The sequence below is a fragment of the Arthrobacter sp. NPDC056493 genome, from assembly GCF_042795115.1.
In the GTDB taxonomy this organism is placed as follows: domain Bacteria; phylum Actinomycetota; class Actinomycetes; order Actinomycetales; family Micrococcaceae; genus Arthrobacter.
In genome coordinates this window covers 938-58,148 of sequence record NZ_JBHTSL010000010.1, presented here as the reverse complement: position 1 = coordinate 58,148, position 57,211 = coordinate 938, and the positions used below count along the sequence as shown (strand labels likewise).

The following is a 57,211-nucleotide window of genomic DNA, read 5'->3' as shown; positions in this document are numbered from 1 at the left end:
TTCGCTCCAAGTGGTCCGGGGGCAGATGGTGAATGATGTCGGAGCGGCCGGAAGAGAGGCTCATGGTGCTACCTGTTCCTTCGTGAGGTTGTGAATTGGGCGTACGTCGACGTGGCTGGCCGTCGCGGTCAGAACGCAGTTGTCCGGCACCTCGTGCCAGCCGGGGCCGTCGTCGAACGGCTCACTCGCCACCACCACGTTCCCGGAACCCATCCGCCAAAAGAGGGTGTCACCGGCGGCCGTGGCCGCTATGCCCGTCCCGTCGGTCAGCAGAAAGTTCAGGCGGCCACCGGCAACGGCGGAGACATCCTTGACCACTCGCGCCAGGGCCTCCGCGGCAGAATCCCCGGCGTCCAGCCGTTCCTGGACGAGAGCCCACAGCAGCGCGGAATCGGCCTGGGCCTCAAGCGCCAGCAGGCGCGACGCCGGAAGCGAGGCAGCCAGTGCCGCCACAGCATCCGGCCAGCCCTCGACCCGTCCGTTGTGGCTGAAAAGCCAGGGCCCCCGGGCATAGGGCGCAGCGGCCGACTCCTCGGGCGACATTCCCGGGGTGGCCGACCGGACGGCCGCCAGCACGGCTTCACTGGAAGTAACCCTGGCAACGTCCGCGAAGGACCTGTCAGCCCAGATCGGTATGGAACGGCGGTAGCGTGCCGGCACGGGATCACCGGGCGCGTACCAGCCGACACCGAAACCATCCGCGTTTACGGTCCCGTACTTCTGGCGCCGGGGAGCCCAGGACTGTGTCAGGAGACCGTTGCCGGGAGTGAGCAGCAGTTCCGCCAGCGGAACCGGAACCCCGAGATAGGCAAGATGGCGGCACATCCGCTAACGCCCGCCGGTCCCGGCTGCGTCACGCGCCGTGCGGAATCCGGAAAATATCTGGCGCCGGATCGGATAATCCCAATTTCGGAACGTCCCTCGGCAGGCGGCAGGATCGACCGCCCAGGACCCTCCCCGGAGCACCTTGTAGTCAGATCCGAAAAACACTTCGCTGTATTCCCGGTACGGGAAGGCGGTGAAACCCGGATGGGGACCGAAGTCCCCGGAAACCCATTCCCAGACATCACCGATGAGCTGCCGCACCCCCAGGGGTGAGGCACCTGCCGGATAGGAACCGGCGGGGGCCGGGCCGAGCGCCGCTCCGCCCAGGTTCGCGTGCTGCGGGGCGGGATCCTCATCACCCCAGGGGTAGCGCCGGGAACGGCCGGACGAGGGGTCGTGGCGCGCCGCCTTTTCCCATTCGGCTTCGGTTGGCAGCCGCCGCCCGGCCCAGCGGGCGTACGCATCCGCTTCGTACCAGCACACGTGCTGCACCGGCTCATCGTCTGGTACCGCTTCGACGACGCCAAACCGGGTTCTTGCCCACCTGTCGCCGTCACGTTCCCAGTACTTCGGGGCCACCAGTCCGGCTTCCCTGCAATGGTCCCAACCTTGCTCCGTCCACCAGCGCGGATTCCGGTAGCCGCCGTCGTCGATAAAGCACCGGTAGGCGCCGTTGGTGACCGGAAGCGTATCAATCCAGTAAGCGGGCACATCCACGGAATGGGCCGGGCGTTCATTGTCCAGTGCCCACGGCTCCAGCGAGGTTCCCATGGTGAACGGTCCCGCAGGCACCAGCACCTCCTTCGGCAGCGCATCCGCGTCCCCCGGCAGGACACCGGCCGCAAACGGTTGGCCGTGCAGGACCGGCGCTCCGACCCGGAGCTGGTGGGTGGCCAGCATGGTTTCGTCATGCTGCTGCTCGTGCTGGATGATCATCCCGAAAGCGAAACCACGGTCTATCAGCGGGGAGCCCTCCAAGGGGCTCCGGTCAAGGACATCGAGCGCTTTGTCGCGGACCTGGGCGATGTACTTCCGGGACTCCTGCGGTGAGAGCAGCGGAAGCGTTGGCCGGCGGCTGCGCGGATGCTGGAAGGCGTCGTACATCTCGTCAATGTCGCACCGCAGCGGCTCCATTTTGCCCACGTCGCGCACCAGCCATAGTTCCTCCTGGCTGCCAACGTGCGCCAGGTCCCAGACCAGCGGCGACATCAGCGGCGAGTGCTGCTTCAGCAGATCTTCCTCGTCACACTCGGTTAGCGCGTGGGTGCGGTTCCTGGCCCTTTCCAGACCGGCGGCGATGAAGGTCTTGAGGGTTGCGGGGTCGGCGGGTGCGCCGGGGTGGTCACTTTGCATAATCGCCATCCTCCTCGTGCTGCGGCCAGGCAAAAAAGCTGCCGGTCTGTGCCCATAGGTCCAGCCGTTCCTCCGCCGGGCAGCGGCCCCGCGCCGTGTAGCGCTCAATGAAGTCCTCGGTCCGGGCCCGCGTTGCAGCGTCCGCCCCCAGCCTGGGCAAGGCCGTCAGGGCGGCCTCGGCGCAGGCCAGGGCAGCCGAGGCGAGCACCGCATTCGTCAATCCGTCGCGGGCAGCCGTCCTCATGGCATCAGGCAGCGAGGCAGTCGGGGCGCAGGCATTGGCTGCCAGATCGGCGGCCTGTTCATCATCCACGAGTGCCACGACCATCGCCGTGACCGCCTCCCAGTCATGGCCGGCCTGGGCATCAATGGCCCTGATTTCCACGAATCCGCGTGGCCTGACCGGCGGAAAAAGCGTTGTCAGGTGGTAATCCAGATCGCGGAGGGTTGCGGGCCTGGGACCCGCGCCATGGAGCCAGTCCCGCATCGTCAGTCCCCGTGGCGCGTCCCAGGAGGATTCCCGCGAGGGGATGCACAGCACCAGTGCGTCGAGGGCGTAGCGCGCCCAGGCCAGCCGAGGGTCCCCGGACGGAGGGACCGCTGCGGTCCTGGTGGGGTCAATGGCCAGCCACGTGCGTTGCCGGTTGCTGCGCCACCCGCTGGGCCGGCCGTGAAGGAAAGGTGAATTGGCGAACATGGCTGCCAGGACCGGCAGAAGCGTGTGCAGCCGGGACCAGCGCTGCGCTGCGCCAGTGGACGCTGGAGCGTCAAGTCCGGCTTCCAGTGAAACCTGGAGTGAAGCTGTGGAGCACATCATCGTTCGTCCGGCGGGGCCAGAAGCGTTGAAGTGCCGCTCCATGGACGCGTACCGCGGGTGCTCCAGGGACCGTACTGCCGGCCGGTCCGGGTCAAGAGCCAACGAACCGAAGCAGAGGCCGGCGTCCGAGAGCCGGGTCTCGACGGCTGCGAGGTCTGCCCGGGTTGCCGCTACGAGGGCGGGAAGACCTGACGCGCAGGCGGAGCTGACCTCCAGCTGGCCGCCCGGTTCAAAGCTGATCACACCGCCGCCGGGCAACCGCCCTTCCGATGCCGCCATGGCCGCTTTGACGCGTGCAGCCGCGACCGGCATCCGGGGGTCAAGGGCGTCGTGTACCAGTCGCTCGACCTCCACGCCGGCAGCACCTGGCGGTCCCGTCTTAAAGCACACGGAGGCCACATAGACCTCGGCCTCAGCCTCAGAAAGCGGTCGGATGTCACGCCCGGCCTGTATCGAGGAGTTCACTCGGCACCCCTTCCGACTTGTCTTCAGGCGGCAAGCTAAACAGCCCCTTTTCGGCCCTGTCAACGATCGGGCCCGTAGCAATCAGTTCTGTGACGGCGGAGCCCAGGGCGTTCCTGCCGGATGTCCAGGAAAATTCACAAACACTACTGCGGCTTTACTTAGGTAAGCCTTAACTAATATCCTCTTCCGGTGACCACGCAGCTTGATTTCGCGCGGGTGCCCTTCGCCGCCGATCTAGCAGGCCACGGGGACAGGCCCGCCATTCTTACCGACAATCTCACTCTCACCTACCGGGAACTGGCCAGCAGGGTTGACGCCCTGGCCCTCCGGCTGGGCACCCAGCGGCGCCTGGTGGCACTGGCGGCGGCGAACGACGTCGACTCGCTGGTGGCCTACCTCGCCGCCCTGGTTGCCGGCCACCCGCTGATCCTGCTCCCGGAGGACAAGCCGGCGGCACTCGAGTCCCTGGTGGCCGCGTACGACCCCGACGTCGTGCTGCGCTCCTCCCACGGACAGACACTGTTCGAGGAACGCCGGGCCGGCACCAGGCACGAACTCCATCCGGACCTGGCGCTTCTGCTCAGCACTTCCGGATCGACCGGCTCACCCAAGCTGGTGCGGCTGTCCGCCGCCAATCTGCAGGCCAACGCGGAGTCGATTGCCGAGTACCTGGACATCGCCCAGGCAGACCGCGCCGCCACCACGCTGCCGATGTCCTACTGCTACGGGCTGTCCGTGATCAACAGCCACCTGCTGCGGGGCGCGGGACTGGTGCTCACCGACCTTTCCGTTGTTGATCCGTGCTTCTGGGAGCTTTTCCGCACTGGCGGGGCGACGTCGTTCGCAGCCGTGCCCTACACCTTTGAACTGCTGGAACGGGTCGGCTTTACCGGGATGGACCTCCCCGGCCTGCGGTATGTGACGCAGGCGGGGGGCCGGCTCGCCCCCGAGCGGGTGCAGAGTTACGCCGAGCTCGGCCGCCGGAGGGGCTGGGAACTGTTCGTCATGTACGGCCAGACGGAGGCCACCGCCCGGATGGCCTACCTTCCGCCCGGGCTGGCCGACGAGCACCCCGGCGCCATCGGTGTCCCGGTGCCGGGCGGCGCCTTCCGCATCGAGCCGGTGCCCGGCCTGGAGCACGGCGAGCTCGTCTACACCGGGCCCAATGTCATGCTCGGCTACGCGGAGACCCCGGAGGATCTTGCCGCCGGCCGCACGGTCCACGAACTCCGCACCGGCGATCTGGCCAGACGGCACCCGGCAGGCGTCTACGAAGTGGTGGGGCGGCGCAGCCGTTTCGTCAAGATCGTTGGACTCCGGGTGGACCTCGGCCAGGTGGAGCGCATCCTGGCCGACCTCGGCGTTGAAGCCGCAAGCGCGGGCACGGACCAGGGCCTGGTTGTCGCAGTCGAGGGCAGCCACGACACCCAGTTGCTGGCCAAGGTCCTCGCCCAAGGCATCGGACTGCCCCGCACGGCACTGGAGCTGCACGCCGTCGAACATCTCCCCCGCCTGGCCACCGGAAAGGTGGACTACCCGGCGGTCCTCGCATTGTCACAGACCGCCATCCCACAACCGGAGCCGGCCGCCGGCGGACCGGACGGCGTGCGGCGGATCTTCCGCGACACCCTGGAGCGTGAGGACATCCGCGACGGCGACACGTTCGTCTCGCTCGGCGGTGACTCGCTGTCCTACGTGGCCACGTCGGTCAGGCTGGAACAGTTGCTGGGCCACCTCCCGGCGGATTGGCACGTGACGCCTGTCCGGGACCTGGAACAGCGGCGGGATAGGAATTCCGCCGGAAGGATGCGGCGGTTCTTTGCGCCGCTCGAAACCGGCATCGTGCTCAGGGCAGTGGCGATCGTCCTCATCGTCAGCACCCACGTGGGGCTGATGAAATGGCCCGGGATGGCCCACGTGCTCATGGCCGTGGCCGGGTACAACTTTGCCCGGTTCCAGCTCGGCGGGGAACGGCTTCCCCGGCTCAGGCGGCAGCTCACCAGCCTCGCCCGGGTGGCGCTGCCCAGCATGGCGTTCATCGGAGCCGGCTACCTGATCACCGACAGGTACACCCTGGCCAATGTCCTGCTCCTCAACTCCATCGTTGGCCCGGAGGAAGTGACCACGCAGTGGCATTTCTGGTTCATCGAGGTGCTGGTCTACATCCTGCTGGGCATGGCGGCACTTCTGGCCATCCCCTGGGCGGACCGGGCCGAGCGGCGGTTTCCGCTGCTCTTTCCGCTTGCCCTCACTGGCCTGGCACTGCTTGGGCGCTATGACATCGTCGACCCCGGCATTCCGCACCCGTCGCCAACCCTGTGGCTGTTTGCCCTGGGGTGGGCCATTGCCCGCACCCGGACTGTGGTTCAGCGGTGTACAGCATCAGTCCTCGCGGTGCTCACGGTCCCCGGCTACTTCTTCGGGGATACCCACCGGGAGCTGACGCTTATTGTCGGAATCCTGCTGCTCACCTGGCTGCCCGCCATCCCCGTGCCCCGGGGGCTGCAGCGCCTGGTAATCCTGCTGGCCAGCGCTTCCCTGTATGCGTACCTCGTGCACTGGCTGGTCTACCCGCTGCTGGATGCCATCAGTCCGGCACTTGCTGTCGCAGCGTCGCTGGCGGCCGGGATAGCCTACTGGGCGCTGTGCACGCGCGTCGTGGGCCTGTTGAGCCGGCGCAGCTGGGTGTCACTCCGGTCCAGGCTCAGGCGGCCGAAGGCTCAGACCGTCTGAAGCTCGCGGGAGGCCACGGCTGAGATCAGCATGGAGCCGGCAGCCGTGACGGGGTCAATCACGGGAATCCCGAGCCTGCGCCGCAGGACGTCCGCCATGCCGATGCTCGTCAGCCCCGTGCTGGCCTCCACAATGACGTCGGCTCCGGCGTCCACGAGCATGTGGGCGGCTGCCAGCGCGTCGAAGATGCCGGTCGGCAGCAGGAAGCCGTCGGGCGTCTCCACGCTCTCGGGTCCGTCGATCAGGAGCATGCGGTCGCCGAGCGCCTCCGAAACGGGACCCGGAACTGAGTGCTTGAGGCCCAGCACGCCCACCCGGCCGCCGAAAGCGAGGGCCGCCGCAGCCGCTGCGGAGCCGGCGCCGATCACGGGGATGTTCAGCAGGGCCCGCACCTCCGGAAGGCCGGGATCGGCGGCGCAGCTGATGACCAGCGCATCCACGTCCGGAGCCAGGTCCAGCGCGAGTTCCACCACCTTGGGCACCGCACGCTGCAAAGAGTCGGCGTCATGGACTCCGGAGGGCTGGTCCGGAATGCACCGCGTTGTCACGTCGAAGCCGAAAGTCTCGCGGAGCAGCTTTCCGTGCGAGTTGAGCAGTCGACGGTCCGTGGTGGTCAAAGCCCTGATGATTCCTACGCGCATGGTCCGTTCCTTCCCCCGTGGGGTTCTTGTGGTTCCACCCTAACCAGCCGACATTTCAGGCGGTTTGCCGGAAATTGACCATTGGAAACATCCCCGCCCCACCACCCCGAACGTACAGTTGGGCCCCTAAAAACGCGCGCGCAGGGGCCGCAAGTGTACGTTCGCGCTCCTGCGGTGCGTCGGGTTGGGGGTGCGTGGGGTTGGGGGTGCGCGGGGTCAGTGCTGGCGGGGTCAGTGCTGGCGGACGCGCAGCAGCTCCGGGGCGTCATCGGCGTCGGGTCCGACGTACCCCTCGCCTCCCTTGTGGGTGGCCCGCACGGCGTGCGCGACGACGGCACCCAGCCCGCCGTCGTCGGGATCTGCCTTGTCCATCACCACCTGCCGGACGTTGCGCTGCTCGGCAGCGCCGGTGCCGCGCGCGAAAATCTCCTCGATCCCCTGCCGGGCCAGGTCCAGCTCACCGTTCTCGGCCAGCACCGGCTCCAGGTATTCGACCAGCGAACGCACCACGTCTTCGGCGGGCGCCGGCCGGAAGCTGCCAAAGTCCAGCAGTTCACCGCGCAGCCCGAAGTTGCTGGCCTGCCATGCAGCCATCCGCAGCAGCACTGTGGGCACGGGCGCCGGCTCCACACCCTCACGCCATTCCCGGCACGCCGATTCCACGAGCGCACGCACCAGAATGGCGATCAGCGCAGCGTCCTCGGCGCGGAGGCAGACGTCAGCCACCCGCACCTCCACGGTGGGATGGTTCCTGGAGAGGCGTGCGTCGAAGTAGATCATGCCCTCGTCCAGCACCACGCCGCTGTCCAGCAGCCGGGTCACCACGCGGCGGTAGGAGGACACGCTGCCGTAAATGGCTGACGGGCCCGACGACGGCCAGCGGTTCCACGCCTGGGTCCGGTAGCTCTCGAAGCCGGTTTCCAGGCCGTTCCAGAACGGGGAGTTGGCGCTGAGCGCGATCAGGACCGCCAGTTTGTCCCGGATCCTGTCCAGCACGGCCACGCCCTCGTCCGGGGACTCGATGTAGGTGTGGACGTGGAAGCCGCAGGTGAGCTGCTCCTGGGCGGTCAGGCCGAACCGTTCCAGCATCTTGGCGTAGCGCGGATCCGGCGTGGTGTGGCTGGACAGGGCCAGCGGTGAGGTTGCCAGGGCGGCTATCCGCGCACCGTGGCCCTGTGCGGCCTCGTCGGCCAGCTCCCTGCCGGCGCGGATCTGGCGCAGCAGTTCCGTGTGGTCGAGGCAGGGGCGTGTCTGCGTCTCGATCTGCTCAAGCTTGAGCTCGGCGCTCAAGCCCGTTTCGTCGTCGTCGCACTTGGTTTCGGCCTTCTTCTTCACCAGCCGGGGCTTGCCCGGGGCGTCGTCGGCGGCGAGCTTGCGGCCCGCCAGCAGGGCATCGGCGAGCGCCAGCGGTTCCCCGCTGCCCGGATCAACGATCAGGAGCTCTTCCTCCACGCCAAAAGTCCGCATGCCTACATTGTGCGCCAGGCCAGCGAAAACGTCCCCGACATGACGAAGCGCGAACTGGCAGATAACACCCTCAAATTCGCTCGGAGGGGTCGTTATCTGCCAGTTCGCGCTTGGTGGAGCGTCAGTCCTGGAAGTACTCGATCTTGGCGCCGATGGTGTTGAGCCGCTCGGCCAGGTCCTCGTAGCCGCGCTCAATGACGTAGATGTTGCGCAGTTCGGACACTCCGCGGGCCGCCAGCATGGCCAGCAGCAGGCAGGCAGCGGGGCGCAGGGCAGGCGGGCAGCCCACCTCCGCGGCACGCCAGCGCGTGGGGCCGTTGACATAAATCCGGTGCGGGTCCAGCAGCTGCACGCGGGCGCCCAGCTTGTTCAGCTCCGTGAGGTAGATGGCGCGGTTCTCGTAGACCCAGTCGTGGATCATGGTCTGGCCCTCGGCGTTGCCGGCGATCACCGCGAAGAACGGCAGGTTATCGATGTTCAGTCCCGGGAACGGCATCGGGTGGATCTTGTCCTCCGGCGCACGCAGTTCGGAGGGCTTGGTGGTCACGTCCACCAGCCGGGTGCGCCCGTTGCGGGCCATGTACTCACCGGAGACCTCCAGTTGCTGGCCCATCTGCTCCAGCGTCGCCAGCTCGATCTCCATGAATTCGATGGGCACGCGGCGGATGGTCACCTCGGAGTTGGTGACGATGCCCGCGGTAATAAGGCTCATCGCCTCGATGGGGTCTTCCGAGGGGAAGTACTCGATGTCGACGTCGATGGTCGGCTTGCCCGTGATCTTCAGGGTGGTGGTTCCGACGCCGTCGATCTCCACGCCCAGCCGCTGCAGGTAAAAGCAGAGGTCCTGGACCATGTAGTTGGGGCTGGCGTTGCGGATGACCGTGGTGCCGCAGCGGTGGGCGGCGGCCATGATGGCGTTTTCGGTGACGGTGTCGCCGCGCTCGGTGAGCACGAAGGAGCGGTCGAGGCCGTCGGTGGGCGGTGCCTGCACGGAGTAGAAGCCTGAGCTGGCCTCCACGGACAGGCCGAACTGCCGCAGTGCCTGCATGTGCGGCTCCACGGTGCGGATGCCCAGATCGCAGCCGCCGGCGTAAGGCAGCCGGTATTCGCCGGTCTCATCAAGCAGCGGGCCCAGGAGCATGATGACGCTCCGGGTGCGGCGTGCGGCCTCCACGTCCATGGACCCGAGGTCAAGGTCCGCGGGGCGGCGCAGCCGGAGGTCGTTGTCGTTCAGCCAGGTGCATTCGACGCCAATGCTGCTCAGGACCTCAACGATGCGGTTCACTTCCTCAATGCGGGCCAGCCGGCGCAGCGTGGTGGTGCCGCGGTTGATGAGGCTGGCGCAGAGCAGGGCGACCCCGGCGTTCTTGCTGGTGTTGACGTCAACGGAGCCGGAGAGCGTCCGGCCGCCCTCCACGCGGAGGTGGGTCATCTGCGATTTTCCGAGCTGGACGATGCTGCGGCCAAAGATCGTCTCCAGCCGCTGGATCATTTTCAGGCTCAGGTTCTGTTTGCCCTGTTCCATGCGGGCCACGGCGCTCTGGCTGGTGCCAAGTTCTGCCGCGAGCTGGCCCTGGGTCCACCCCTTTTGCCCGCGTGCCTCGCGGAGCACAAGACCGACGTGTTCTGCTGCTTCTTGAGTCATGGAGACGAATATATCAGCTATGAGCTATTCGGTCGCGTTGAGCGGGCAATGGAGCCGCCGAAGCCCCTTGATGTACCCGTTACACGCATAAACATTCAGTAACGGGCCGCAACCGCGTGACAACATCCGTGTACTTGCCGGCGCAGCAGGTCAATAGCCCGGCGCCAGCCTTGACCCGACGCGTATCCGGGAGCAAGCTAGCGGTACCTGTTGCGGCCATGAGGGAACGGGAGGCCGCCCTGTCCATCTTCAGCTCCGCAGTGTTGACCAGGAAGCGCCCGGCGGGGCGCCGGGCTTCAGCGCTGCTGTCCTTCATGGTCGCCACTGCCGTGGGTTTCATCCCGGGCCCAAGGCTCGACGACGGCGCTCCGCCGGCACCCGATGCAACCGTCGCCCAGGCGTCACCGGGGGCTTCCGCCATTTCCGGAGGCACTGCGCAGGCGCAGCCGCCGGCGTCCCGGCAGTCGGCGCAGCCGGTGGACCGGCAGCCCGCACAGCAGGCGCCAGGGTCCGCTCCGCCCCGCCCTGGCAACGAAACCCCTGGCAATGAAACCCTGCTGGGCAACGATGTCTCTTGGCCACAGTGCAATGACGACCTGCCTGACGACCCCGCGTTCGCAATTGTCGGGGTCAACAACGGCCTGGCGAACACCACGAACCCGTGCCTCCACCAGCAGCTTGACTGGGCGGATGGCTCGGCGGGCGGAACCGGCCAGCCGCGCCTGGCGCTCTACGTGAACACGGCCAACCCGGGACTGCGGGGCACCTGGTGGCCGACGAACAACGAATACGGCGGCGAGGCCGTGGCCAACCCCTACGGCACCTGCCAGGGGCAGGAGGACGCCGCCTGCGCCTACATGTACGGGTACGCCAAGGCTTTCGACGACGCCTACCTCCGCACCATCTCCGAGCCCGGGACGTACCTCTGGTGGCTGGACGTGGAGACGGGCAACAGCTGGTCAGGCGACAGGAACGTGAACCGGGCGGACCTCGAAGGCATGGCGGACTTCTTCCACAGCATCGGCGCCAGGGTGGGCATCTACTCCTCCGCCCGGCAGTGGGGACAGATTGTGGGCGAAGTGGGCTCGGCCAGCAGCCTCTATTCCCTGCCAAGCTGGCTTGCCGGGGCGCACACCGCCGCCGATGCCAGGGACATGTGTTCCGCGGCGCCCCTCACCCCGGGCGGCAACGTGGCCCTCACCCAGTTCGTAGCCGACGGTTTCGACCACGACCACTCCTGCATCTGAAGTGCAGCACTAGACTCGGCCGCATGGATCACACCTGCCGCGTGCGCCTGGCCGCACCCGAAGACGCTGCGGACCTGGCCCTGCTCCATCTGGAATGCTGGCGCGAAACCTACGCGCACCTGCTCTCACCGGGTTTCATGGCCCGTCAGGCCACGGAAGGGCGGCTGGCCATGTGGCGGCAGCTGTTGGACGGTCCGCACGCAGGCCACCAGTTCGTAGCGGCCGACGGCGGCAAACTGGTGGGCTTTGCCGGCTCGCTTCCGCCCGAGGACGGGGTGCGGCAGCAGGCCGAGCTCTGGGGCATCTATCTCCTCGCCTCCCACCATGGCAGGGGGCTGGGCCAGGCATTGCTCGACGCCGCGATCGGGAACGAACCGGCTGGGCTGTGGGTCGCCGAGGACAACCCGCGCGCCCAGGCCTTCTACCGGCGCAACGGCTTCGTGTTCACCGGCGCCAGGGACACGATCGAGGACTGGGAAGGGCTGGCCGAGGTCCGGATGGCGCGGCCGGGACGGCCATAGGCTCCTAGGAGCCCTCCAGCCACACCATGTGCCAAGTGCCGGCCCAGAGCGCGGCAGCCACGGCGCTGGCGGCTATGAGCACCCCGCCCAGCACCACCCAGACGTCCAGCACACTGTAGGTGGACACGCGCGCCCAGGTCCGGCTGGCTCCGCCGAATCCGCGGGCCTCCATGGTCACGGCAAGCCGGGTGGCGCGGCGGATGGCCTGGACGAGGAGGCCGAAGCTCTGCCCCAGGGTGGCGCGCATCCGCTGCCAGGGGTTCCCGCGCGATCCGACGCCGCGGGCGCGCCGGGCCATGCCGATGGTCTGCCATTCCTCGGCCATCAGCCCGACCAGCCGCATCGCCGCCAGGGTACCCAGCACGAAACGGTGCGGCAGCCGCGCCTTCTGCGCGAGGGCGTCAGCCAGGTCGGTGGGGTCGGTGCAGCTCATCAGCAGCACCGCGGGCAGGGCGATGGCCAGGCCCCGCAGCAGGAAACCCAGCCCCAGCTGAAGGGAACCTTCGCTCATGGACCAGAGTCCGACGTCGAGCAGTATGCTTCCGCTGTCCGGCGCCAGGATGGAGGTGCTCCAGCCGCCCACGGCGGCAGCCAGGATCAGCGGCCACCCGCGCTGCCAAAGCAGTGAAATCGTCAACCCGGCCAGCGGAAAGACCAGCAGCTCGCACACGAGCGCCACCGAGGCGGACATCCAGTCGATGGACAGCGCCAGGGCAAAGGTGACCAGGAAGACCGCGGCGAATTTGGCCAGCGGATTGGCGCGGGTCAGCACCGCGCGGTTTCCGGCGAGTGTCAGTGCTTCCCTCATGTCGTCGCCTGTTCTGCTGCCGGCCCGGCTGGTCTGGACCCGACGGGTCCGGGTCCGGGCCTGCTGCCGGAGCCCAGCCGCAGCTCGGTGCCGCCGAGCACGTGGGTGAACTCCTCGTCGTGGGTCACGGACACCACGGCCGTGCCGGCGTCGAGCAGTTCGGAAAGGAACGAGGCAAGCTCCGCCCAGGTGTTGGCGTCCTGGCCGAAGGTGGGCTCGTCCAGGACCAGCACCTGCGGGTGCGCGGCCAGGACGGTGGCAACAGAGAGCCGGCGTTTCTCGCCGCCGGACAGGGTGTACGGGTTGGCGTCCACCAGATGGGTGAGCCGCAGGCGCTCCAGCAGCTCGTCGACGCGCTCTTCACCGTGGCCCAGATGGCGCGGCCCGAAGAGCAGCTCGTCCAGGACGCGGCCGGTAACGAACTGGTGCTCGGGCTCCTGGAATACCGTGCCGATCCGGGAGATCAGCTGCTCGGCCTTCCACTTGTAAGGGTCGATGCCCGCGCCGGCGCTCAGCTCAACGGTCGCGGAGACCTTGCCGTCCACGGCCGGCAGCAGCCCGGCGAGGGTCAGCGCAAAGGTGGACTTGCCGGCGCCGTTGGGACCGGTGACGGTCAGCGCCTCACCGGCCCGGACGTGCGCCGTGACGTCCCGCAGAACCGGCTCGGGCGGCACGGAGCGGAAGCCGCGGCGCCGGGGTCGTTCCCGCGAGACGGCGAGCTTTTCAGTGGCCAGAAGTAATTGGCCAGTGGCAAGCCCGCCGGCACTCCCGGAGGCTGGCGCAAGACCGGAGACCCGCAGAACGGTCCCGGCGGAACGGCGCCGCGTTTCGGGAATGTAGCCCGGGACCCACACGCCGGCGGCGGTGAGCATCCCGCGGGCCTGTTCGAGGACCTCGTCCGGCGTCCCGTCGATCAGTACCGCGCCATTCGTGGCGGACCCCGGCTGCAGCACCACAATGCGGTCCACCAGGTCTTTCCACGCGGCAACCCGGTGCTCCACGACCACCAGGGTGGCTCCGGTCTTGTCGAGGCAGCGGCCCACGGCGTCCCGTACTTCCAGGACGCCTGCGGGGTCGAGGTTCGCGGTCGGCTCGTCCAGCAGGATCAGTCCCGGACGCATCGCCAGGATGCCTGCAAGCGCCAGGCGCTGCTTCTGGCCGCCGGACAGGACCGACGTCGGGTGGTTCAGCGGCAGGTGGGACAGTCCGACGTCGTCCAGTGCCTCGTGCACGCGGCGCCAGATCTCGTCGCGGGGTACGGAGAGGTTTTCGGCGCCGAAGGCGACGTCGTCGCCCAGCCGGGAAAGGACCACCTGGGTTTCCGGATCCTGCTGCATGAGGCCGGCGCGGCCGCGCTGTGCACGCGGCGGTGCTCCGTCGATGAGCAGCTCACCGCTCTCGTCAGCATCGTCGCGGTCGGTTGCACCGCCGTCGTCCGCCGGGCTGCCGCCCGAGTCACTGTCCCCCAGCACACCGGCCAGGGCGTGCAGCAGCGTGGACTTGCCGGCCCCGGACGGGCCCAGCAGCAGGACCCGTTCGCCGGGCCGGATGTCCAGGTCCAGGGCGTGGACGGCGGGTTTGGTGCGGCCAGCGTGGCGCCAGCCCCAGCCGCGGGCGTGTACCGCGGCGGGGCGGACGCCGCCGTCGTGTTGTCCGGGCATTAGGAGAAGACGGGCTCCGTGGCTGCCTTGCGGGACGCGAAGGAACTCAGTACGCCGGTCTTGGCCAGGCCGCGGGTGGCGATCCAGGACAGGGCACCGGCGATGACCGCCCCGGAGATGGCACAGAACACGATGTACGCGAGCTTGTCGCCGGAGGTGTAGGCGATGTTCCAGCCCCACGGGGCGAAGGAGTCGTTCAGGCCGCAGAACAGGCCCGCGCCGGCACCCGCAAGCAGCGAAGCCGGGAGGCTGAACTTCCGGTACACCAGGGCGGCGAACACGAGCTCCGCGCCCAGGCCCTGGAGGACACCGGAGATCAGCACCGTGGTGCCGTACTGCGAGCCCATGATGAGCTCGCCGGTGGCCGCCACCGTTTCGCAGAACAGGGCCGCGCCGGGCTTGCGGATGATGAGCATGCCCAGCACCGCCGGGATCATCCAGCCGCCGGCGTACAGGCCGCTCAGGGGCGGGTAGACGGCGTTGACGGGGGTGGAGATGAGGTTGGCGCCCTGGGACCAGGCCCAGAAGATCACGCCGCCGGCAACGGCGATGAGCGCCGCTACCACGATGTCCGCCACGCGCCAGTTGTAACTGGTCTTCTTGATTGCTGCAGTTGTCATAATGGTCCTCCTGAGGAACAGGAGGGGAAAGCGTTCCCCCGGCTGCCGGTGGCTGGGCCACCTGCTGCCGGGCGCTCTGAGAACTCGACTCCCTTGCGCCGGTACTAGCCGGATCAGGTTCGAGGGTCTGCGGCTGTCCGCACTCTCAGCGCCCATCCACGGTTGCGCTGGCAACTGCCTTTGCATCCCGACGGCGGCGCTCCCCTGTCGTGATAAATCTGCCCTTGTGGGCTGGTCCAGTTTACACCTCGGCGGGCCCGGAATCCCGGGGCCGCCGTCACAATCCAGAAGTCTTGCCGCACCGCCGGAACAGCCGCCCGGAGTACATTGGGGCCATGACGCTACAGGACTCCGGCAGCGCTGCCCTGCCCGCCTTTGACCCCGATTCCGCCGAGGACCAGCCGGCGGGATCCCTGGCAGCCCTGATCGGTCAGATCGAGGGTGAAATCGCCGAACTGCAGTTCCCGAGGTTCAGCAAGGACGATGCCCTGGCGCTCGGCCTGGAACTGGTTGAACGCGGCAAGGAGGACCGGCTGCCCATCGCCATCGATATCACCAAGGGCCAACAGGTCCTGTTCCACGTGGCACTCGAGGGTGCCACCCCGGACAACGAGGGCTGGGTCCGGGCCAAGCAGCGGACTGCCGTGCGCTATGAGGAGCCGTCGCTGCTGGTGGGTCTTCGCGGCAGGGCAGGCGGCGGACGGATCGAGGAGAACGCCTGGTTCGACCAGTCCACCTACGCTGCCCACGGCGGAGCCTTCCCCATCTATGTTCGGGATGTGGGAGTGGTGGCCGTGGTCACGGTCTCCGGGCTGCCGCAGAAAGCGGACCACGACCTCGTGGTGCAGGCATTGCGGGAAATCCACCGGTCCATGCGGCAGGGCTAGCGTTTGATGCGGATAGGCTAGGGAAAGACCAGTGTTCACCACGCGAGGAGTTCCGGAATGAGTCTCTTGATCAAACTGCTTGGCACGGGCATCAGCCTGCTGGCAGGGTTCGCCGGCACCAGGGCCGTCGATACCATCTGGGAAAAGGTCACGGGGCAGAAGCCTCCCAAGGGTGACAAGGACGATGTCCCCACGACGCTGCGCACAGCCCTGACATTTGCCCTCGTCTCCGCGTCGGTCAGCGCGGTCATCCAGGTACTGGCCAACCGCGGCACCCAGCGGGCCATCACCCGGTTCGCCAAGACCCAGGACATCGTCTAGGCACCGGCCCACCCGTCAGTCCTCGACCCACTCGAGCAGGTCGCCGGGCTGGCAGCGGAGCACCCTGCACATCGCCTCCAGCGTGCTGAAGCGCACGGCCTTGGCCCGCCCGTTCTTCAGCACGGCCACATTTGCCGGCGTGAGCCCGACCCGGTCGGCGAACTCCCCCACGCTCATCTTTCGTTTGGCCAGTTCGACGTCGATGCGCACCACGATGGGCATCAGATCACTGCTTCCATGTCGGTCCGCAGTGCCGTGGCCTGCCGCAGCAGCGCGCGCATCACCACCATGAGCAGCCCGATGACGGCGCCGCCGACCAGCATCAGCGTCAGCAGCATGGGCACCCCGGGATCATCCGCGTTCAGCACGATGAAGACGAAGACGCCGGCCAGGAGGATCCACGCGGTGAGCACTGCCCACACGATTGCGTCCACCCAGGCCAGGGCCGCCTTGCTGAAGATGCGGTCCCGCCTGACCATGGTGAGCAGTTTCCAGGTGCTCACGATCACCACCTGCACGCAGGCCACCTCCACCACGGCGAAGACCGTCAGCGGCCACCTCAGATACGCATCGGCCGGATTCTGCTCCGCCATGTAGGCAAATTGCCCGGGCAGGGACAGGGTCTGGAACACCACCAGCAGGCCGAAGGCCATGACCAGCAGGACCCGAAGCGCGGTGACCGCCAGGTTTGTCATATTCATGGATCGAGTATCGCTGTTTTACTATCGAATTTCAATCGACTACGACGGCGGGTACCCGCGTCCCTGCTTTCGACGGGCTCAACCAGCGGACTTAGCCGGCGGTGCGGTTACCGCCGTCGTCCCCTTCCGATTCCCGGGCCGCCTTGGCGGCCTTCACCACCACGGCCTCCAGCTCGTCGGTGCTGAGCAGCTCCTTATGGAGGTGCTTGGTGCGGTAGCCGGCGCGTCCCACCATATGGGCAGAGACCGGCACCGTGAGCAGCTGGAAGATCCATGCCACCAGCAGCACCGGCCACACCCACCACGTGCGCAGTTGCAGCCCCACCGCCGCCAGCAGCAGGAACAGACCAAGCACCTGGGGCTTCGTGGCGGCGTGCATGCGGCTCATCAGGTCCGGGAAGCGGAGCAGGCCGATGGCGGCGGCCAGGGACATCAGCGCGCCCACCACCATGAACACAGCCGAAACAGCGTCGATCACGGCATCCACGGCGTTCGGTTCAGGACTCATTGGGCTGCTCCCGCCGGTCTGCCACGAAACGGGCCACTGTTACCGAGCCGATGAACCCGATCACGGACACGGCCACCACCAGCATCAGGTTGTTCAGGTGCCGGTTCACGGCCATGTCGATGCACAGGGCCGCGCCGAGGATGGCCAGCAGCACGTCCGCCGCGAGGACCCGGTCCAGCAGTGACGGGCCGCGGGCGATGCGGATGATCGCACCCGCCGCCGCGAGGGCCAGCGCCACAGCCGTGACGGTGAGGACCAGCTCCATCATGCGCCTACCTCCTGCTTCAGTGCGGCAAGCTCTTCCTTCGTTCCCATGATCCGGATGAGCCCCGCCTCGGTGTCGCGGACTTCCTTGCGCAGTTTGAGGACATCCTCCCCGTTCCGGACGTTCAGTCCGTGGATGTACAGCGTGGACGTGGACCTGTCCACCTCCACCACCAGCGACCCCGGGATCAGGGAGATCACGTGGCCAGTCGCCGTCACCATCAGGTCCGAATGGCTGCGCAACGGAACGGCGACGACGGCGTTGGTCACCTTAGGCCCCTGGGCCACCGCCAGGTAGAACACCTGGCAGCTAGCGGCCACCACCCGGCCGAGGAACACCACCGCGAACGGAACGGCCCGCAGCACGTTGAAACGGCCGCTCAGCTCCACCGGCGGCAGGTAGAACAGGCGCGCCACGGCAATCGCCAGCAGGGCGCCGAAGAGCAGATTGCCGGGGCTGAAGTCCTGCCAGAGGGCTCCCCAGACGATGACCAGCCAGACCAGCAGCGGCAGTTCCTGCCGCAGGGACACCCTCTTTCGGCTCATTTTCCGCCCCCGCTGAGCGCCAGCGCCGGGACGGGCGCGCCGTCACCAAGCACCGCCTGGATATAGGCGGACCTGTCCAGCATGGCCGCGGCCGACTGGTCCGCCACGCGGAAGAGCGGACCGGCGAAGACTGTGAGAGCCACACCCAGCACCACCAGGCCCAGCGTGGACCCCACCATGGTGCGCGGCAGGAGGCGCACCGCCGTCGCGCCGCCATCCGGGGCGGGAACGGCGAGGAGCACCGGATCGGGGTGCTCCGCGTCTTCGGCCTTGCGCCAGAACGCACGGTTCCACACGCGGGCAACGGCCAGCAGCGTCAGCAGGCTGGTCAGCACGCCGCCGATCACCAGGGCGTAGGCCAGCGGGGTGCCCAGGCCGATGCCGGCCTGCATCAGGCCAAGCTTGCCCAGGAAGCCCGAGAACGGCGGGATGCCCGCGAGATTCATGGCCGGAACGAAGAACAACAGGGCCAGCAGCGGGGACAGTTTGGCCAGCCCGGCCAGCCGGTCCACGGAGGAGCTGCCGCCGCGGCGCTCTATCAGGCCGGTGACCAGGAAGAGGCTGGTCTGGATGGTGATGTGGTGCGCCACGTAGAAGACAGCGGCAGCAAGGCCGGCGACGGAGGACATCGCCAGGCCGAACACCATGTAGCCGATATGGCTGACCAGGGTGAAGGACAGCAGACGCTTGATGTCGCTCTGCGCGAGCGCGCCCAGGATGCCCACCACCATGGTCAGCAGCGCCACCACCATCAGGGGTGTGTTGAGGCTGTCGCCGGGGAACAGCAGGGTTTCCGTGCGGACCATGGCGTAGACGCCCACCTTGGTGAGCAGGCCGGCGAACACGGCCGTGACCGGCGCCGGCGCGGTGGGGTACGAGTCCGGAAGCCAGAAGGACAGGGGGAACACCGCGGCCTTGATCCCGAAGGCCACCAGCAGCATCACGTGCAGGAGCGTCTTGGTTCCCTGGTCCAGTTCCGTGAGCTTGATGGCCAGGTCCGCCATGTTGATGGTGCCGGTGGCGCCGTAAACCATGGCGATGGCAATCAGGAACAGCACCGACGACACCACGGAGACCACCACATAGGTGACGCCCGCCCGGATGCGCGGGCCCGTGCCGCCGAGGGTCATCAGCACATAGCTTGCCGTCAGCAGGATCTCGAAACCGACGTAGAGGTTGAACAGGTCCCCGGAGAGGAACGCGTTGGAGACCCCGGCGACGAGGATCAGATACGTGGGGTGAAAGATCGACACCGGGGCGTCCTGGTCGCCGTCGGCCATGCCCTGGCCGGTGGCATACACGAGGACGGCGAGGCTCACCGCGGAGGACACCACGAGCATGAGCGATGAGAACTGGTCCACCACCAGGACGATTCCCCACGGCGGCACCCAGCCGCCAATGTTGACCGCCGCCGTGCCGCCGTTCCAGACCGACGCCAGGAGCAGGCACTCCAGCAGCAGGGTGAGCGAGAGCAGGGCGATGCTCACGGCCCGCTGCGCGCGGGAATGCCGGATCAGCACGAACGTCAGCGCCGCACCCAGGATGGGAAGTACGACGGCGAGCGGGGCAAGGCTTGCGAGGTTCACTTCGCCCCTCCATCGGTGTCAGTGTCTTTACCTGTGGCTGTGGTTGTGTCTGTGTTGATGTTGCCGGATCCCGGTTTCTCCTCCAGCGCCGCGTGTTCCGCCAGGAGGGGCCGGCCGCCTGCCTCGACAGTCGCCGTCGGCTCCGTCCCGGCGGAACCGTCCGGTCCGCCCATGGGCAAGGGGAACTCGGAGGTTTCCACGGGGATGACAGCGTCATCCTCGGCGTCGAAGCTGGGGGTCTCGGCCACGCGGCGGTCCTCGATGTCGTCCTGGATGTCGTCCTGGCGGGCAAGCACCCAGGTCCGGTAGATGATGCCCAGCATGAACGCGGTCACGGCGAAGGAAATGACGATGGACGTCAGGATCAGTGCCTGCGGCAGGGGGTCGCTGTAGGACACGGGGTCAGTGTCCTTGCTGAAGAAGGGCGCCAGCCCGGCGTAGCCGCCGGTGGCGAGGATCAGCAGGTTGGTGGCGTTGGCCAGCAGCATCAGCCCCAGCAGCACGCGCGTGAGGCTGCGTTCCAGGATCAGGTAGATGCCGCAGGCGTAGAGGGCGCCCATGACGGTCAGCAGGGTCAGGTTAACGGTCATGCGGTGCCGCCTCGGGTGGATCCGGCCGGGATGCCGCCGGGCACTTCTTCCGCGCCCTCATCGCCCTCCTGCGCATCCTGCGGCAGGGGGCGTTCCTCAAAGTGCTCGTCAATCTCGGCGCCAAGGCTGCGGAGCACATCCAGCACCAGGCCGACGACGACGATGTACACGCCGGTGTCGAAGATGGTGGAGGTGACGAATTTGATGTCGCCGAAGACCGGCAGCCAGAACTCGATGATGGCGCTCTGGAACACCTGACCGCCCAGCAGGACGGGGGCGGCCCCGGACAACGCGGCCGTGGCAAGGCCAATCCCGAGCAGGGTGCCAGCGCTGATGGGGGTGGCTTCCCGCAGTTCGAAGCGGCCGCCCGCAAGGTAGCGCAGCGTGAGGGCCAGCCCGGCCATGAGGCCGCCGGCGAAGCCGCCGCCGGGGAGGTTGTGCCCTGCCAGCAGCAGATAGAGCGAGAAGATGATCATCGAGTGGAAGATCAGCCGGGTGACCACTTCGAAGATGATGGAGCGGCGCTCCGGTGCCAGGGTGCGCCCGGCTACGAGCCACGGATCCCGTGCGGCCGCGGCGAACTTCCGGGTCAGGGCCAGTGCGGCACCGTCCCTCGAGGACTTGTCCACGCCGTGGCGGCGGCCGACAGTCCCCTCGGCCACAGCGGATGAGGTGCGCAGCCGGTCACCGCGGCCCCGGACGAAAATGAGGCTGGCCACGCCGGTGGCTGCCAGCGCCAGCACGGAGATCTCACCGAAGGTGTCCCATGCGCGGATGTCCACCAGGGTGACGTTGACGATGTTGAGCCCGCCGCCGCCCTCGTAGGCCAGCTTGGGGAACTCGAGGGAGACGGGCGTGGCGATGCGGGCGCCCATGGCGTGGATGGCGGCGAAGACCATGGTGGCGCCGAAGGACAGGCCGATGATCACGCGGACCACCCGGTATTTGCCCCGGGTCCGGTCCCGCAGCTCCGCCGGGAGGCTGCGCATGGCCAGCACGAACGCCACCAGGATGATCGTTTCCACGAGCATCTGCGTCAGGGCCAGGTCCGGCGCGCCCTGCAGCGCGAACATCAGGGCGATGCCGTAGCCGGTGACGGAAACCATGAGCACGGCCAGGAAGCGCTTGTTGGCCCGGACGGCGGCGAGTGCCCCAATCACGATCCCCGCACCCGCCACGAGCTGCAAGGGCGAGTTGGGGTCGACGAAATACAGCCCTTCGGGAAGCGGCTTGTTCGCGGCGATCAGGGCGGACAGAGGCAGGACGAAGGCGACGCTGAGGATCACGGCCAGGTAGAAATACAGCGAACCACGCTGCGTGCGTCCGGTGATCCACACCGCGACGTCGTCCAGCGCGCCGATGGTCAGCTGGTAGCCGCGGTCGGCGTCGAACCAAGGCGGAACGGCGCTCTGGATCCGGTCCACCACCGCCCGTCCGTAGAACATCGCCGCGCCGGCGGCGAAGGTGATGGCGGTCAGGCCCAGGGCAGGGGTCAGCCCGTGCCACAGCGCGAGGTGCCCCGCGGCACCTGCCGCAGTACCGGCGTCGGCCGTTCCCCCGCTGAGCGTTCCCTCGGTAAACAGGGCCGCGTACGGCTGGATCCAGGCATCCACCGGAACCGGCCACAGGCCGTATACCGCGGTCAGGCCGCTCAGTACTGCCGGGGCCGCGAGGAAGGCGGGCCGGATGGCCTTGAACGGGGTGCGCTCGACACCCGGTTTCACGGCGAAGGCGCCCCACATGAAGCGCGCGCTGTAGGCGAAGGTCAGCACGGAGCCGAGCACCACGCCCGCGAGGACCACTGCGCCCCAGGGGCCGTAGCCCGGCTCCCCGGCGAAGTGCACGAACGCCTCAAGCACCGACTCCTTCGCCACGAACCCGCCCAGCAGCGGGATGCCGGCCATGGAGGCGGCGCCGACCCCGGCCACGATGCCGAGGGCCCGGGACGAGCGGAAAACGCCCGAAAGCTGGCGGATGTCGCGCGTGCCGGACTGGTGGTCGATGATGCCCACCACCAGGAAGAGCGTTGCTTTGAAGAGCCCGTGCGCGAGCAACATGGCGAGGCCGGCGAGCGCGGCGTCGGGCTTGCCGAGCCCCACCACCATGGTGATGAATCCCAGCTGGCTCACGGTGCCGTAGGCCAGGATGAGCTTGATGTCCGTCTGGCGCAGTGCCCGGTAGCCGCCCACCAGCATCGTGGCGAGCCCCAGCCCGAGGACCATCGGCAGCCAGTAGGCGGTGTCCGTGAAGCCCGGGGCGAGTCGCGCCACGATATAAACGCCGGCCTTCACCATCGCGGCGGCGTGCAGGTACGCGCTCACGGGCGTTGGCGCGGCCATGGCGCCCGGAAGCCAGAAGTGGAAGGGGACCAGCGCGGATTTGGTCACCGCACCGATCAGGATGAGGACGACGGCGGCGCCGACGGCTCCCGCTGCCGGTCCGGAGACCAGCCCGGGTGCCTGCTCGAGGATGGCCGAGATCCGGTAGGTGCCGGCGCTGGCGCCGAGCATGATCAGGCCGACGAGCATGGCCAGGCCGCCGGCAGTGGTGACCATGAGGGCCTGCAGTGCGGAGCGCCGGGCGGCAAGCCGTGTCCGTGCGTAGCCGATCAGGAGGTAGGAAAGGACGGTGGTGAGTTCCCAGAAGATGAACATCATCAGCAGGTCATCCGCGGTGACCAGCCCGAACATGGCCCCGGCGAACGCCAGCAGCTGCGCGCCGAACCCGCCGAGGTAGCTGTCCTTGTCCTTGAAGTACCGTGCGCAGTAGACCAGCACCAAGGCGCCCACGCCCAGCACCAGCAGGGACATGACCCAGGCCAGGGCATCCATGCGGAAGGCGAATTCGATGCCGAGGCTTGGGATCCAGGGTGCGGTTTCGGCGACGGCTCCGGCTTGTGCGGGGGCTCCCGTTTTTGCAGGAGCTCCGACGCCGTAGACGGCGGCGTGCTGGAACAGGAGCCAGATGAATGAACCGGCGGGGACCGCGGCCAGCGCATAGAACGAGTTTCGGCCGAACTTCCGGAAGACGAACGGCGCCACAGCGGCCACCGCGAAGTGCACGGCAAGGACTGTGATCACTGGTATCTCCGCAAAGTCAGAATTCGGTTATCAAAAGTTGGAGCAGGCGGTCATTCGTTGGGTTCGGTCCCGACAGTTTATCAAGGGGGCACCGACAGTTTTCCCCGCGCTGGCCAGCCGCAACGCAAGTTTCGCCAGCCTGCGGGAGAGTTTCCGTTCGCTGTTCGCCACGGGCGGATAGCATCGGCCTATGAACTCCGCAGCCGCATCCGAGGCCACGCAGCCGTCGTCGGAACTTGAAGCAGGGCCGCAGGCCTCCGGCAAGGGCCGCGTCCTGGCCTGGGCGGCGTGGGACTGGGGGTCCGCGGCGTTCAACGCGGTCATGACGACGTTCGTCTTCACGGTCTACCTGACGTCCCAGGCGTTCGGCGGCGAAGACCGCGCCTCGGCGGTGCTCGGCGGAGCACTGGCCATTGCGGGGGCGGCCATCGCGCTGCTCGCGCCTGTCACGGGCCAGCGGTCCGATACCGGGGGCCGCCGCAAGCTCTGGCTGGGAGTGAACACGGCCGCCGTCGCGATCCTGACGGCATTGTGCTTCTTCGTGTCTCCCCGCCCCGAGTTCCTGCTGCTGGGAGTGTCCCTGATCGCCCTCGCCAACGTGTTCTTCGAATTTGCGGGCGTCAACTACAACGCCATGCTGGCGCAGATTTCGACGCCGCGGAACATCGGCAAGGTCAGCGGTTTCGGCTGGGGCATGGGCTACCTCGGCGGCATCGTGGCACTGCTCATCGTGCTTCAGCTTTTCGTGCAGCCGCGCTTCGAGTGGTTCGGCGCCGCCACCCAGGACAGCCTGAACATCCGGCTGGTGGCTGTGTTCTCCGCCCTGTGGTTCTTCATCTTCGCACTGCCGGTGATGTTCGCAGTTCCGGAGCTGCCCAAGCCGAAGCGGGCGGCGAGTCTTGGGTTCCTGGCGTCCTACGGGCTGCTGGCGCGCAGGATCAAGGCCATCTACCGGACCAGCCCGCACACCATCTTCTTCCTGCTGGCGAGCGCCATCTTCCGGGACGGGCTGGCGGCGGTCTTCACCTTCGGCGGGATCATCGCGGCCGGCACCTTCGGCTTCGCGCTGCCGCAGGTTATCTTCTTCGCGATCTTCGGCAACATTGTGGCGGCCGTGGGCGCGATCATCGGCGGCTTCCTGGACGACAGGGTGGGGCCCAAGGCCGTGATCATCGGCTCGCTCACCGGCCTCCTGGTCGCCGGAACGGTGATCCTGGTGCTGGGCAACGACAACCACACGTTCTTCGGGGTGCCCTGGTCAGGCTCCACGACGTTCTGGGTTTTCGGCCTGTTCCTTTGCCTCTTCGTCGGGCCGGCCCAGTCCTCCTCCCGCGCGTACCTGGCCCGGCTCGCCCCGCAGGGCGAATCCGGCGAGCTCTTCGGCCTGTACGCAACCACTGGCCGCGCGGTCAGCTTCCTCGCCCCGGCCCTGTTCACGCTGTGCATCACCGTTGCCACCCCCCTGGTGGCGCAGGGCGACGCGCAGCGCTGGGGCGTCCTGGGCATCATGGTGGTTCTGCTCGCCGGGCTCCTGGTCCTCCTGCCCGTGAAGGCCCCGGGCGAAACCGAGATCGCCGTGGTCCCGCAATCCTGACCCGGCTCCCAGCGCGAACGAACACTTAAGCCCCGGGCAGGGCACGCAGTTTCAGCCGAAATTGCGGGTTCGCGGACTACGCTGATGTTATGTACATGGAAGAGACAGACCTCCCGGGCCTCGGCAGGCGCAAGGACTTCATGACCGCATCCGGCCGGCGGATCGGGGTGGTGGAACTGCGCGAGGGCCAGACCGAGCTGTTCGTTTCCACCTGGGATGACCCGGACACGTGCCAGGCCTCGATTCCGCTGACCGGCGAGGAGGCGGCATGCCTGGGGAACCTGCTGGGAGGCCAGCACCTTGCCATGACGCTGACCGAGGCCCACCGGGAAGTTCCCGGCATCGCCACCCGGCAATTCTCCATTGCCGCGGACTCCCCGTTCCAGAACCAGCCCATGGGCAAAGCCCGCATCCGGACAAGGTGCGGCGTTTCGATTGTGGCGATCATGCGTGAAGGCGAGGTGGTTCCTTCGCCGGGCCCCGACCTCCTCCTTCACCCCGGCGACCTGCTGGTCGCCGTCGGCACGCAAGAGGGGTTGGACGCTGCGGCCGACATCCTGCGCAACGGCTGACCCTCATGGACCGCGTGGCCCTGTCTCTCATCGAACTGGGGGCAGTTGTCTTCTGCCTCGGCCTGCTGGCGAGGCTGGCAGGGCGGATAGGGATGTCCCCCATTCCGCTGTATCTGGTGGGCGGGCTGTGCTTCGGCGCCGGTGGCGTGGTGGAGCTGAGCGGCATGAAGGAGTTTTCCCACCTCTCCGGTGAGATCGGCGTCATCCTGCTGCTACTTATGCTCGGGCTGGAATATACAGCGACGGAGCTGGTGACCGGCCTGCGCAGGTCATGGAAGGCCGGCATCCTCGACTTCGTCCTGAACTTCGTTCCCGGCGCTGCCCTGGCCGCCCTTCTCGGGTGGGGAGTCGTGGGCGCCATGGTTATGGGCGGCGTCACGTATATATCGTCGTCGGGCATCGCGGCCAAGGTCATCACGGACCTTGGCCGCATCGGTAACCGCGAGACGCCCGTGGTCCTCTCCATTCTGGTCTTCGAGGACCTGGCCATGGCCATTTATCTGCCGATCCTCACCGCCACGCTCGCCGGCGTCAGCTTCCTGGGCGGCCTGCAGACCGTCGGCGTCTCGCTGGCGGTGGTCACCGTGGTGCTGCTGGTCGCCCTGCGGCACGGACACCACGTCTCCAAGGCGGTGCACAGCGAGAATTCGGAGGTCTTCCTGCTGAACCTGCTGGGGGCCGCCCTGCTGGTATCGGGCGTGGCCGCGGTGCTGCAGGTGTCCGCCGCGGTGGGCGCCTTCATGCTCGGTATCGCGATCTCGGGCGCCACGGCCCATAGTGCGACGCGCATCCTTGAGCCGCTGCGGGACCTCTTTGCCGCCATCTTCTTCGTGGCGTTCGGGCTCAACACGGACCCCACCTCTATCCCGCCGGTGCTGGCATGGGCACTTGCCCTCGCGGTGCTCACTGCCGCCACCAAGATCATCACCGGGGCATGGGCCGCCAAGCGCGCAGGCATCGCGCGGCCGGGCCGCTTCCGTGCCGGGGCCGCGCTGATAGCCCGCGGCGAGTTCTCCATTGTCATCGCGGGCCTGGCGGTGACGTCCGGGGTGGTTGCGGACGAGCTCGCGGCCCTCGCCACGGCCTACGTCCTGATCATGGCGATCCTGGGGCCGCTGGCTGCCCGCTACATCGAACCCCTCGTCAAGAAGTTCTCCCGCCCGGCGCGGCCGGAACCCGTCCGGGCCTGAGCTAGCGGGACCGTATTTACTAGGGCCCATCGAGACGTGAGATCTCGACATTTAGCTAGCCCCGAAGCGACGAAATCTCACCTCTCGGCGCGCCACCCGCACCGCACCAACGCGTCCAGCACCCGCTGTGCGCACCCGTCGTACCCCCAGGTCCTGACCTGCGTCGCCGTGATCGTCACCGAAGTCCAGCCGATCGCCGCAATGGACTCGTCCCGGCGGATGTCTGATTCGCGCTGGCGCGGTTCAAGGTGGTGCCGGCCATCGTAGTTCACAGCCACCTTGAACTCCGGAAAGGCCATGTCCGGCCAAGCCAACTCCCAGCCAGTTGCATCCGTGATCACATAACCCAGTGCCGGTTCGGGCAGGCCCAGCCTGCCCAGCGCCAGCCTAAGCCGGGTCTCGGGCGCCGAGTCCGCACCCACTCTGGCCAGGCCCAGCGCCGTCCTGGCCTTGCGGATGCCCCGCGCGCCGCTGCCGTCCTCCACCTGTTGCTCCAGATCGGCTACGGAACACAGCGCCAATTTTCGTGGGCCAAAACTTCGGGACTGGCTGCAGATGAAGAAGTCGGCCGCCACCACCAGGTCCTCAAGCCCGAGAATGGCGGCGAGATCCAGCCAGGTCCGTGCCGGGCTCGTGACGGGAACGCCGTCGAGCTCCGTGAGGTCGGTGTCATGCAATTCGAGCCGATGGCCGGCCACGCCCTTACGCACGGGCCGGTTTCCGCCGTCGAACCGGGCCAAATGGACGCGCAAGTCAGTCTGGACACTCCACGGAAGCGGGCACCTCCACAGCCGACCGGCGGTCCCTAGGCAGCAGGCAGCCGACGGACAGACGCCGCAAAGCAGCCGACAGGTGTGCGTGAAGTCCTGCTCGACATCCCACGGAACGCGCACCCCGCGGCTTGCCACCCGGAGGTCGCTGCGCCAGGCGCGTTGCGCGGCAACACCGGCGGAACGCTGCTCATCGAGCGTGAACGACCTGCCCGCGAGCAGGCCAGGCAGTGGTGGCGGCTTTCTCATGGGCCATTGTGTGCACGTCAGGCGAGGTCATCCGCAGTTATCCCCAGTGTGGAGGAGGGGTGACGAGGGCGTCCTGCCATCGAGAGGTGAGATCTCGGCGCTTACGAAACGGCTAAGCGTCGAGATCTCACGCCTCGGCGCAAGCGCCGCTGCTAAATGTCCGTCCGGTGGAAGTTCAGGTGGCTGCGGCTCGCAGTGGGTCCGCGCTGGCCCTGGTACCGGTTGCCGTACTCGCCGGATCCGTAGGGGAACTCGGCAGCGGAGGACAGCCGGAAGAAACAGAGCTGGCCGATCTTCATGCCCGGCCACAGCTTGATGGGCAGCGTGGCCATGTTGGACAGCTCCAGCGTGACGTGGCCTGAGAAGCCGGGGTCGATGAAGCCGGCTGTGGAGTGCGTCAGCAGGCCGAGGCGGCCAAGCGAGGACTTGCCCTCGAGGCGCGCGGCGATGTCGTCCGGCAGCGTGACGGTTTCGTAGGTGGAACCAAGCACGAACTCGCCGGGGTGCAGGATGAACGGTTCGCCCTCCTCCACCTCCACCAGCCGGGTCAGCTCAGGCTGCTCTTCGGCGGGGTCGATGTGGGCGTATTTGTGGTTGTCGAACAGCCGGAAATAGCGGTCAATCCGCACATCCACCGAGGACGGCTGGACCATCGCGGCTTCGTACGGATCGAGGACGATCCGTTCGGAATCAATTTCGGCACGAATGTCGCGGTCAGAGATCAGCACACCCTCAAAAATACCATTGCCGCCCCACTGCCCTGCCGCTAGTGTTGCGTGAACAATCAGGCTGACGGTCTCACGTCACACGGCCAGAAATAGAGCTGGGGATATTTTGAACAGGATTGCGGCCAAGGCCGCTGTTGCACTCGCCTGCGCCCTCGCGCTGGCGACTCCCGCGGCCAGCGGCCTGCCAACCATGGCAACGGCCGGCAGTTCCGCCACGGCAGCCGCTGTGACTGGCTCTACTTCCGCCACACCGGAAGCCGCCCCGGCGCGGCCCCGGGCCACGCCCGACGACGGCGGGCCGGCCACCGCGGCCCCCTCACCCGGGCCTCCACTCACCGGAGCTGCTGACACCGGAGTTGCTGAGACCGCCCCGCACGCCGCAAGGCCGACGGGGACGACGGCGGCCGTACCGGCCCCAGCGCCGGTCACTGCCCAGGAAGCGCCCGCCGCGCCAAGCCACGCCACACAGCCCGAGCCCGCGCAGACCACTCCAGCGCAGACCACTCCAGTGCAGCCCGTTCCAGTCCAGACCACCCACCCCAGAGCGCCCGCAGCGCCCGCGGGCCCGCCGGAGCCGGCCTCCATTCCGCCGCTCTCAGCCCCCGCCGGCGCCTTTGCCGCGCCGCAGTACACGGCCCGGACGGAACCGGGCGCCGCCGCAAAGGGCCTGCTGACACCGCAGGCGCTGGTGCCGGACAGCAACGCCGTCCAGGTGGCCGCCGTCTTCAACGCCATCAACACCTACCGGGCTTCCCTCGGACTGCCGGCCGTCAAGTACCACGCGACCGTCGCCGGCATGGCGCAGGAATGGTCGGACAGCATCGCCGCCCGCGAAGTCATTGAACACCGGGCCAACTTCTGGACAGATGCGCGCGCCCTGAGCCCCACCAACGGCGCCGGCGAGGTCATTGCCGTCCGCTGGGACCGCGACGCCGCGCAGCTCGTTGAATGGTGGAAGAATTCGCCGGCCCACAACGCCATCCTCACCGACCCCCGGTTCAACGTGGTCGGCATCGGCATCACCTTCACCGACGGCAACTGGCAGACCACGCCCAGCCGCTACACCATGTGGGGTGTGGTGAACTTCTTCGGCTACTCGGCCCTGCCCGCGGGAACCACTGCCGCCCCGGGCGGCAGCACCCCGGTTCCGGTGCAGCCAACGGATGTGTGCGAGCCGCTGGTGAAGCATATGCCGCCCACGCTGGACCTGGCCACGGCCGCCATCCGGAGTGCCGGGGACATCGTGTCGGTCGACGCCGCGGGGCAGCTCATCAACCGGCCCGCACTGGGCACCGGGCAGTTCGGTCCGCCCGAAACCATCGGCACCGGCTTCACGGCCGCGCGGCAGGTCTTCGTCACAGACTGGGACCGGGACGGCGTTTACGATGTGCTGGCGCAATGGTCCGACGGCCGCCTCACCCTGTATCCGGGGCAGCTGGCGGGCGGGTTCCTGCCGCCGGTCACGCTGGGGCAGTCCGGCTGGGCGGGCATGACCCTGGCAGTCGGCGGATGGTGTTCCACCAACCGGCTTCCCGAGCTGCTGGCCCTCGACGCCGACTCGAACCTCTGGCTCTACCCCAACCGGGGCACCGGCGATCTGGTCCAGCGGACCCTCATCGCTTCCGGCGTGTCCGCCACACGGCTCGCCATGGTGGATTACGACGGCGACGGTTTCCAGGACCTGCTGGCCCGCCAGGGCGACGGCGGCGTTCTGCTCTACCGGGGTTCCGGGGGACCGTCGCCCAGGGCCGAGTCGCGGACTCTGGTCGCCAGCGGGTGGGGCGACGTGACAGCCGTCCGCGCACTGCACGGCGTCACCGGCGCCTACTCTGTCGGACTGGTCCTGCAGCGCTCCGGCAGCGCCGGGCAAGCCGGCCCGGTGCAGTACTGGAACCTCGACGCCGGAGTGCTGTCGCCGCCGTCGGCCATCCCCGGAACGTGGGCGGGCCAGCAGCTGGCCCAATAAGCGCGCAGCGGAACAAGTTTTTGTCCAGATATTGGCCCCAAAAGACCCTTGAACTCGCCGGTATCTGGACATAAACTCCGGCGGACGTACGGAAGTCTCAGTCCGCCGTCGTGCGTTCTTCGATGACGCCGGGAAGCCTGGCGAGCTGTCCCACGGTTGCCCGGAGCTGGCGCCGGTATGCCGGCCGGATGAAGCTCCAGAACCCAAGCGTCGGGGCCTCCAGCGCGAACCGCACCCGGGTCCCGGCGCTCTCGGTGCTGAGGTAGAAGCCACCGCGCAGGAGGGACGGGCCGGCCACTACCTGGAACTGGATTTCGGCGCCGGGCCGTGCCTGGGTGATCTCGTAATCGCGGGCCACCGGCCAGCCCCGGGGACCGTCAAGGGTGACCTGGTACCTCGCACCTACAGTGCCTGCGCTGCCCGAACTGAGCCCTGCGCTCCGGACGCCGGCCTGCCATCTGGGCAGATTCGCGCCGTCCAGGAGGAATGAGTAGACCGTCATGGCGTCGCGCGCAACGAGGACCTCGTGTTCTGCACCTGCCATGGGGATCCTTTTTCGACGTCGGGCCTGCCTTGCGTAGCCCGTTCCCCTTACTGCAGCTAACGAGATTCAGGATAGTCATCTGTGCCGGCGCATGGCCGCACACCGCCCGGGCCTTTACCGAACAGTTACGGGAGGCTTTCGGCCCGGTTGGCCGGCGCGCGCGGACTCGGGATCCAGATGGCCGGCGTCACTCTCCAACTGCGCTAAGCTAGGTTCTGCCCGGGGCAGTTTCCGGTGCGACTGCGGCTGTAGCTCAATGGTAGAGCGCTAGCTTCCCAAGCTTGAAACGCGGGTTCGATTCCCGTCAGCCGCTCCACCCCCTTTGAAGGCGCCGTCTGCGGCGTCATGCCGCCCGGCGCACCACGCGCAGCAGTCCCCGCCGGCTCCGCAGATCCACCTTGAGCGTCAGCTCACCTTTGCGGGCAAGCACGACGGCGACAGTCGCCGCCGCGAGCGCCGGCACCCCTCCCGCCACCAATAGGCCGGCGTGCGGATCCAGGTGCTCGGCGATGAAACCGATCATGGGTCCGCCGAGGGCCTGGCCGCCGATCAGCACCATGATGTACAGGCTCATCACGCGGCCGCGGATGCTCATGTTGGAGCTGGTCTGCACCAGCTGGTTGGACGCGGTGAGGAACATCAGGCACCAGAACCCGGACAGCACCAGTGCGGCGCCGAAGAGCGGCAGGGTGGGGACGGAGGCGGTCAGGCACAGCATCAGCCCGTACATGCCGGCCGCCAAGACCACTGACCGCAGCCTGAGCTGCCGCCGCCTGGTGGATGCCACCGCGCCGGCCAGCGCCCCCAGTGCCACCAACGCATTCAGCATGCCGTAGCCGCCCGCGCCGATGCTGTACACGCGGTCCGCGAAGGCGGCGAGCAGCACCGGCAGGCTCATGGCGAACACGGAAATGAAGCCCACCATGAGCCACGGCCAGTAGATGGTGGGCTTGCTCAGCGCATACCGCAGCCCTTCCCGCAGCATTCCCTTGGACTTGGGCGCCGGCGCGCTGACGAACAGCTCGTCCCGGCGCAGCAGCAGGAGCATGGTCACGGTGGAGCAGCAGGCCGCCGCGTTGGCGGCGAAGGCCCAGCCGGCGCCGACGGCGGTCAGCAGCACCCCGGCGATCGCCGGACCGATCAGCCCGCCCAGCTGGAAGGTCGTCGAGTTCACGCTGATCGCGTTGCGCAGGTAGCGCGGCCCCACCAGTTCGTGGACGAACACCTGCCGGGCGGGCTGGTCCAGCACGGTGACCAGGCCTAGCACCAGTGCGATGACGTAAACGTGCCAGACCTCGATCCGTCCTGTGAGCGCGAGGACGGCGAGGGCAGCGGCCAGGACGGCGGCGGCGGATTGGCACAGAATGAGGATTCTGCGCTTGGAGAACCGGTCCGCGACCATCCCGCCCCACGGTCCCAGCAGCAATGACGGCAGAAACTGCAGCGCCACGGTGAAGCCGACGGCGGTGACGGATCCGGAGAGTTGGAGCACCAGCCAGTCCTGGGCGATCCGCTGCATCCAGATGGCGATGACGGCAATGAAGTGGCCCGTGGCGAAGAGCCTGAAGTTGGGGACCCGGAGTGAGATGAAGGTGTGACGCCACGGAAGGCGTTCACTGACGACGGCGACGGGCTGGGTGACGGTGGCCAGTGGCGGCGGTGGGGGTGTCACAGGGGTTCCTCAGGTAAGCGGTCCGACGGGGATGCCCTCAACGCTATGGCGCGCTTCTATGATTGTGGAAGACTATTGCTCCAATAACTATCATTGCTGAACGTAATGATGGCCGCCTTCGAGGAGGACGATTGTTCGAACCGGCCCAGCTCCGATCCTTCCTCGCGGTTGCCGAAACGCTGAGCTTCACCAAGGCTGCAGAACGTCTGGGCCTGGCCCAGCCGACGGTCAGCCAGCACGTGCGCAAGCTTGAGGCTGCCGCCAAGCGGACGCTCATCAGCCGGGACACGAGGGACGTCAGGCTGACGGACAACGGCGATGCCATGGCCGGCTTCGCGCGGAGCATCCTCGCGGCACATGATGCCGCGGCCCGCTACTTTTCCGGTTCGGCCATGCGCGGACGCCTGCGCTTCGGCACCGCGGACGACCTCGCCATCACCGGCCTGCCGCGTATCCTGCGCGAGTTCCGGCAGATCTACCCGCAGATCAACCTCGAGCTCACCGTCGGCCAGAGCGATCAGCTGTACAAACGCCTGAATTCCGGACAGCTGGACCTCGTCTTCGTGAAGTGGGTGGCCGGCGCCAAGGACGGCACCGTGGTCCAGCACGATACGTTTTCCTGGGTGGGCCTCGAACAGACCGCCCTGGAGCCGGGCCACCCCGTGCCGCTGATCGCCTACCCCGCGCCCAGCCTGAGCCGCAAACTTGCCATCGATGCGCTCGAATCCGTGGGCAGGACGTGGCGCATCACCTGCACCACCAAGCAGATCAGTGGCGTGCTGGCGGCCGTCCGCGCCGGCATCGGGGTGGCGGTGATGCCGTCCTCGCTGGTGCCCGAGGACCTGAAAATCATCACCCGCCGCTTCGAGCTGCCGCCGGTGGGGGATGTCGATTTCACGCTGATCAGGAACCCGCTGGCGAACGCCGAGGTCATCGACGCCCTGACCCAGGCCATCATGGGAAGGACCCTGAAGAAGCCCGTTTAGCAGGGCAGCGGCCGGAAAAATGATTGATAACGGTTCGCAGCTGGCTTATGCTGTGACTGTTGCGGTCATGCAGCGGCCGATAACACACAGGTTTCGAAAACGAACATTGCTTGGCAACGAAGCCCGCGTTGTTCGGGATAGGTACGCCGTGACCACAGCCGCAAACCCCCGTTATACCCGCCACTCCATGACCGTCGACGCCGAGTACGTCGGCCAGCCCAACTGCGAAAAGTGCGGAACAGACGAGTTCATCTACCTCGAGTCCTTCGTGCCGGCCAAGCACCGGCAGGACGGCACCGTCCGGAAGCTGGGCGAAGTCGCGTACACCTGCACCCGCTGCGAGGACTTCTCCGCACACAGCGTTCCCGCGTCGTGGGCCCCACCCGGCTGGTATCTGGGTTAAGCAGCAAAACAGGCAAACAGAACGGGCGGGCATCATTTGGTGCCCGCCCGTTCTGTTTGCCTTATCAGGGGTCGCCGGATCAGCGAGCCCCCTAGATCAGCGAGTCGGAGAGGTGGTTCGGTGTGCCGAACCGGTGGGCCGTGATGCTGACGGCCTGCTCGTGCAGGAACGGCAGCATTTCAATACGGCCGGCCTCCGTCACCTCGTGGGCGTAGATGGCCAGATCCGGACGGCCGCCGGTCGCTTCGGCCAGGTCAGCGGCGGAGCCGCCGATCAGGCGGATGCGACCGCCGGACAGCTGGCCGGCCGCGGCGCGACGGGCCGCGGATGCCAGCCACGCGGCGTCGTCCTCCACCGTCACGGCGATGTCCAGCCCGGTGAGTACGGAACGCAGCTGGGCGGGAAGTTCGACGCCGGACGAAACGGTGAGCGGGGCGCCGGCAAGGACGCCGGCGGCTACTGTCCGGACGAGCGGCCGGAGGGATTCGCCGTCGGACAACCTGACGGTGACCGGCAGCGCACGGTAGCGGAAGATGTTCCGCTCGGCGCTGAGGTTCGAGACGTCTTTGGCGGTGCCGAATTCGTCTGCCCAGGCGAGGGCATCGGAGCCCAGCGCCCGCCGCAGCGCCTCGGTGTCGGCCGCGCTGAATTCGCCCGTCAATGCGTCCAGGAGACGCTGCACCCTGCGGTTGGCGATGCCCGCCGCGCCGCCCTGGGTGCTCTGGGCGCTGGCCCAGTCGCCGAGGCCGGCGAGGTAGTTGGGGCCGCCCGCCTTGGTGCCGGCGCCAACCGCCGACTTCTTCCAGCCACCGAACGGCTGGCGCTGCACAATGGCACCGGTGATGCCGCGGTTGATGTAGAGGTTGCCTGCCTGGATGGTGTCCAGCCACACTCCCAGCTCGTCCGTGTTGAGGGAATGCAGGCCGGCGGTGAGGCCGTACTCGATCTGGTTCTGGATGGCGATGGCTTCTTCCAGGGTGTCTGCGGTCATGACGCCGAGGACGGGGCCGAAGAACTCGGTCAGGTGGAAGTAGGAGCCGCGCTTGACGCCGTAGCGGACGCCCGGGCTCCAGAGCCGCCCGGTGCCGTCGAGCTTGCGGGGCTCGACGGCCCAGTTCTCGCCGTCGCCGAGGGTGGTCAGCGCGTTGAGCAGCTTGCCCTTGGCCGGCTCAATGATCGGGCCCATCTGGCTGGTGGGATCCTGCGGGTAGCCCACTTTGAGGGAGGTCACGGCGTCGATCAGCTGGTTGTGGAACCGCTTCGAGGTGGCCACGGAGCCCACCAGGATCACCAGCGAGGCGGCGGAGCACTTCTGGCCGGCGTGGCCGAAGGCGGAGTAGGCAACATCCTTGGCGGCGAGGTCCAGGTCGGCGCTGGGCGTGACGATGATGGCGTTCTTGCCGCTGGTTTCGGCCAGCAGCGGCAGGTCCTTGCGGAAGGAACGGAACAGTTCGGCGGTCTCGTAACCGCCGGTGAGGATCACGCGGTCCACGGCAGGGTGCGAGATCAGCTGCCGGCCGAGCTCGCGTTCACCCAGCTGCACCATGGTGAGCACGTCGCGCGGCACGCCGGCCTCCCACAGCGCCTCGATCATCACGGCACCGCTGCGGCAGGCCTGCTTGGCGGGCTTAATCACGACGGCGGAGCCGGCGGCGAGTGCCGCGAGCGTGGAACCGGCGGGGATGGCCACCGGGAAGTTCCACGGCGGGGTGACCACGGTGAGCTTCGCCGGAACGAACGTGGCGCCGTCCACCTGGTCCAGCCTGCGGGCGGACTCGGCGTAGTAGTGGGCGAAGTCCACGGCTTCGCTGACCTCGGGGTCGCCCTGGTCGATGGTCTTGCCGGTTTCGCTGGCCATGACCTCGAGCAGCTCCGCGCGGCGAGCCTCGAGGACGTCGCCGGCGCGGTGCAGGATTTCGGCGCGTTCAGCACCGGACAGCGCGCCCCAGGCGTTGCCCTTTTCGACGGCCGTTGCGATCACGGTATTGAGGGTGTCCGCGTCGGCGATGGTGGCGGCTTCAACGGAAGCGTTGCCCAGCGTCGATGTCGGAACGCGGTCCAGGATGGCCCGGCCCCAGTCACGGTTGGCGGGCAAGGACGGGTCCGTGTCCGGGGTGTTCCGGAAGCCGGTGCGGGGCATCGGATCTTCCGGAAGGCTGCGGTTCTGCCTGCGGTTGGGCGGCGGGACCTCGTCGTCGAGCTTTTCCAGCGATGACAGGAAGCGCTGCTTTTCGCGCTCGAACAGTCCCTCGTTTTCGCTGAGCTCAAAGACGGCGGACATGAAGTTTTCCTGGCTGGCGCCCTCTTCGAGGCGGCGGATCAGGTAGGCGATGGCGACGTCGAATTCGGCCGGGTGAACCACCGGCGTGTAGAGCAGCAGGGAGCCGACGTCCTTCTTGACGGCCTCGGCCTGGCCCTGCGCCATGCCGAGCAGCATCTCGAATTCGATGCCCTGCTCTGCGGTATCCGCGATGCCGCGCTGCTTGGCCAGCAGCCAGGCGAAGGCGATGTCGAACAGGTTGTGGCCTGCAACGCCGATGCGGACGTTGGAGATCCGGTCCGGGTGCAGCGCGTAGTTGATGACGCGCTTGTAGTTGACGTCCGAGTCGAGCTTGGTGCCCCACGTGGCCAGCGGCCAGTCGTGCAGCGAGGACTCCACCTGCTCCATGGGAAGGTTGGCGCCCTTGACCACGCGGACCTTGATGGCCGCGCCGCCGTCCGCGCGGCGGGCGGCCGCCCATTCCTGCAGCCGGATCATGGCGGCGAGGGCGTCCGGAAGGTAGGCCTGGAGCACGATGCCGGCTTCCAGGTTCTTGTATTCCGGCTTGTCCAGGATCCGGGTGAAGACCGCAATGGTCATGTCCAGGTCCTTGTACTCCTCCATGTCCAGGTTGATGAACTTGGGGCTGGGGAACGAGGCGGCGCGGGTGAAGAGCGGAGTGAGCTTCTCGACGACGTGCTCCACGGCCTCATCGAAGGCCCAGGCGGAGTGCGGGGCCACGGTGGAGGACACCTTGATGGAGACGTAGTCCACATCCGGGCGGGCCAGCAGCGTGTGGGTCCCCTCGAGCCGGCGGGAGGCCTCGTGCTCGCCGAGTACAGCCTCGCCGAGGAGGTTCACGTTGAGCTTGATGCCGTCCTTGCGGATCTTGGCGATGGCCGGGCCCAGCTTGGAGTCGGTGGCGTCAACGATGAGGTGGCCCACCATTTCGCGAAGGACCTTCCGGGCCACGGGAATGACAACCTGCGGAAGGACCGGGGCCATGAGGCCACCCGCCTGGACAGCGCTGCGCATGTACCAGGGCAGGAAGGCGGGAACCTTCGGGGCGAGGGCGGCAAGGTTGCGGGCGGCGACGCGCAGGTCTTCGGGACGGACCACGCCGTCTACGAAGCCCACGGTGAAGTCCAGGCCGTTGGGGTCCCTGAGGACGCCGGCGAGCTGCTCGGCGGAGGCGTCCACGGGAACCTTGCTGGCCTCGGTCAGCCAGCGGCGGACGAGGGCGATTGCGTCGGTGGCCAGAGCTGTCGCTTCGGCGACGTCAGACCCTGCCGAAGGGGTGGCGACGGCGCCGGTGACAGCGGCGTCCTTGCCTGCCTGCACGCGGTGATCCGTTGCGGTGTTGGTCATGGCTTTCCTCGTTCTTTCAATGCGATTTGATCGTCTTATCCATCAGTATGAGCCTCGGGTCCCTTAAGATAAAGCGACCTTTCCTTAGCAATACACATTAGAAATACCGATCGTTCTGTATTTATGCCGGACAGCCCAAAACGGCGTCCCCTCCGGCGCCGACGCGGGACGTGAGGAAGGGTTCGGGAAATCCCCGCGGGACGTGAGGAAGGGTTCGGGAAATCCCCGCAGGACGTGAGGAAGGGTTCGGGAAATCCCCGCGGGACGTGAGGAAGGGTTCGGGAAATCCCCGCAGGACCTGATGGAGCGTTGGGGAAATCCCCGCGGGACGTGAGGAAGGGTTCGGGAAATCCCCGCAGGACGTGAGGAAGGGTTCGGGAAATCCCGGCAGGACGTGAGGAAGCGTCGGGAAACCCAAACGCTCCATCAGCTTCTGTCGCCTTTTCCCAAACGCTCCATCAGCTCTCGCCGCTAAAAGACAAACCCTCCCGCACCTGGGGTGCGGGAGGGTCCGTCGGCATGGCAAAGAACGAGGGAGCTACACGGGCGTGTGCATCTCCACAGCCTCGTTGTGCCGCGGGCTGTTCGGGTTCATGAGGGAGTGCCGCTTGCCGTAGCCGAAGTAAATCACCAGGCCGATCACGAGCCAGATGACGAAGCGCAGCCAGGTTTCCCAGTGCAGCTGGAACATCAGGAAGGCAGAGGCCAGGACACCGAAAGCGGGGACCACCGGCATCAGCGGCAGACGGAAGGTGCGCGGCGCCTCGGGCTTGGTGTAGCGGAAGATGATCACGGAAACACACACCACCACGAACGCGGCGAGGATGCCGATGTTGGTGAGGTCGGCGACGGCCTTCATGGGGAACACGCCGGCCAGAAGCGCGGAGGCAATGCCGCCGATCCAGGTCACGCGCTGCGGGGTTCCGTGCCGGTCGGTCTTCGAGAACCAGCCGGGGAGGAGGCCGTCACGGCTCATGGAAAACCACACGCGGGTGACGCCGAGGAGGAACGTGAGCATCACGGTGAGGATGGACAGCACGGCAAACACGGAGATGATGGTCGCGATGACGGGAAGGCCGACGCCCTGGAACGCCGACGCGAAGCCGGCAGCGGGATCAATGTCCTTGTAGTTCTGCATGCCCGTGAGCACGAGGGTGGCGGCAACGTAGAGCAGCATGGCAATGATGAGCGACAGGATGATCGCCTTGGGCATGTGCTTCTTGCCGTCGGTTGCCTCTTCGGCCGCCGTACTCATGGCGTCGTACCCAAACACGGCGAAGAACACGGTGGCTGAGCCGGCCAGGACGGGCCCGAAGCCGCTGGGCATGAACGGGTTGAAGTTCTGGGTGTTGATGTAGAAGACGCCCAGCCCGATGATGAAGAGGATCAGGACGACCTTGATGGCAACGGCGATCAGTTCAAACCGGCCGAAGGTCTTGGTGCCGCGGGAGAGGATCCAGGTCACCAGCAGACAGACAAGGATGGCCGGGATGTTGATGATGCCACCCTTGCCCTCGTCCACCGTGGACGTCATCCATGCGGGCATGTGGATCCCGATGCCGGACAGGAAGGCGTCAAAGTAGCCGGAGATGCCGATGGCCACCACGGCCACGATCGCGATGTACTCCAGCAGCAGGTCCCAGCCGATGAACCAGCCGATGATTTCGCCCAGGGCGACGTAGCCGTAGGTGTAGGCCGAGCCGGCGCGGGGGATCATGCCGGCGAACTCTGCGTAGGACAGCGCGGCGGCGGCCGAGGCCAGGCCGGCGATCAGGAAGGAAATCAGCACCGCAGGTCCGACGCCGGGCGTGTCCGCGCTGCCGTGCGCCACCAGGCCTGCCAGGGAGAAGATGCCGACGCCGATGATGCCGCCGACGCCGATGGCGGTCAGCTGCCACAGCCCGAGGGACTTGAATAGGCCGCTGTGCTTGTTCTCTACTTCGATATCGTCAATGGGCTTGCGCCTCAAGATTGACTGCGACGGATCTGTTGTACTCATCGGGACTCCTGCGTAGGTGCGGCCCCATCATTTCGCCCTGTGATGGGGGTAACTCAATCTGTTTAGTATGCAAGCGTTGTTGCATTAGATAAAGTGCATACTTCTAACCAGTATTCGTTAGTCCAACTATTCATTTGTGCGATCCAAGGAACAGTCCATGCTTGATGTCCGCCGGTTGAGGCTGCTCCGCGAGCTGAAGATCCGGGGCACGCTCGCCGAGGTGGCAGCAGCCCTGCAGTTCAGTCCTTCCTCAGTTTCCCAACAATTGGCCCTGCTTGAGAAGGAAGTGGGGGTGGAACTGCTCAGGAAGACCGGGCGGCGCGTGCAACTGACCCCGCAGGCCGAGGTTCTGGTGGCGCATACAGCCCACCTGCTGGAAACCCTGGAGCAGGCCGAGGCGGACCTGGCCGCATCCCTGACCACCGTCTCGGGCACAGTACGGATCGCCGTCTTCCAGTCCGCGGCGCTGGCTCTGATGCCTGATGCACTGACCCGGCTCGCAGCGACATACCCCGAGGTTCGGATCGAGATGACGCAGCGCGAACCGGAGACGGCGCTGCATGAGACCTGGGCCCGCGACTTCGACCTGGTCATCGCCGAGCAGTACCCCGGCCACGCGGCGCCCCGCTACCCCGAACTGGACCGCGTACGACTCACAGGCGACGCCATCCGCCTCGCAGTGCCGCCGCCCGCCGAGGGCAGGGCGAAAGTCGAGTCACTCGCAGACACTGCGGAGATGCCCTGGGTGATGGAACCGCGCGGCGCGGCGTCGCGGCACTGGGCCGAGCAAGCCTGCCGGAGTGCAGGCTTCGAGCCCGATGTCCGCTTTGAAACAGCTGACCTGCAGGCCCAGATCCGGCTGATCGAGTCCGGAAACGCCGTCGCCCTGATGCCGGATCTGGTGTGGACCGGCCGGGGCACCACGGCCAAGCTGCTGGACCTTCCCGGCAAGCCGAGGCGGACGGTCTTCACGTCCGTGCGGCGCTCCGGCGCGCAGCGCCCAGCCATCCTCGCCGCCCGCGAAATCCTCGCTTCCACGGCCGCCTCCATTGCGGCCGCCCAGGAAATCGATACCGGAGCGGACGCCTCCGGCGCCCCCGCGACAACGAGCGCACCGGCCACAACAGCAGCAACGGCACCAATAGAAGGAGCGGCAGACGGAACAACAAAAGACGGAGAAGCGGTGTAGCGGGGTGTTCCCTGGCTCACAGCCAAGCGTTGACCCCGGCGTTAGACTGTTGACGTTATGAATCGCACAATGTTTAAGTCCAAGATCCACCGGGCCACCGTCACGCACGCGGACCTGCACTACGTGGGTTCCGTCACCGTTGACCTGGACCTGCTCGACGCTGCCGACATCCTGCCCGGCGAGCTCGTGGCCATTGTGGATGTCACCAACGGCGCCCGCCTCGAGACCTACACCATCGCCGGCGAGCGCGGTTCCGGCGTCATCGGGATCAACGGCCCCGCAGCCCACCTGGTGCACGAGAACGACACCGTCATTCTGATCACGTACGCGCAGATGACCACCGAGGAAGCCAGGGCGTACCAGCCCAAGGTTGTCCACGTGGACAAGGACAACCGCATCATCCAGCTGGGCAACGACCCCGCCGAAGGCCTCACGCCGGGCCTGCTTCGGCCTCCCTTCGCGCTCAACAACGCCGCACTGAGCTAACTTCAGCGCGTGGCCAACTCTGGCGCGGTCCTCGAGTAACAGGCCAACGCAACCGCGAGATCCCTGCCACAAGACCAACCGCGGCTGAATAAATCTGATTAGGCTGGGATGGTGGATGCCACCCCCTGCCCAAACATGCCCCCGGCGGCAGCCCCGTGCTAGGCGTCCTCGCAGGCTTTTTCGTGGTCTGGTCCATCATTCTGGTGGGCATGTTCGTGGGCAGGCGCAAGATCCTGGGCGAGAATGCCCGCCAGGTCCTGAGCGGACTGACCTTCTTCGTGGCCAGTCCCGCGCTGCTCTTCGAGACGCTCAGCCGGGCGAGCCTGCACGACGTGTTCGCCGCTCCGCTCCTCGTGGCAGCAGTCGGCGCCGTCACCACTGCCGCCCTGTTCTTTGTCATCGTCAGGTTCCTGCTCAAGCGGAGCGTTCCGGAGTCACTGATGTCGTCCATGAGCGCCTCACTGGCCAATTCCGCCAACCTGGGTATCCCGATTGCCGTGTACGTCCTCGGCGACGCCAGCCATGTGGCTCCCCTGCTGATCTTCCAGCTGGCATTTTTCACGCCGATGTTCCTCATGGCCCTCGATGCCACCACCAGCTCGCACCGGACCACGCCGCTCCGGTTCGTGATGCTGATCCTGAAGAATCCCATGATCGTCGGTTCCGCCCTTGGCCTGCTGGTCGCAGGAACGGGCTGGCAGGTCCCGCCACTGCTGCTGGAGCCCATCCATCTGATCGGCGGCGCCGCAATCCCGGCCATGCTGATGGCCTTCGGCATGAGCCTGAACGGATCAAAGCCCCTGCAGGCGGCCGCCGGCAGGAGAACCGATGCCCTGCTGGCCAGCGGCTTCAAGCTCTTCGTGCACCCGGGCGTCGCCTACCTCTTTGCGCGCTTCGCCCTCGGCCTGGACGGCCCGGCACTGTTCGCCGTCGTGGTCACCTCCGCCCTGCCTACCGCCCAGAATGTGTTCGTCGCCGCCAGCCGGTACAAGGCCGGGCTCACGGTCGCGAAGGACACCGTCCTGATCACCACCATCGTGGCCGTGCCCGCGATGATCGGTGTGGCCCTGCTTCTGGCATAACTGCCGCCCGTCCCTAACCGCGCCGCGGCTGCCACCCGAACTGGAGGAAATCTTGAACACCACCCTGGACACCGTCATCATCGGAGGCGGAGCCATGGGTTCCGCCGCAGCCTGGGCGCTGGCTGCCCGTGGGCGGGACGTGACCCTGCTCGAGCAGTTCACGCCCGGCCACCATAAAGGGGCTTCGCACGGCGCCACCCGGAACCTGAGCCTTGCCTACGCCGAGCCCGAGTACGTCGCCATGCTGGCCGAAACGCTGAAGCTCTGGGCCGAGCTCGAAGACGAGAGCGGCGAGCGGCTGCTGGCGCGCACCGGCGTCGTCAACCACGGCCCCGACCCGCGCATCGGCGAGATCCACGCAGCGCTGAGCAGAGCCGGGCTGAGGGCGGACTTCGTGCTGCCCGCCGAAGCCGGCGAGCGCTGGCGCGGCATCCGCTTCGACCAGCAGGTGCTCCACATGCCCGACGGCGGCCAGCTCAACCCGGAGGCCGCCCTTCCGGCGTTCCAGCGGCTCGCGGCGAGGAACGGTGCGGCAATTCGGCATGGCGTGAAGGTTGTGGGGCTGGAAATACTCGACGACGGCGTCCGGCTCACCGTGGACGACGGCGGCCGGACGGAGGTGCTCACCGCCCGGCAGGCGGTGGTCACCGCGGGCGGCTGGACCTCCAAGCTGCTCGCAGGCTCAGTCACCACCCCGCGGCTGACCGTGACCCAGGAACAGCCGGCCCACTTCGGCATCACCGACGACGGCGCCACGTGGCCGGGCTTCAACCACTTCCCTGGCCAGGACGGGGACTACGCCGGCTGGTACTCCCCCGTGTACGGCATGCTGACCCCCGGCGAGGGCGTCAAGGCCGGCTGGCACGGCGTGGGGCCCGTGGTGGATCCGGACCGGAGGTCCTACCTGCCCGAACCGCGCCAGCGCGCAGCCCTCCAGCGGTACGCGAGGAATTGGCTGCCCGGCGTGGACGCCGATGCGATGACCGACATCAGCTGCACCTACACCACCGCCCCGGACCACAACTTCGTGCTGGACCGCATCGGCCCCGTGGTCATCGGGGCAGGCTTCGCCGGCCACGGCTTCAAGTTCACGCCGCTGGTGGGCCGGATCCTCGCGGACCTTGCCACCGGCGCGGGCCCTGCGCCGGCGATCTTCGCGGCTTCCCGGGCGTAGGTCCCGGACAGGACAGGGCTAGCTCCGCTGGTGCCGGTCCAGGAGCCGGGCGCAGCGGATGAACCCGAGGTGTGAGTACGCCTGCGGGTGGTTCCCCAGGTGCGTCTCGGTGCCCGGGTCGTATTCCTCCGGGAGCAGGCCGGTGGGGCCGAACAGGTTGACCAGCTGGTCGAAGAGATCCCAGGCGTCGGCGATCCGGCCCACCGCCACGTACGCCTCAATCAGCCAGGTGGTGCAGATGTGGAACCCGCCCTCCAAACCCGGCAGGCCGTCGTCGTACTTGTACCGGAAGACCGTGGGTCCCACCCGCAGTTCCCGCTCCACGGCCGTGACGGTGTCGAGGAACCGCTGGTCGTTGACGTCGAGCAGGCCGGACAGCCCGATGTGCAGGACCGCGGCGTCGAGGTCGGGGCTGTCGTAGGCGACGGTGTAAGACGCGGAACTGTCGTCCCAGCCCTCGCGGAGGACCTCGTCCCGGATGGTGGCCGCCGTGTCAGCCCAGGCCGGCTCGGGGCTGCGGCCGTGGCGTGCGGCGGTGCGGAGGGCACGGTCCAGCGTGACCCAGCACATCACCTTGGTGTAGACATGGTGGCGCGGTGCGCGGCGCGCCTCCCAGATGCCGTGGTCCGCCTCATGCCACCGTGCCAGCACGGCACTGGCCATCTGGACCAGCAGCTCCCAGTGCCCGTCCGCCAGCGAACCCTGGCACTCGCTCAGGCGGTGGATCAGCTCCGCGATCGGGCCAAAGACATCCAGCTGGACCTGGTGGTCCGCGGCGTTGCCGATCCGCACGGGACGCGATCCCGCGTACCCGGGCAGGCTCTCGATGATGGCCTCCGTGGACAGCGGTGCACCGGTGACGGAATACAGCGGATGCAGCCACTCCGGCCCCGGGGCGTTTGCCAGGATGCCGGTCAGCCAGCTGAGGAATCCTTCTGCTTCCGCTGTTGACCCCAGATCCACCAGGGAGTTGACGGTCATCGAGCCGTCGCGCAGCCAGCAATAGCGGTAATCCCAGTTCCGGGTCCCGCCGATGCCCTCCGGAAGGGACGTGGTGGGGGCCGCGAGCACTGCGCCCGTGGGCTCATGGACCAGCGCGCGCAGCACCAGGGCCGAACGCCGCACCAGCGACGGTTTGACGGACGGCAGCGCCAGGCCCTGCACCCAGCGGCGGGAATGATGGGCGACGGCGGCCCGGCGGTCCGCCTCGTCCGTCACCGCCGCGCCGGAAGCCGACGGACGCTGTGGTTCCGTATCGCCGCACCGGAGGTTGAGGACCACCGGCCCGTGCCGCAGGTTGACCTCTGCAGTGGCCGTGGCGTGACGCCCGTCCGAGGTGACGGCGAAGCTGATGCCCGGTGCCAGCAGGATGATGGGATCAGAGGTGCCGACGACGTGAAGCTCACCGCCGCGGGCCTCCATGCTGAACGGCGCATTGGCGTAATCCGGCCGGGGCGCGAAGACGATCCGCGCCGCGCCGGTGCCGGACAGTACCCGGACCAGGCTGGTGATGCCTTCCGGCGCGGGTTCAAGGTAGTCGGTCACGGTGACGTCCGCCCACCGCGTTTCCACGATCATGGTGCTGTCCACGTACCGCTGGCCGAGCACCCGCGACGCCTTGACCGGTTCCACCGAGAAGTGCCCGGCGGCGTCGCCGCCCAGGATGTGGGCAAAGAGCGAGCCCGAGTCCGGCAGGGGGTGGCTCATCCAGCAGATCTTGGCCTCGGGCGTCACCAGCGCCGTGGAGGAGCCGTTCCCGATCATGGAATGGCGCTCCAGGCCGACGGCGTCCTCACCGAAAAGCCAGGCCCGGCGCAGCTCGAACAGGATTCCGAGCACGCGCGCAAACGACTCCGGATCCTTCAGCCGGTGTTTGGCCGACGTTGGCAGGTCACCCACCCAGAGGCCCATGTCCGGGCCGCGGAGCGTGGCCATGGCCAGTTCGTCGCTCATGGCGTCACCCGCGTACAGCGCCGCGCTCACACCCAGCCGGGCACGGAGGTGGTCCAGGGCATCGGCTTTGGAGGGCTGCGCCACGGACAGGTCGAGGACAGAGCCGTCCACGATGAAGAACAGCCCCAGGGCCCGGGCCACCTCCTCCGCTTTCCGGGCGCACTTGGCAACGACGTCCGGGGCGGCGGGCCGGGTGTGGACCGAGACCGCGACGGGCTTCCGTTCGATGGTGATTCCCTTGTAGGCGCCCACCGCTTCGAGCAGCGCCTGGTTGGCCTGCTGCAGCACCGACTCGGTGGCCAGGGACAGTCCGTGGGCGAATCCCATGTCGAACTCGGCGCCGTGCGAACCCACCAGGTGGACCTCGGCGGGAAGCCTGGAGACCGCGGCCAGGTCACGCAGGGACCGTCCGGAGATGACGGCCGCATGGGTGTTGGGCAGGGCGGCCAGGGCGCGGAGGGCGATGGCCGCGCCGCCAAGCGGCAATGTTTCCGTGGAGATGCCTTCGGCGGCACACAGGGTGCCGCCATAATTGCAGGCGACGAGCAACCCGGGCGTCCGGGCCAGAACCTTCAGTTCGCCGAGCAGCTGGGGTGTGAGCCCGTCGTCGGCAGCCTCCGACTGGACGAAGGCCCGCAGCAGGCCCAGCGGAAGGGATTTGGTCAGCAGTGCGGAATCAGCCACCGTCTGGTTAAGCGGAGTGGGCATGCGCGGTAATCCTTCGGATCATCCCCAATCGGTCTTGGACACCTCAAGTGTCCGGCACGGCCGTTTCCCCTGAATATCCCGGCTATTGCGTTCGTGTAACTTCGCGGGCCGAAGTTACAGCCAACTGGATTCAGCAGTTGGGCGAATCGTATTCGTAGGCTCCGGCATCAGCGGCGGCCGTTCCGGCACAGTCCCCGTTCTGCACTGAGGGCTTGCTCATGAGATCCATTGTGTAGGGCGTGGTGCCGGCCCTGTCGATGGCGGGGCTGGTGCCCGTCAGACGGAGGTCCGCCGGAGCACCCACGAAGCGGGCCGCCGCCGTCGTGGACGTGCTGTTCGGAGTGATGTTGACGGGACCGTTCAGGACGTTCTGCTTCTCGGTCCAGCCGGAACCGTTGATCCACAGGGAGTTCTTGACGCCCACCAGGATGTTGGCGCGGATCACCGTCGAGGCGGGGCAGGTCGCGTGGCAAACGACCGCCTGCGACTGGGTGCCGGTCAGGTAGACGGTGTTGAACTCGAAGACGGTGCCGTTGGTGGGGCCGAACGACGTTCCGTTTCCACGGGCAATCAGGCCCTTGGCCTCGGAGCAGTTGGCGCCGCAGGTTGATCGGATGAGGTTGTAGCGGAACGTGTTGCCGTCTGCCGTTCCCGAGGACTTTCCAAGTTCGGAGAAGTTGTTGTTGTCCAGCGACACATTGTGGTGAATGCTGTTGCGGTTGCCGTTGTAGATTTCGAACGCACCGCCGTCCTGGTTGTAGTCATAGGATTTGCCGGTGGACCCGCTGACGGTGTTGCCGGAAAACTCGTTATCGCTGCCGTTGATCAGCACGCCAAAAGCCCCGGAGTCGTCGCCGCAGTTCACTGCGGCCGACGTTCCGCAATTAGTGCCCGGCGTATTCACATTCATGACGTTGTTGCTGGCCAGTGAATTTCCCGTGTATTTGCCGAAGTCGGAGCCGGCGCCGACTTTGAGCCCCACCGCATTGTAGGACGCACTGGAGTTCCGCACGGTATTGTGGTCGCCGGTAACACTGATTCCGGCGTATCCGCAAGTCAGCGCACGGAGGCCCTCGACGGTGGTGTAGTTGCCGTTGATCCGGATACAGTTTCCGGATTTCCCGCCGGTGATTATGGGGGCGTTGCCCGTGCCGTAGCTGTTCAGCGTAATGGGGGCGGTGGAGGCTCCGCTTTGTGCGGTGACGACGCCGCCGCTGAAGGTGTCGCTTCGGCGGAAACTGACCGTGTCACCAGGCTTGAGAACCGCCTGGTTTACCCTGGACAGCGTCTTCCAAGCCGCTGTGCTGGCCGTCCCGGAGTTGCTGTCGCTGCCGGCGGCGCTGACATAGTACGTGGTGCCGGCGGCGGACGCCGGAGCAGCAGCCCCGGCGATTAATCCGCCGGCCATGAGGAAGATCGCGAAAATAGCGGTCGTAGTTGATTTAATTTTCATGTCCCCCACCCGGAAAACCTGCGTCTGCAGAAACTTTTGGAGCATCCCGAATTGCAGGCGCGGTTCGGCCCGTAATCAGGAGCAAATTGAGACCTTGCGCAACTAAAGCTAGGTTCTGCCGTTGCCGAAGTCAAAAGATATCTGCTAATAATTTCTTTCCCGTTGGGTTCAGACGCTGACCAGTCCGGCCACCTCTGCAAGGAGCTCAACCGAACGCAGCCGCTCTGTGGTTCCGGTGCTCTGGTGCGCCACGATGAGTTCGTCGGCGTCGGCGTGCCGGGCGAAGCCGTCCAGGTAGTCCAGGACGACGTCCGGGGTACCCACGGCCGAGTACTTCATCATCTGCGACACGTGCTGTCCCTGCGGCGAGTCCAGGATCATGTCGGCTTCGTCGTCGGTGAACTGGCGCCCGCCACCGAAGAACAGTGAGACGCGGGCCCGCATCGTGGCGCGCAGGATCTCCTGGGCATCCGCGGCGGCGTCGGCGGCCACCACGTTCACGCCGGCGATGACATGCGGCGCGGCAAGCTGCTCCGACGGCTTGAACTCCCGGCGGTACACGGCGACGGCGTCCTGCAGCGCGTTCGGGGCAAAGTGCGAGGCGAAGGCGTACGGCAGCCCCAGCTGGGCCGCCAGCCGGGCACCGAAGAGGGAGGAACCCAGAATGTAGAGGGGAACGTTGGTTCCCTTCCCCGGCGTTGCCTCAACGCCCTGCACGCGGGTGGGCCCGGACAGGTAGCCCTGCAGTTCCAGGACATCCTGCGGGAACGTGTCGGCCGCATGCGGGTCACGGCGCAGCGCGCGCATGGTGTTCTGGTCGCTTCCAGGGGCACGGCCGAGGCCCAGGTCAATCCGGCCGGGATGCAGGGTTTCCAGGGTGCCAAACTGCTCGGCGATGGTGAGCGGTGAATGGTTGGGCAGCATCACGCCGCCGGCACCCAGCCTGATGCTCCCGGTGTGGGCGGCAACGTGGGCGATCAGCACGGACGTGGCAGAGGACGCGATGGCAGACATGTTGTGGTGCTCGGCGTACCAGACCCGCCGGTAGCCGAGCTTTTCGGCCAGCTGGGCCATCGCGACGCTCCCGGCAAAGCTCTCCGCCGCCGTCTGGCCCTTGCCGATGGTTGCCAGGTCGAGGATGGAGAGGGGAACAGTCACGGCAGGACGGCCTTTCGTAGGGGGTTGCGCAGCTGCCGGCCCCGCTGTGGTCCGGCACGTTGGGAACAACGACGGCGGAGCCCGGGTTATTTCTTTCCGCGCCGGTGACGCTGTCCACATATCCCGTCCATTCGCCTCCCGCTATGCTGGCGGCATGGCCAACAAGTCCACCGCAGATAAAGTAGCCACCATCCAGAAGGGTTACGCCCTGGAGGGTGCCACCATCGAACTGGGCGCCGCCATCGTCGACGGCGAACTGCACAAGGACGCGCCGGTCCGGCTGCCGCTGTCCATGATGAACCGGCACGGGCTCGTGGCCGGGGCCACCGGCACGGGCAAGACCGTCACCCTGCACATGATGGCCGAGCAGCTCTCGACCGCCGGGGTGCCCGTGTTCCTGGCCGACATCAAGGGCGACCTCTCCGGGCTTGCCACGGCGGCCACCGGGAGCGACAAGCTGGCCAAACGGACCGAGAGCATCGGTCAGGCATGGTCCGGGAAGACGTTTCCGGTGGAGTTTCTGGCCCTCGGCGGGGACGGCGACGGCATCCCCGTCCGCGCCACGATTACGTCCTTCGGGCCCATCCTGCTCTCCCGCGTCCTTGAGCTCAACGACACACAGGAATCAAGCCTCCAGCTCGTGTTCCACTTTGCGGACAAGAACAACCTTGAGCTGGTGGACCTGAAGGACCTGCGTGCCGTCATCCAGTTCCTCATCTCCGACGAGGGCAAGGAAGCGCTCAAGGAACTGGGCGGCCTGTCCAAGGCCACCGCCGGCGTCATCCTCCGCGAACTGGTGACCCTCGAGGCGCAGGGCATGGAGCGGTTCTTCGGCGAACCGGAGTTCGACACCGCCGAGCTGCTCCGCACGGCCCCTGACGGGCGTGGCGTCATCAGCTGCCTGGAGCTGCCCACCCTGCAGACCAAGCCGATGGTCTTCTCCACGTTCCTGATGTGGCTTCTCGCGGACCTGTTCGAGGACCTGCCCGAAGCCGGCGACCTCGACAAACCCAAGCTCGTGTTTTTCCTCGACGAGGCGCATCTGCTCTTCAACGACGCCTCCAAGGCCTTCCTGGAAGCCATCACCACCACCGTCCGCCTGATCCGTTCCAAGGGCGTGGGCATCTTCTTCGTCACGCAGACCCCGAAGGATGTCCCGGCGGATGTCCTCGGGCAACTGGCCAACCGCGTCCAGCACGCCCTCCGGGCATTCACGCCGGAGGATGCGAAGGCGCTCAAGGCGACCGTCTCCACCTTCCCCGTCAGCGACTATGACCTCGAGGAGACGCTGACCTCTGCGGGCATCGGCGAGGCTGTCATCACCGTCATGAACGAGCGAGGCGCCCCAACGCCGGTTGCCCTGACCCGCCTGCGGGCACCGGAATCCGTTATGGGTCCCAGCACCGCCGAACTGGTCAGGAGTACCGTGGCGGGATCGGCGCTGCTCGCGAAGTACGGCACTGCAGTGGACAACGTCTCAGCGTACGAGAAGCTGACCGGCAAGGCTGCGGCGCCCACCGGCGCCGCGGCACCCGGGCAGCCGCCGGTGCCCTCGCCCGAAATATTCGTCCCCGGCAGTCCGGACCCAACAGCCATCGACAACGAAGCCCGCCGCATCGAGGAAGAGATCCTCGGCCGCCCCAGCAGCAGGCAGTCCGGCGGCGAGCCCAGCAGCAGCCAGCCGGCCCCTCCGCCCCCGGCCAGGCGCCAGGCTCCGCAATCCGGCGGCATGATGGATGACATCACCGGCGCCCTCGGCGGGGTCTTTGGCAGCGGCCTGAAAAGCATGGCCCGGTCCATGGGAACGCAGCTGGGCCGGGAACTCCTGCGGGGCGTTTTCGGCACCTCGTCCCGGCGCCGCCGCTAGCGCAAGGCGCCGCCGGCAACGGCGCCGGGGCCCCCGCCGTCGGGCATTACTGTGCCCCTGGCGGGCGTCATGGGGACCGGTGCTACTCCAGAGTTACCTGGCGTTGCAGGTAACGTGGGGTGCGTGCAAATGAGTCAAGCGTTGGTGAAGACGGCGGCCGGATGGCTGCTGGGCCTCATGCTTGCCATTGTTGGCGCCATCATTTCGGTCAATCTGGTCAACTCCTCCGTGGCCAGTCCGCAGCAGCCCGTGCGCGAATATATTGAGGCCCTGCAGCACGGCGAAGGTGAACGGGCGCTGGGCCTGCTCCGCGCGTCGGTGCCGGACGCCGACCCCGCAATGCTCGACGGCACGGCCCTGCAGACGTCGGCTTCACGGATCACGAATGTCAAGCTCGGAGCCGCAGTTGCGCGTGGCGGCAACCGGGTGATGGTACCGATGGACTACACGATCGACGGCAGCCAGCTGCACACCGAGTTCCTGCTGGAAAGCACCGGAACCGAATGGCTGTTCTTCCACAAATGGTCCTTCGTGCCCACCACGCTGCCCACCGTGGACGTAACGGTGGTGAACTCCAGCGAGGCAACGATGAACGGCGTGCCGGTGAACATGCCCGGCGGGCACAGCAGCTTCTCGGTGTTCTACCCGGGCGAGTACGAGGCGTCCCTCAACGGCCAGTACTTCGCAGCTCCCCCCACCCGGGCCACAGTCTCCGGACGGGAGGCTCCCGCCGCCCCGCTGAACCTGCTGACACATGCCACGGACGAACTGAACCAGGCGGTGTCCGCCCGGGTCAAGGAGTTCCTGGACAAGTGCGCCACGGAGGCCAGCCAGCAGCAGCGGCTCCAGCCCGACTGCCCGTTCTACCATGTTACAAACAACCGGATTGAACCCGGGACAATCAAGTGGAGCATCACCGAGTACCCGAAAGTCACCATCGAGCCTTTTGACGGCAAGTGGGTGGTGGCGCCGCTGGACGGCAAGGCCAAGATCACGGCCGAGGAGGTCGACCTGTTCACCGGAGCCGTCTCGCCGCTGGACGTGGAGCACGAATTCAGCTTCACGACGCGGCTGGACATAGCCGGCGACACCATCAAGGTCACGCCGCTCCTCACCTTCTAGGGCTGCGCTCTCCAGGGGCTGCCGCAATACGCTGGAACGGCTGGACTGGCCCATCTTCGACGTCCGATCCCCGGTTTCAAGGCTTCAGTGACCGCCGGTAAGGCCCAAAACCGGGCTGCTCCGGCTGCGGCCAGCGCGATGAACCACGGTTCAGGACCTCCCGTACCTGCGCCAACATGGCTTCCGGGGCGTGAACGACGTCGTCGTAGAAGAAGCGGAGGACCGGCAGCCCCCGCACGGCGGCGGCATTGTCCCGCCGCCGGTCCTTCTTGAACTGCCGCGACTCTAGGTGGAAGGCGACGCCGTCGAGCTCGACGATGAGGAAGCCTTCCAGCAGGAAGTCCACTGTTCCGATCCCATCGAGCCAAACCTGGGTTTCGGTGGCGATCCCCGCATCCCGGAACAGAACGCGGGCCAGAGTCTCCAGCAGTGAATCGGAGCCCCGTTCCACCCTTGCCAGGACGTCCCGCGCCTTCCCGCAACGGTTGCCAGCGAGGTGCCCGCGCAGGAACGTGGGGTCGATGTCTCCGCGGTTGTAGGCGCACTCCACCATCACCAGCGATTCCAGGGGCGGCAGGCAGAGCAGGGATTGGAGCAATACATCCGGGAGCGCGGCGACGGTTCCGTGGCGTCTCTGCTGCGTCAGGGCAAGTCGGTGACTGACACAACCCTCTGCCGCCCGGCCGTTGCTGTGCCAATAATGGGGCTGCGTTGCCGGACGGAGTTGCCACAGGCCGAACCTCGGAGCGGCTGATACGCACGTCAGGAGGCCACGCACGCGTCCGGCCGCCACAAGCTCGGGGTCCGCCCCGGCCACGGCAAGCAGCCCGCGCCCAACCCGCAAGACCGCACCGCTGCGGACAGCATGGCGGATACTTGTCTGCGAAGCACCCCTGGCCAGCACGTCCCGAGTCAGAAGCACTCCGCCAGCGGATTTGATGATGTACGCGGGGTCCACACGACCACCCTGCCTGCTGCAGGACTCCCGTGTCAGGCTCTACCTGATCCATGTGAATAACCGCCGCTCCCCGGCGGCTGGGCAGGCCCAGTTTTGGACCCCAGACCGACGACGACGGCCCGGCTTTCGCATCGCTAGAACGGAAAACCGGGCCACTTCAGCCGGGCGTCAGCTGTAGCGCGGTGGACCTTAGTCCATGCCGCGCAGGTCCAGCACCAGGTCGGTGTCGCCGTCGGCCTGCAGCACCACGGGGATGCCCCAGTCCTGCTGGTAGAGGTGGCAGGCGGCGTGGTCCGGGATCTCGCCGTCCTCGGTTTCCGGACCGTCGCAGGCAGCAGCCCGGGCCGTAATGTGCAGCACGCCCTCCGGGACGTCGGAGGCCAGTTCCAGCGTGCGGAGCAGGCCCACGGAGGTGCCGCCGCCGGACACAAGCAGCCCCGGCGGCGTGGAGGAGATCTTCAGCTGCGTGGGGTCGCCCCAGCGGTCATCGAGCTTCTGGCCGGTGGGCGCCGTGAAGCGGACCGTGAGCTCCAGCAGACCGGGCGCCACAGGGCTCTTGGGCCGGTGCGTCTGGGAGGCGCCCTCGTCCACCTGCTGCGCTTCCTTGGGGATGGGCACGTACACGAGCTGGTGCTTGTTCGCCTCGACCACCACCAGCAGCGGCTCGGAGCCCGCCACCTGGGTGTGGTCGACAATCACGTCCGATGGCTCGGCCAGACCCCGTGCCAGCGTGGACACGGTGCCGGCGGCCGGGTCGTAGCGGCGCACAGCACCGTTGTAGGTGTCGGCAATCGCCACGGAGCCATCCGGCAGCACGGTGACACCCAGCGGGTGCTGCAAGCGCGCCGCGGACGCCTCGCCGTCGCGGAAGCCGAAGTCGAAGAGGCCCTTGCCCACGGCTGATTCAACGGTGACCGTTCCGGCGTCGTCGATCACCAGCTTGCGCAGGGCAGAGGTCTCGGAGTCGGCCACCCAGATATTTCCGTTGGCGTCCTCGGCCAGACCGGACGGCTGCGCAAACCAGGCCTCGTGGGCGGGCCCGTCCAGCAGACCTTCCAGTCCGTTGCCGGCGACGATCGAGACATCGCCGGTGAGCGGCTCGAAGCTGAAAATCTGGTGCACGCCGGCCATGGCGATCACCACGGCGTTCAGCTTGCTGGACCAGACGACGTCCCATGGCGAGCTGAGCGCAACATTCAGGGGGTGGTCCCCCAGGCGCCCCGTAAAGCCGGCGGCGTCCTCGTCCACGCGGGCGGGCCCGGTCTCGAGGAGCCGCTGCACGCCGCTTCCGGCGAGGGTCGTGACTGTTCCGTCGGCGAGCGACAGCCCACGCAGGCGGTGGTTGACGGAGTCGGCAACTACGACGTCGTAGCCCGTCTTCGCTGCCACGTCTTCCGGCAGCAGGACAAGACCCTGAGGTTCGTTGAACCGGGCGACGCCGGCGGGGCCGTCGGCATGGCCCTTGTCCCCGGAGCCGTAGGTGCTCAGCACAGTCTGGAAATCGGTGTCGAGTTCCAGGACGCGGTGGTGGCCGGTATCGGTGACCAGCCAGGTGCCGGCGTCGGGCTCTTCGCCTGACGCCGATGCCGAACCCCGGCCGGCGGGCAGGTAGAGGGCCTTGCCCGGGAACCGCAGGGTTCCCGACGTCGGCTCCGGGGCCACGTACGGGCCGTTGCCGCGGTGCAGGGTGCCGCGCGCCTCGTGTTCGGCGATCAGCTCGGGAATAAGCACGCTCAGGCCGTCAGCGTGGCCTTCACCCGACAGGTGCGCCACGATGTAGCCCTCGGGGTCAATGACCACCAGAGTGGGCCACGCGCGGGCCGTGTAGGCCTTCCAGGTTTCCAGCTCGGGGTCGTCCAGGACCGGGTGGTGGATTTCGTAGCGTTCCACGGCGGCGGCCAGCGCGACAGGATCGGCTTCGTGCTCGAACTTCGGAGAGTGCACGCCCACGGTGACCAGGACGTCGGAGTACTTCTCCTCCAGCGGCCGGAGCTCGTCAAGCACGTGGAGGCAGTTGATGCAGCAGAAGGTCCAGAAGTCCAGGAGCACGATCTTGCCGCGCAGGGCTTCCAGGTCCAAGGACTTGCCGCCGGTGTTCAGCCAGTTGCGGCCCACCAGTTCGGAGGCGCGGACCCGGAGGTGGGTGCGTACGGTTTCGCTCATCAGCGTCCTTCCAGCTTTGAGTTGCGTTCAGCCAGCTTGGCGTCGCGTTCGGCCAATTTGGCAAACATATCGTTGTAAGCGGTGAGATCGGCGTCGTTATTCCTGTCCGCGGCCCGGTCGGTGCGCCGGGTTTCGCGTTCATCTGACCTTGACCACATGATGGCGACGCCGATCGCCACCAGCAGTGTGGGCACTTCGCCAATGCCCCAGGCCACGGCGCCGCCCATCTGCTGGTCCAGCAGGGCCGAGGCTCCCCAGGTGCGGCCAAGGTTGCCGAAGTAGTCGGCGGCCAGCAGGTTGGTGCCGCCCATGATGGCTACGCCGAAGAACGCGTGGAAGCCCATCGTGGCCAGCAGGAGCAGGAGCCGGAAGGGGTACGGCGCGCGTCGCGGCAGCGGGTCGGTGCCGATCATGCTGAGCACGAAGATGTAGCCCGTCAGGGCAAAGTGCAGGTTCATCAGCTCGTGGCCCACGTGTTCCCGCATCGCGAGGCTGAAGGCGTCCGAGTAGTAGAACAGCACGATGGAGCCGGCGAAGTTGGCGGCCGCGAACAGCGGGTGGGTAACCACCTGCGAGAACTTCGAGTGCACGAACAGCAGGAGCCATTCCCGGAGGCCACGGGACCCGTCCCTCCTTGCCGGAAGTGCCCGGAGCGCCAGCGTCACGGGGGCGCCGAGCACCAGGAAGATCGGGGCCACCATGGTCAGGGCCATATGATCCACCATGTGCGCCGAGAACAGGACGCGGCCGTATACCGACGGCGGTCCCGACGTGATGTAGGTCAGCACCACCAGGCCGATGATCCAGTTCGTAGTGCGGAACCAGGACCATTTGTCCCCGCGTGCGCGGACCTTGGCCACGCCGAGCAGGTAGGACACCAGGCCGAAGACTGCGACGGCGACCCAGAGCCAGTCCAGGCGCCACTCGGTGAACCAGCGTGCGGGCGTCAGTTCCGGGGGCAGCTCGTAACCGGAGAGGATGAAGGCCGGAGAAGCGTCCGGGGCGTAGGTGGTGGGTTCGGGCGGGGCGGAGCGGCCCAGTGCGACGGCGATGCCGGACGTGGCTCCCATGATCAGGAGTTCGGCCAGAATCAGCTGCCAGAGGACGCGCCGCGCGGACATGGCCGCCCCCGCGCGTGCCAGTTGCGGGATGACCCACTGCCTGTGCATGAAGCCGATTCCGCCCAGTACCAGTGCTGCGGCCGTCTTCGCGAGGATCAGCTGCCCGTAGGCCGAGCCAAACAGGTCAGCCCAGCTGGTCACCCGGATGCTCGCGTTGACGATGCCCGATGCGAACACCAGCGCAAAGGCGAAGCCTGCGAGCGAGGAGAACCGGCGGAGGACGGGTTCGGTGATGTCCTGGCTTCCGGGCGCGGACGCCTGGCCGCTGCGGGCAGAGTTACGAGGCGCAAGGCTACCGGAGAGGAGCACGAGCAGGATGATGCCGCCCACCCAGACGCTGACCCCCACCAGGTGCAGGCCCAGCGAGTTGATAGCACCTTCGTGGTCGCTGGAGCTGGCGGAGTGGCCGATCAGGGCGGTGGGAATCAACCCGATCACTGCCAGCAGCAGCGTAAACGCGAGACCGGTCAGCGAACGGACCCCGAAGAGGGCGGTTGTCACCACGGCGGCAATAATCGTCACGGCCAGCCAGGCGCGCCCAGTTTCAATGTCCGTCATGAAGTACACGAGGGCACGGGTGAACTCGGCGTCGCCGGAGATGCCCTGGCCAGCCACGTCGGAGTACGTCAGCACCAGGACGGCGATGGCGGACAGCGTCCAGGCCACGCCCGCTGCAGCCGCGATGGCCAGGGCGCGGGTGAAGGCCGGGTGCTCGGGGGCGTCGGCATCCTTCGACCGCGCATCTCCCAGCCTGTGCGGCAGGATGCCCGCGGCGAAGATGAGTCCGCCGATGACCGTGGCCAGGGAGACGTTATGGATGGCCTTGCTGACGGGCAGCCCCCAACGGACCAGCGCGCCGGGATCGGAAACCTCGCGGGCGGCCGCCGCCCCGGAGAACAGCAACGCGGCCACCAGTCCCAGGAAGAGGGCACCGAGACCGGCCAGCTGCCAGGCACGCTGAATGCCGAAGGCGCTGTCAGTAGCCCGCATGCCCGAATCGGGCGCGGGTTGCGGGGTTAGGGGTTTTGCTGCTGAGGGCACCTATCCATTGTCCGCTACCGTCGCCAAGGCGGCGAATCGAGGGTTTTGGCGAATCCAGGGTTAAAAGCAAGAGGAGCGGCAACCCTCGGGTTGGCGCGCCACGGAGCGGGCCAAAGACGACGTAATTGGTTAAGCCGCCGTCAGCATGG

At 67.3% G+C, this 57,211-nt stretch carries 47 protein-coding genes, 1 tRNA gene, 1 pseudogene and 1 riboswitch (1 of these 50 only partly in view); of the genes and pseudogenes, 18 read left to right on the top strand and 31 right to left on the bottom strand.

Annotation, left to right across the window (positions count from 1 at the left end):
* The 4 genes in view from egtD to egtA are tightly spaced (at most 3 nt apart) and all read right to left on the bottom strand, a layout consistent with a single transcriptional unit that may run on beyond the window.
* Positions 1–64, bottom strand: the beginning of a protein-coding gene (gene egtD / locus ACFQ50_RS06645; RefSeq protein WP_377994738.1) for an L-histidine N(alpha)-methyltransferase. It extends 923 nt beyond the left edge of the window; 64 of the gene's 987 nt are visible here — the first part of the coding sequence; its start codon is at positions 62–64; the stop codon falls past the left edge of the window.
* Entirely contained in the window at positions 61–825 is a 765-nt protein-coding gene (gene egtC / locus ACFQ50_RS06640; protein ID WP_377994737.1) for an ergothioneine biosynthesis protein EgtC, read from the bottom strand. The genes egtD and egtC overlap by 4 nt, the downstream gene beginning before the upstream one ends.
* Positions 826–828: 3 nt before the next feature.
* The gene (gene egtB / locus ACFQ50_RS06635) at positions 829–2,178 is read right to left on the bottom strand and encodes an ergothioneine biosynthesis protein EgtB (protein ID WP_377994736.1); all 1,350 of its coding nucleotides are present in this window, start codon (positions 2,176–2,178) and stop codon (positions 829–831) included.
* Positions 2,168–3,385, bottom strand: coding sequence for an ergothioneine biosynthesis glutamate--cysteine ligase EgtA (gene egtA, locus ACFQ50_RS06630; RefSeq protein ID WP_377994794.1), 1,218 nt, complete (start codon positions 3,383–3,385; stop codon positions 2,168–2,170). The genes egtB and egtA overlap by 11 nt, the downstream gene beginning before the upstream one ends.
* A 264-nt stretch (positions 3,386–3,649) precedes the next feature.
* Here egtA and ACFQ50_RS06625 point away from each other — a divergent pair, with 264 nt between their 5' ends.
* Positions 3,650–6,193 carry an AMP-binding protein gene (locus ACFQ50_RS06625; RefSeq protein ID WP_377994735.1) on the top strand — a complete coding sequence of 848 codons (2,544 nt, stop codon included), beginning with the start codon at positions 3,650–3,652 and terminating at the stop codon, positions 6,191–6,193.
* On the opposite strand, the gene ACFQ50_RS06620 is transcribed toward ACFQ50_RS06625, so the two are convergent.
* The 3 genes from ACFQ50_RS06620 to ACFQ50_RS06610 all read right to left on the bottom strand — a co-directional run bounded on the left by ACFQ50_RS06620 (position 6,181) and on the right by ACFQ50_RS06610 (position 9,946).
* Positions 6,181–6,834, bottom strand: coding sequence for an aspartate/glutamate racemase family protein (locus tag ACFQ50_RS06620; RefSeq protein ID WP_377994734.1), 654 nt, complete (start codon positions 6,832–6,834; stop codon positions 6,181–6,183). The genes ACFQ50_RS06625 and ACFQ50_RS06620 overlap by 13 nt on opposite strands.
* Positions 6,835–7,065: 231 nt before the next feature.
* The gene (locus ACFQ50_RS06615) at positions 7,066–8,301 is read right to left on the bottom strand and encodes a glutamate--cysteine ligase (RefSeq protein ID WP_377994733.1); all 1,236 of its coding nucleotides are present in this window, start codon (positions 8,299–8,301) and stop codon (positions 7,066–7,068) included.
* 121 nt (positions 8,302–8,422) lie between these two features.
* Positions 8,423–9,946, bottom strand: a complete 1,524-nt coding sequence (locus tag ACFQ50_RS06610) for a UDP-N-acetylglucosamine 1-carboxyvinyltransferase (protein WP_377994732.1) — start codon at positions 9,944–9,946, stop codon at positions 8,423–8,425.
* A 218-nt stretch (positions 9,947–10,164) separates the two neighbouring features.
* Here ACFQ50_RS06610 and ACFQ50_RS06605 point away from each other — a divergent pair, with 218 nt between their 5' ends.
* On the top strand, positions 10,165–11,193 hold the full coding sequence (locus ACFQ50_RS06605; protein ID WP_377994731.1) for a hypothetical protein: 1,029 nt from the start codon (positions 10,165–10,167) through the stop codon (positions 11,191–11,193).
* 23 nt (positions 11,194–11,216) lie between these two features.
* A complete protein-coding gene (locus tag ACFQ50_RS06600; RefSeq protein ID WP_377994730.1) occupies positions 11,217–11,714 on the top strand; it encodes a GNAT family N-acetyltransferase in 498 nt (165 codons plus the stop codon).
* A 4-nt stretch (positions 11,715–11,718) separates the two neighbouring features.
* Here ACFQ50_RS06600 and ACFQ50_RS06595 read toward each other — a convergent pair whose 3' ends face one another.
* From ACFQ50_RS06595 to ACFQ50_RS06585, 3 genes are read right to left on the bottom strand one after another with little or no spacing between them, the layout of a single operon-like run.
* Positions 11,719–12,522, bottom strand: a complete 804-nt coding sequence (locus tag ACFQ50_RS06595; protein ID WP_377994729.1) for an energy-coupling factor transporter transmembrane component T family protein — start codon at positions 12,520–12,522, stop codon at positions 11,719–11,721.
* Positions 12,519–14,183 carry an ABC transporter ATP-binding protein gene (locus ACFQ50_RS06590; protein ID WP_377994728.1) on the bottom strand — a complete coding sequence of 555 codons (1,665 nt, stop codon included), beginning with the start codon at positions 14,181–14,183 and terminating at the stop codon, positions 12,519–12,521. The genes ACFQ50_RS06595 and ACFQ50_RS06590 overlap by 4 nt, the downstream gene beginning before the upstream one ends.
* Positions 14,183–14,803, bottom strand: coding sequence for an ECF transporter S component (locus tag ACFQ50_RS06585; protein WP_377994727.1), 621 nt, complete (start codon positions 14,801–14,803; stop codon positions 14,183–14,185). The genes ACFQ50_RS06590 and ACFQ50_RS06585 overlap by 1 nt, the downstream gene beginning before the upstream one ends.
* Before the next feature lie 72 nt (positions 14,804–14,875).
* A riboswitch (TPP riboswitch) is annotated at positions 14,876–15,019 on the bottom strand.
* A 119-nt stretch (positions 15,020–15,138) separates the two neighbouring features.
* On the opposite strand from ACFQ50_RS06585, the gene ACFQ50_RS06580 reads away from it, so the two are divergent.
* Both ACFQ50_RS06580 and ACFQ50_RS06575 read left to right on the top strand, forming a co-directional pair.
* On the top strand, positions 15,139–15,690 hold the full coding sequence (locus ACFQ50_RS06580; RefSeq protein WP_377994726.1) for a heme-degrading domain-containing protein: 552 nt from the start codon (positions 15,139–15,141) through the stop codon (positions 15,688–15,690).
* 57 nt (positions 15,691–15,747) lie between these two features.
* Positions 15,748–16,011, top strand: coding sequence for a DUF4235 domain-containing protein (locus tag ACFQ50_RS06575; protein ID WP_377994725.1), 264 nt, complete (start codon positions 15,748–15,750; stop codon positions 16,009–16,011).
* Between the two features lie 15 nt (positions 16,012–16,026).
* Here ACFQ50_RS06575 and ACFQ50_RS06570 read toward each other — a convergent pair whose 3' ends face one another.
* The 8 genes from ACFQ50_RS06570 to ACFQ50_RS06535 all read right to left on the bottom strand — a co-directional run bounded on the left by ACFQ50_RS06570 (position 16,027) and on the right by ACFQ50_RS06535 (position 23,286).
* Entirely contained in the window at positions 16,027–16,233 is a 207-nt protein-coding gene (locus ACFQ50_RS06570) for a helix-turn-helix domain-containing protein (protein ID WP_377994724.1), read from the bottom strand.
* Positions 16,233–16,712 carry a DUF2975 domain-containing protein gene (locus tag ACFQ50_RS06565; protein ID WP_377994723.1) on the bottom strand — a complete coding sequence of 160 codons (480 nt, stop codon included), beginning with the start codon at positions 16,710–16,712 and terminating at the stop codon, positions 16,233–16,235. The genes ACFQ50_RS06570 and ACFQ50_RS06565 overlap by 1 nt, the downstream gene beginning before the upstream one ends.
* 91 nt (positions 16,713–16,803) lie before the next feature.
* A complete protein-coding gene (gene mnhG, locus ACFQ50_RS06560; protein WP_377994722.1) occupies positions 16,804–17,220 on the bottom strand; it encodes a monovalent cation/H(+) antiporter subunit G in 417 nt (138 codons plus the stop codon).
* Positions 17,210–17,488, bottom strand: a complete 279-nt coding sequence (locus ACFQ50_RS06555) for a monovalent cation/H+ antiporter complex subunit F (protein WP_314194345.1) — start codon at positions 17,486–17,488, stop codon at positions 17,210–17,212. Before ACFQ50_RS06555 ends, mnhG begins: the two co-directional genes overlap by 11 nt.
* Positions 17,485–18,030, bottom strand: coding sequence for a Na+/H+ antiporter subunit E (locus ACFQ50_RS06550; RefSeq protein ID WP_377994721.1), 546 nt, complete (start codon positions 18,028–18,030; stop codon positions 17,485–17,487). The genes ACFQ50_RS06555 and ACFQ50_RS06550 overlap by 4 nt, the downstream gene beginning before the upstream one ends.
* Positions 18,027–19,616 carry a Na+/H+ antiporter subunit D gene (locus tag ACFQ50_RS06545; RefSeq protein ID WP_377994720.1) on the bottom strand — a complete coding sequence of 530 codons (1,590 nt, stop codon included), beginning with the start codon at positions 19,614–19,616 and terminating at the stop codon, positions 18,027–18,029. Before ACFQ50_RS06545 ends, ACFQ50_RS06550 begins: the two co-directional genes overlap by 4 nt.
* The gene (locus tag ACFQ50_RS06540; protein WP_377994719.1) at positions 19,613–20,206 is read right to left on the bottom strand and encodes a Na(+)/H(+) antiporter subunit C; all 594 of its coding nucleotides are present in this window, start codon (positions 20,204–20,206) and stop codon (positions 19,613–19,615) included. The genes ACFQ50_RS06545 and ACFQ50_RS06540 overlap by 4 nt, the downstream gene beginning before the upstream one ends.
* A complete protein-coding gene (locus ACFQ50_RS06535; RefSeq protein ID WP_377994718.1) occupies positions 20,203–23,286 on the bottom strand; it encodes a Na+/H+ antiporter subunit A in 3,084 nt (1,027 codons plus the stop codon). Before ACFQ50_RS06535 ends, ACFQ50_RS06540 begins: the two co-directional genes overlap by 4 nt.
* A gap of 190 nt (positions 23,287–23,476) precedes the next feature.
* Here ACFQ50_RS06535 and ACFQ50_RS06530 point away from each other — a divergent pair, with 190 nt between their 5' ends.
* The 3 genes from ACFQ50_RS06530 (at position 23,477) to ACFQ50_RS06520 (ending at position 26,642) form a co-directional block, all read left to right on the top strand.
* Positions 23,477–24,880: an MFS transporter gene (locus ACFQ50_RS06530; protein ID WP_377994717.1), complete on the top strand. Its 1,404-nt coding sequence runs from the start codon at positions 23,477–23,479 to the stop codon at positions 24,878–24,880.
* Between the two features lie 89 nt (positions 24,881–24,969).
* Positions 24,970–25,452, top strand: coding sequence for a cation:proton antiporter regulatory subunit (locus ACFQ50_RS06525; protein ID WP_377994716.1), 483 nt, complete (start codon positions 24,970–24,972; stop codon positions 25,450–25,452).
* Between the two features lie 5 nt (positions 25,453–25,457).
* On the top strand, positions 25,458–26,642 hold the full coding sequence (locus ACFQ50_RS06520; protein WP_377994715.1) for a cation:proton antiporter: 1,185 nt from the start codon (positions 25,458–25,460) through the stop codon (positions 26,640–26,642).
* A gap of 77 nt (positions 26,643–26,719) precedes the next feature.
* Here the strand turns inward: ACFQ50_RS06520 and ACFQ50_RS06515 are convergent, their stop codons facing one another.
* Positions 26,720–27,394, bottom strand: a complete 675-nt coding sequence (locus ACFQ50_RS06515; protein ID WP_377994714.1) for a hypothetical protein — start codon at positions 27,392–27,394, stop codon at positions 26,720–26,722.
* A 419-nt stretch (positions 27,395–27,813) separates the two neighbouring features.
* Positions 27,814–28,389, bottom strand: a complete 576-nt coding sequence (dcd, locus tag ACFQ50_RS06510) for a dCTP deaminase (RefSeq protein WP_102973424.1) — start codon at positions 28,387–28,389, stop codon at positions 27,814–27,816.
* A 106-nt stretch (positions 28,390–28,495) separates the two neighbouring features.
* On the opposite strand from dcd, the gene ACFQ50_RS06505 reads away from it, so the two are divergent.
* A complete protein-coding gene (locus ACFQ50_RS06505; RefSeq protein ID WP_377994713.1) occupies positions 28,496–30,355 on the top strand; it encodes a CAP domain-containing protein in 1,860 nt (619 codons plus the stop codon).
* A gap of 97 nt (positions 30,356–30,452) precedes the next feature.
* Here ACFQ50_RS06505 and ACFQ50_RS06500 read toward each other — a convergent pair whose 3' ends face one another.
* On the bottom strand, positions 30,453–30,899 hold the full coding sequence (locus tag ACFQ50_RS06500; protein ID WP_377994712.1) for an SRPBCC family protein: 447 nt from the start codon (positions 30,897–30,899) through the stop codon (positions 30,453–30,455).
* 242 nt (positions 30,900–31,141) lie between these two features.
* On the opposite strand from ACFQ50_RS06500, the gene ACFQ50_RS06495 reads away from it, so the two are divergent.
* A tRNA-Gly gene (locus tag ACFQ50_RS06495) sits at positions 31,142–31,215 on the top strand.
* Between the two features lie 27 nt (positions 31,216–31,242).
* Here the strand turns inward: ACFQ50_RS06495 and ACFQ50_RS06490 are convergent.
* A complete protein-coding gene (locus ACFQ50_RS06490; protein WP_377994711.1) occupies positions 31,243–32,571 on the bottom strand; it encodes an MFS transporter in 1,329 nt (442 codons plus the stop codon).
* Between the two features lie 131 nt (positions 32,572–32,702).
* Between ACFQ50_RS06490 and ACFQ50_RS06485 the strand changes: the two genes are divergently transcribed.
* Positions 32,703–33,557 (top strand): LysR family transcriptional regulator, encoded by an 855-nt coding sequence (locus ACFQ50_RS06485; RefSeq protein ID WP_214845461.1) that lies wholly within the window; start codon positions 32,703–32,705, stop codon positions 33,555–33,557.
* A gap of 148 nt (positions 33,558–33,705) precedes the next feature.
* Positions 33,706–33,960, top strand: coding sequence for a hypothetical protein (locus ACFQ50_RS06480; RefSeq protein ID WP_076803676.1), 255 nt, complete (start codon positions 33,706–33,708; stop codon positions 33,958–33,960).
* A gap of 91 nt (positions 33,961–34,051) precedes the next feature.
* On the opposite strand, the gene ACFQ50_RS06475 is transcribed toward ACFQ50_RS06480, so the two are convergent.
* A complete protein-coding gene (locus ACFQ50_RS06475; RefSeq protein WP_377994710.1) occupies positions 34,052–37,588 on the bottom strand; it encodes a bifunctional proline dehydrogenase/L-glutamate gamma-semialdehyde dehydrogenase in 3,537 nt (1,178 codons plus the stop codon).
* Between the two features lie 538 nt (positions 37,589–38,126).
* Positions 38,127–39,587, bottom strand: coding sequence for an amino acid permease (locus ACFQ50_RS06470; RefSeq protein ID WP_377994709.1), 1,461 nt, complete (start codon positions 39,585–39,587; stop codon positions 38,127–38,129).
* Positions 39,588–39,744: 157 nt separating this feature from the next.
* On the opposite strand from ACFQ50_RS06470, the gene ACFQ50_RS06465 reads away from it, so the two are divergent.
* From ACFQ50_RS06465 to ACFQ50_RS06450, 4 genes are all read left to right on the top strand, one after another.
* Positions 39,745–40,776, top strand: coding sequence for a LysR substrate-binding domain-containing protein (locus tag ACFQ50_RS06465; protein ID WP_377994708.1), 1,032 nt, complete (start codon positions 39,745–39,747; stop codon positions 40,774–40,776).
* A 57-nt stretch (positions 40,777–40,833) separates the two neighbouring features.
* Positions 40,834–41,262 (top strand): aspartate 1-decarboxylase, encoded by a 429-nt coding sequence (gene panD / locus ACFQ50_RS06460; RefSeq protein WP_377994707.1) that lies wholly within the window; start codon positions 40,834–40,836, stop codon positions 41,260–41,262.
* A gap of 155 nt (positions 41,263–41,417) precedes the next feature.
* Entirely contained in the window at positions 41,418–42,344 is a 927-nt protein-coding gene (locus ACFQ50_RS06455; RefSeq protein ID WP_377994706.1) for an AEC family transporter, read from the top strand.
* A gap of 52 nt (positions 42,345–42,396) precedes the next feature.
* Entirely contained in the window at positions 42,397–43,518 is a 1,122-nt protein-coding gene (locus ACFQ50_RS06450) for an FAD-dependent oxidoreductase (RefSeq protein WP_377994705.1), read from the top strand.
* Between the two features lie 18 nt (positions 43,519–43,536).
* Here ACFQ50_RS06450 and ACFQ50_RS06445 read toward each other — a convergent pair whose 3' ends face one another.
* The 3 genes from ACFQ50_RS06445 to ACFQ50_RS06435 form a co-directional block, all read right to left on the bottom strand.
* Entirely contained in the window at positions 43,537–46,179 is a 2,643-nt protein-coding gene (locus ACFQ50_RS06445; RefSeq protein WP_377994704.1) for a trehalase-like domain-containing protein, read from the bottom strand.
* A gap of 130 nt (positions 46,180–46,309) precedes the next feature.
* A complete protein-coding gene (locus ACFQ50_RS06440; protein ID WP_377994703.1) occupies positions 46,310–47,632 on the bottom strand; it encodes a hypothetical protein in 1,323 nt (440 codons plus the stop codon).
* Positions 47,633–47,800: 168 nt separating this feature from the next.
* Positions 47,801–48,790 carry an LLM class flavin-dependent oxidoreductase gene (locus tag ACFQ50_RS06435; protein WP_377994702.1) on the bottom strand — a complete coding sequence of 330 codons (990 nt, stop codon included), beginning with the start codon at positions 48,788–48,790 and terminating at the stop codon, positions 47,801–47,803.
* A 154-nt stretch (positions 48,791–48,944) separates the two neighbouring features.
* Between ACFQ50_RS06435 and ACFQ50_RS06430 the strand changes: the two genes are divergently transcribed.
* Positions 48,945–50,657: a helicase HerA-like domain-containing protein gene (locus tag ACFQ50_RS06430; protein ID WP_377994701.1), complete on the top strand. Its 1,713-nt coding sequence runs from the start codon at positions 48,945–48,947 to the stop codon at positions 50,655–50,657.
* Between the two features lie 129 nt (positions 50,658–50,786).
* Positions 50,787–51,779: a hypothetical protein gene (locus tag ACFQ50_RS06425; protein ID WP_377994700.1), complete on the top strand. Its 993-nt coding sequence runs from the start codon at positions 50,787–50,789 to the stop codon at positions 51,777–51,779.
* 76 nt (positions 51,780–51,855) lie between these two features.
* Here ACFQ50_RS06425 and ACFQ50_RS06420 read toward each other — a convergent pair whose 3' ends face one another.
* The 4 genes and pseudogenes from ACFQ50_RS06420 to ACFQ50_RS06405 all read right to left on the bottom strand — a co-directional run bounded on the left by ACFQ50_RS06420 (position 51,856) and on the right by ACFQ50_RS06405 (position 57,011).
* Positions 51,856–52,377 (bottom strand): endonuclease domain-containing protein, encoded by a 522-nt coding sequence (locus tag ACFQ50_RS06420; protein ID WP_377994793.1) that lies wholly within the window; start codon positions 52,375–52,377, stop codon positions 51,856–51,858.
* 228 nt (positions 52,378–52,605) lie between these two features.
* A pseudogene (locus tag ACFQ50_RS06415) lies at positions 52,606–52,701 on the bottom strand (type IV toxin-antitoxin system AbiEi family antitoxin domain-containing protein); the annotation flags it as partial.
* Positions 52,702–52,926: 225 nt separating this feature from the next.
* Positions 52,927–54,900, bottom strand: coding sequence for an NHL domain-containing thioredoxin family protein (locus ACFQ50_RS06410; protein WP_377994699.1), 1,974 nt, complete (start codon positions 54,898–54,900; stop codon positions 52,927–52,929).
* Positions 54,900–57,011, bottom strand: a complete 2,112-nt coding sequence (locus ACFQ50_RS06405) for a cytochrome c oxidase assembly protein (protein ID WP_377994698.1) — start codon at positions 57,009–57,011, stop codon at positions 54,900–54,902. Before ACFQ50_RS06405 ends, ACFQ50_RS06410 begins: the two co-directional genes overlap by 1 nt.
* Between the last annotated feature and the right edge of the window lie 200 nt (positions 57,012–57,211).

What these genes read in the sequence shown, in the direction of transcription:
- ACFQ50_RS06615 (WP_377994733.1), bottom strand. Translation starts at nt 8,301, where the DNA reads ATGCGGACTTTTGGCGTGGAGGAAGAGCTCCTGATCGTTGATCCGGGC.
- ACFQ50_RS06425 (WP_377994700.1), top strand. Translation starts at nt 50,787, where the DNA reads ATGAGTCAAGCGTTGGTGAAGACGGCGGCCGGATGGCTGCTGGGCCTC.
- ACFQ50_RS06540 (WP_377994719.1), bottom strand. Translation starts at nt 20,206, where the DNA reads ATGACCGTTAACCTGACCCTGCTGACCGTCATGGGCGCCCTCTACGCC.
- egtB (WP_377994736.1), bottom strand. Translation starts at nt 2,178, where the DNA reads ATGCAAAGTGACCACCCCGGCGCACCCGCCGACCCCGCAACCCTCAAG.
- ACFQ50_RS06595 (WP_377994729.1), bottom strand. Translation starts at nt 12,522, where the DNA reads ATGAGGGAAGCACTGACACTCGCCGGAAACCGCGCGGTGCTGACCCGC.
- ACFQ50_RS06585 (WP_377994727.1), bottom strand. Translation starts at nt 14,803, where the DNA reads ATGACAACTGCAGCAATCAAGAAGACCAGTTACAACTGGCGCGTGGCG.
- ACFQ50_RS06610 (WP_377994732.1), bottom strand. Translation starts at nt 9,946, where the DNA reads ATGACTCAAGAAGCAGCAGAACACGTCGGTCTTGTGCTCCGCGAGGCA.
- ACFQ50_RS06550 (WP_377994721.1), bottom strand. Translation starts at nt 18,030, where the DNA reads ATGAGCCGAAAGAGGGTGTCCCTGCGGCAGGAACTGCCGCTGCTGGTC.
- ACFQ50_RS06565 (WP_377994723.1), bottom strand. Translation starts at nt 16,712, where the DNA reads ATGAATATGACAAACCTGGCGGTCACCGCGCTTCGGGTCCTGCTGGTC.
- ACFQ50_RS06465 (WP_377994708.1), top strand. Translation starts at nt 39,745, where the DNA reads ATGCTTGATGTCCGCCGGTTGAGGCTGCTCCGCGAGCTGAAGATCCGG.
- ACFQ50_RS06500 (WP_377994712.1), bottom strand. Translation starts at nt 30,899, where the DNA reads ATGGCAGGTGCAGAACACGAGGTCCTCGTTGCGCGCGACGCCATGACG.
- ACFQ50_RS06600 (WP_377994730.1), top strand. Translation starts at nt 11,217, where the DNA reads ATGGATCACACCTGCCGCGTGCGCCTGGCCGCACCCGAAGACGCTGCG.
- ACFQ50_RS06470 (WP_377994709.1), bottom strand. Translation starts at nt 39,587, where the DNA reads ATGAGTACAACAGATCCGTCGCAGTCAATCTTGAGGCGCAAGCCCATT.
- egtC (WP_377994737.1), bottom strand. Translation starts at nt 825, where the DNA reads ATGTGCCGCCATCTTGCCTATCTCGGGGTTCCGGTTCCGCTGGCGGAA.
- ACFQ50_RS06590 (WP_377994728.1), bottom strand. Translation starts at nt 14,183, where the DNA reads ATGCCCGGACAACACGACGGCGGCGTCCGCCCCGCCGCGGTACACGCC.
- ACFQ50_RS06475 (WP_377994710.1), bottom strand. Translation starts at nt 37,588, where the DNA reads ATGACCAACACCGCAACGGATCACCGCGTGCAGGCAGGCAAGGACGCC.
- ACFQ50_RS06530 (WP_377994717.1), top strand. Translation starts at nt 23,477, where the DNA reads ATGAACTCCGCAGCCGCATCCGAGGCCACGCAGCCGTCGTCGGAACTT.
- ACFQ50_RS06445 (WP_377994704.1), bottom strand. Translation starts at nt 46,179, where the DNA reads ATGCCCACTCCGCTTAACCAGACGGTGGCTGATTCCGCACTGCTGACC.
- ACFQ50_RS06575 (WP_377994725.1), top strand. Translation starts at nt 15,748, where the DNA reads ATGAGTCTCTTGATCAAACTGCTTGGCACGGGCATCAGCCTGCTGGCA.
- panD (WP_377994707.1), top strand. Translation starts at nt 40,834, where the DNA reads ATGAATCGCACAATGTTTAAGTCCAAGATCCACCGGGCCACCGTCACG.
- ACFQ50_RS06620 (WP_377994734.1), bottom strand. Translation starts at nt 6,834, where the DNA reads ATGCGCGTAGGAATCATCAGGGCTTTGACCACCACGGACCGTCGACTG.
- ACFQ50_RS06605 (WP_377994731.1), top strand. Translation starts at nt 10,165, where the DNA reads ATGAGGGAACGGGAGGCCGCCCTGTCCATCTTCAGCTCCGCAGTGTTG.
- ACFQ50_RS06440 (WP_377994703.1), bottom strand. Translation starts at nt 47,632, where the DNA reads ATGAAAATTAAATCAACTACGACCGCTATTTTCGCGATCTTCCTCATG.
- ACFQ50_RS06580 (WP_377994726.1), top strand. Translation starts at nt 15,139, where the DNA reads ATGACGCTACAGGACTCCGGCAGCGCTGCCCTGCCCGCCTTTGACCCC.
- ACFQ50_RS06570 (WP_377994724.1), bottom strand. Translation starts at nt 16,233, where the DNA reads ATGCCCATCGTGGTGCGCATCGACGTCGAACTGGCCAAACGAAAGATG.
- ACFQ50_RS06430 (WP_377994701.1), top strand. Translation starts at nt 48,945, where the DNA reads ATGGCCAACAAGTCCACCGCAGATAAAGTAGCCACCATCCAGAAGGGT.
- ACFQ50_RS06555 (WP_314194345.1), bottom strand. Translation starts at nt 17,488, where the DNA reads ATGATGGAGCTGGTCCTCACCGTCACGGCTGTGGCGCTGGCCCTCGCG.
- mnhG (WP_377994722.1), bottom strand. Translation starts at nt 17,220, where the DNA reads ATGAGTCCTGAACCGAACGCCGTGGATGCCGTGATCGACGCTGTTTCG.
- ACFQ50_RS06520 (WP_377994715.1), top strand. Translation starts at nt 25,458, where the DNA reads ATGGACCGCGTGGCCCTGTCTCTCATCGAACTGGGGGCAGTTGTCTTC.
- ACFQ50_RS06410 (WP_377994699.1), bottom strand. Translation starts at nt 54,900, where the DNA reads ATGAGCGAAACCGTACGCACCCACCTCCGGGTCCGCGCCTCCGAACTG.
- ACFQ50_RS06525 (WP_377994716.1), top strand. Translation starts at nt 24,970, where the DNA reads ATGTACATGGAAGAGACAGACCTCCCGGGCCTCGGCAGGCGCAAGGAC.
- ACFQ50_RS06405 (WP_377994698.1), bottom strand. Translation starts at nt 57,011, where the DNA reads ATGCGGGCTACTGACAGCGCCTTCGGCATTCAGCGTGCCTGGCAGCTG.